This window comes from Glaciecola petra, assembly GCF_031846345.1.
Lineage (GTDB): Bacteria > Pseudomonadota > Gammaproteobacteria > Enterobacterales > Alteromonadaceae > Glaciecola > Glaciecola petra.
The window spans coordinates 1,557,132-1,614,802 of sequence record NZ_JAVRHX010000001.1 but is presented as its reverse complement, the minus strand read 5'-3'; the positions used below and the strand labels follow the sequence as shown (position 1 = coordinate 1,614,802).

At 41.3% G+C, this 57,671-nt stretch carries 45 protein-coding genes (1 of these 45 only partly in view); 24 read left to right on the top strand and 21 right to left on the bottom strand.

Going from position 1 to position 57,671, the window contains the following annotated elements; all coding sequences use genetic code 11:
- Nucleotides 1-270: 270 nt before the first annotated feature.
- The gene (locus tag RM552_RS07110) at nt 271-915 is read right to left on the bottom strand and encodes an arylesterase (protein ID WP_432277200.1); all 645 of its coding nucleotides are present in this window, start codon (nt 913-915) and stop codon (nt 271-273) included.
- Nucleotides 916-1,000: 85 nt separating this feature from the next.
- On the opposite strand from RM552_RS07110, the gene RM552_RS07105 reads away from it, so the two are divergent.
- Together RM552_RS07105 and RM552_RS07100 are read left to right on the top strand one after the other, a co-directional pair.
- Nucleotides 1,001-1,693: an ABC transporter ATP-binding protein gene (locus tag RM552_RS07105; protein ID WP_311368074.1), complete on the top strand. Its 693-nt coding sequence runs from the start codon at nt 1,001-1,003 to the stop codon at nt 1,691-1,693.
- A gap of 3 nt (nt 1,694-1,696) precedes the next feature.
- Entirely contained in the window at nt 1,697-4,210 is a 2,514-nt protein-coding gene (locus RM552_RS07100) for an ABC transporter permease (RefSeq protein WP_311368073.1), read from the top strand.
- A gap of 59 nt (nt 4,211-4,269) precedes the next feature.
- On the opposite strand, the gene RM552_RS07095 is transcribed toward RM552_RS07100, so the two are convergent.
- Together RM552_RS07095 and folX are read right to left on the bottom strand one after the other, a co-directional pair.
- Complete coding sequence (locus RM552_RS07095; protein WP_311368072.1) at nt 4,270-5,157, bottom strand: TIGR01777 family oxidoreductase; 888 nt, start codon at nt 5,155-5,157, stop codon at nt 4,270-4,272.
- Nucleotide 5,158: 1 nt separating this feature from the next.
- Nucleotides 5,159-5,527, bottom strand: a complete 369-nt coding sequence (folX, locus tag RM552_RS07090; RefSeq protein WP_311368071.1) for a dihydroneopterin triphosphate 2'-epimerase — start codon at nt 5,525-5,527, stop codon at nt 5,159-5,161.
- A 125-nt stretch (nt 5,528-5,652) separates the two neighbouring features.
- Between folX and RM552_RS07085 the strand changes: the two genes are divergently transcribed.
- Nucleotides 5,653-6,711, top strand: a complete 1,059-nt coding sequence (locus tag RM552_RS07085) for an AI-2E family transporter (RefSeq protein WP_311368070.1) — start codon at nt 5,653-5,655, stop codon at nt 6,709-6,711.
- 30 nt (nt 6,712-6,741) lie between these two features.
- Nucleotides 6,742-7,731: a GGDEF domain-containing protein gene (locus tag RM552_RS07080; protein ID WP_311368069.1), complete on the top strand. Its 990-nt coding sequence runs from the start codon at nt 6,742-6,744 to the stop codon at nt 7,729-7,731.
- 17 nt (nt 7,732-7,748) lie between these two features.
- Here RM552_RS07080 and RM552_RS07075 read toward each other — a convergent pair whose 3' ends face one another.
- The 7 genes from RM552_RS07075 to RM552_RS07045 form a co-directional block, all read right to left on the bottom strand.
- Complete coding sequence (locus RM552_RS07075; RefSeq protein WP_311368068.1) at nt 7,749-8,048, bottom strand: YciI family protein; 300 nt, start codon at nt 8,046-8,048, stop codon at nt 7,749-7,751.
- Nucleotides 8,049-8,063: 15 nt separating this feature from the next.
- A complete protein-coding gene (gene trpA / locus RM552_RS07070; protein WP_311368067.1) occupies nt 8,064-8,888 on the bottom strand; it encodes a tryptophan synthase subunit alpha in 825 nt (274 codons plus the stop codon).
- Entirely contained in the window at nt 8,888-10,069 is a 1,182-nt protein-coding gene (gene trpB, locus RM552_RS07065) for a tryptophan synthase subunit beta (protein ID WP_311368066.1), read from the bottom strand. The genes trpA and trpB overlap by 1 nt, the downstream gene beginning before the upstream one ends.
- Before the next feature lie 56 nt (nt 10,070-10,125).
- Entirely contained in the window at nt 10,126-11,559 is a 1,434-nt protein-coding gene (gene trpCF, locus RM552_RS07060; RefSeq protein WP_311368065.1) for a bifunctional indole-3-glycerol-phosphate synthase TrpC/phosphoribosylanthranilate isomerase TrpF, read from the bottom strand.
- Nucleotides 11,559-12,572: an anthranilate phosphoribosyltransferase gene (gene trpD, locus RM552_RS07055; protein WP_311368064.1), complete on the bottom strand. Its 1,014-nt coding sequence runs from the start codon at nt 12,570-12,572 to the stop codon at nt 11,559-11,561. Before trpD ends, trpCF begins: the two co-directional genes overlap by 1 nt.
- A 105-nt stretch (nt 12,573-12,677) precedes the next feature.
- Nucleotides 12,678-13,364, bottom strand: a complete 687-nt coding sequence (locus RM552_RS07050) for an aminodeoxychorismate/anthranilate synthase component II (RefSeq protein WP_311368063.1) — start codon at nt 13,362-13,364, stop codon at nt 12,678-12,680.
- Entirely contained in the window at nt 13,357-14,988 is a 1,632-nt protein-coding gene (locus RM552_RS07045) for an anthranilate synthase component 1 (RefSeq protein WP_311368062.1), read from the bottom strand. Before RM552_RS07045 ends, RM552_RS07050 begins: the two co-directional genes overlap by 8 nt.
- A 358-nt stretch (nt 14,989-15,346) precedes the next feature.
- On the opposite strand from RM552_RS07045, the gene RM552_RS07040 reads away from it, so the two are divergent.
- The 11 genes from RM552_RS07040 (at nt 15,347) to purF (ending at nt 25,607) form a co-directional block, all read left to right on the top strand.
- The gene (locus RM552_RS07040) at nt 15,347-16,213 is read left to right on the top strand and encodes a PHP domain-containing protein (RefSeq protein ID WP_311368061.1); all 867 of its coding nucleotides are present in this window, start codon (nt 15,347-15,349) and stop codon (nt 16,211-16,213) included.
- A 204-nt stretch (nt 16,214-16,417) separates the two neighbouring features.
- Nucleotides 16,418-17,038 (top strand): L-threonylcarbamoyladenylate synthase, encoded by a 621-nt coding sequence (locus tag RM552_RS07035; protein WP_311368060.1) that lies wholly within the window; start codon nt 16,418-16,420, stop codon nt 17,036-17,038.
- Between the two features lie 8 nt (nt 17,039-17,046).
- Complete coding sequence (locus tag RM552_RS07030) at nt 17,047-17,859, top strand: segregation and condensation protein A (protein WP_311368059.1); 813 nt, start codon at nt 17,047-17,049, stop codon at nt 17,857-17,859.
- Entirely contained in the window at nt 17,852-18,508 is a 657-nt protein-coding gene (scpB, locus tag RM552_RS07025) for an SMC-Scp complex subunit ScpB (RefSeq protein ID WP_311368058.1), read from the top strand. The genes RM552_RS07030 and scpB overlap by 8 nt, the downstream gene beginning before the upstream one ends.
- Nucleotides 18,508-19,404: a 23S rRNA pseudouridine(2605) synthase RluB gene (gene rluB / locus RM552_RS07020; RefSeq protein ID WP_311368057.1), complete on the top strand. Its 897-nt coding sequence runs from the start codon at nt 18,508-18,510 to the stop codon at nt 19,402-19,404. The genes scpB and rluB overlap by 1 nt, the downstream gene beginning before the upstream one ends.
- A 68-nt stretch (nt 19,405-19,472) precedes the next feature.
- Complete coding sequence (truA, locus tag RM552_RS07015) at nt 19,473-20,282, top strand: tRNA pseudouridine(38-40) synthase TruA (RefSeq protein WP_311368056.1); 810 nt, start codon at nt 19,473-19,475, stop codon at nt 20,280-20,282.
- A 237-nt stretch (nt 20,283-20,519) separates the two neighbouring features.
- Nucleotides 20,520-21,401: an acetyl-CoA carboxylase, carboxyltransferase subunit beta gene (gene accD, locus RM552_RS07010; protein ID WP_311368055.1), complete on the top strand. Its 882-nt coding sequence runs from the start codon at nt 20,520-20,522 to the stop codon at nt 21,399-21,401.
- 31 nt (nt 21,402-21,432) lie between these two features.
- Nucleotides 21,433-22,761 carry a bifunctional tetrahydrofolate synthase/dihydrofolate synthase gene (gene folC, locus RM552_RS07005; RefSeq protein ID WP_311368054.1) on the top strand — a complete coding sequence of 443 codons (1,329 nt, stop codon included), beginning with the start codon at nt 21,433-21,435 and terminating at the stop codon, nt 22,759-22,761.
- A gap of 2 nt (nt 22,762-22,763) precedes the next feature.
- A complete protein-coding gene (locus RM552_RS07000) occupies nt 22,764-23,504 on the top strand; it encodes an SPOR domain-containing protein (protein WP_311368053.1) in 741 nt (246 codons plus the stop codon).
- Between the two features lie 84 nt (nt 23,505-23,588).
- Nucleotides 23,589-24,080 carry a CvpA family protein gene (locus RM552_RS06995; protein WP_311368052.1) on the top strand — a complete coding sequence of 164 codons (492 nt, stop codon included), beginning with the start codon at nt 23,589-23,591 and terminating at the stop codon, nt 24,078-24,080.
- A gap of 9 nt (nt 24,081-24,089) precedes the next feature.
- Nucleotides 24,090-25,607 (top strand): amidophosphoribosyltransferase, encoded by a 1,518-nt coding sequence (gene purF / locus RM552_RS06990; protein ID WP_311368051.1) that lies wholly within the window; start codon nt 24,090-24,092, stop codon nt 25,605-25,607.
- 79 nt (nt 25,608-25,686) lie between these two features.
- Here purF and RM552_RS06985 read toward each other — a convergent pair whose 3' ends face one another.
- Complete coding sequence (locus RM552_RS06985; protein ID WP_311368050.1) at nt 25,687-26,292, bottom strand: Yip1 family protein; 606 nt, start codon at nt 26,290-26,292, stop codon at nt 25,687-25,689.
- Nucleotides 26,293-26,514: 222 nt separating this feature from the next.
- Between RM552_RS06985 and RM552_RS06980 the strand changes: the two genes are divergently transcribed.
- Nucleotides 26,515-27,540 (top strand): SMP-30/gluconolactonase/LRE family protein, encoded by a 1,026-nt coding sequence (locus RM552_RS06980; RefSeq protein WP_311368049.1) that lies wholly within the window; start codon nt 26,515-26,517, stop codon nt 27,538-27,540.
- A gap of 65 nt (nt 27,541-27,605) precedes the next feature.
- Here RM552_RS06980 and RM552_RS06975 read toward each other — a convergent pair whose 3' ends face one another.
- The 4 genes from RM552_RS06975 to RM552_RS06960 form a co-directional block, all read right to left on the bottom strand.
- On the bottom strand, nt 27,606-29,504 hold the full coding sequence (locus RM552_RS06975; RefSeq protein ID WP_311368048.1) for a glycoside hydrolase family 16 protein: 1,899 nt from the start codon (nt 29,502-29,504) through the stop codon (nt 27,606-27,608).
- Nucleotides 29,505-29,562: 58 nt separating this feature from the next.
- The gene (locus RM552_RS06970) at nt 29,563-33,342 is read right to left on the bottom strand and encodes an immunoglobulin-like domain-containing protein (RefSeq protein ID WP_311368047.1); all 3,780 of its coding nucleotides are present in this window, start codon (nt 33,340-33,342) and stop codon (nt 29,563-29,565) included.
- Between the two features lie 137 nt (nt 33,343-33,479).
- A complete protein-coding gene (locus RM552_RS06965; protein ID WP_311368046.1) occupies nt 33,480-34,172 on the bottom strand; it encodes a hypothetical protein in 693 nt (230 codons plus the stop codon).
- 43 nt (nt 34,173-34,215) lie between these two features.
- Entirely contained in the window at nt 34,216-35,655 is a 1,440-nt protein-coding gene (locus RM552_RS06960; RefSeq protein ID WP_311368045.1) for an NAD(P)-binding protein, read from the bottom strand.
- A 281-nt stretch (nt 35,656-35,936) separates the two neighbouring features.
- Between RM552_RS06960 and RM552_RS06955 the strand changes: the two genes are divergently transcribed.
- Nucleotides 35,937-36,764 carry a mechanosensitive ion channel family protein gene (locus RM552_RS06955; RefSeq protein WP_311368044.1) on the top strand — a complete coding sequence of 276 codons (828 nt, stop codon included), beginning with the start codon at nt 35,937-35,939 and terminating at the stop codon, nt 36,762-36,764.
- Nucleotides 36,765-36,895: 131 nt separating this feature from the next.
- On the opposite strand, the gene RM552_RS06950 is transcribed toward RM552_RS06955, so the two are convergent.
- The gene (locus tag RM552_RS06950) at nt 36,896-40,177 is read right to left on the bottom strand and encodes a S41 family peptidase (protein ID WP_311368043.1); all 3,282 of its coding nucleotides are present in this window, start codon (nt 40,175-40,177) and stop codon (nt 36,896-36,898) included.
- 339 nt (nt 40,178-40,516) lie between these two features.
- On the opposite strand from RM552_RS06950, the gene RM552_RS06945 reads away from it, so the two are divergent.
- The 4 genes from RM552_RS06945 (at nt 40,517) to miaE (ending at nt 48,962) form a co-directional block, all read left to right on the top strand.
- A complete protein-coding gene (locus RM552_RS06945) occupies nt 40,517-41,644 on the top strand; it encodes an efflux RND transporter periplasmic adaptor subunit (RefSeq protein WP_311368042.1) in 1,128 nt (375 codons plus the stop codon).
- A 30-nt stretch (nt 41,645-41,674) separates the two neighbouring features.
- Nucleotides 41,675-44,995 (top strand): efflux RND transporter permease subunit, encoded by a 3,321-nt coding sequence (locus tag RM552_RS06940; RefSeq protein ID WP_311368041.1) that lies wholly within the window; start codon nt 41,675-41,677, stop codon nt 44,993-44,995.
- Nucleotides 44,988-48,074 carry an efflux RND transporter permease subunit gene (locus RM552_RS06935; protein WP_311368040.1) on the top strand — a complete coding sequence of 1,029 codons (3,087 nt, stop codon included), beginning with the start codon at nt 44,988-44,990 and terminating at the stop codon, nt 48,072-48,074. Before RM552_RS06940 ends, RM552_RS06935 begins: the two co-directional genes overlap by 8 nt.
- Before the next feature lie 90 nt (nt 48,075-48,164).
- Entirely contained in the window at nt 48,165-48,962 is a 798-nt protein-coding gene (gene miaE / locus RM552_RS06930; protein WP_311368039.1) for a tRNA isopentenyl-2-thiomethyl-A-37 hydroxylase MiaE, read from the top strand.
- A gap of 65 nt (nt 48,963-49,027) precedes the next feature.
- Here the strand turns inward: miaE and RM552_RS06925 are convergent, their stop codons facing one another.
- From RM552_RS06925 to RM552_RS06910, 4 genes are all read right to left on the bottom strand, one after another.
- Entirely contained in the window at nt 49,028-49,981 is a 954-nt protein-coding gene (locus RM552_RS06925; protein WP_311368038.1) for an exopolyphosphatase, read from the bottom strand.
- 114 nt (nt 49,982-50,095) lie between these two features.
- Entirely contained in the window at nt 50,096-50,896 is an 801-nt protein-coding gene (locus tag RM552_RS06920; protein WP_311368037.1) for a hypothetical protein, read from the bottom strand.
- Between the two features lie 196 nt (nt 50,897-51,092).
- Nucleotides 51,093-51,830 (bottom strand): UDP-2,3-diacylglucosamine diphosphatase, encoded by a 738-nt coding sequence (locus tag RM552_RS06915; RefSeq protein WP_311368036.1) that lies wholly within the window; start codon nt 51,828-51,830, stop codon nt 51,093-51,095.
- A gap of 13 nt (nt 51,831-51,843) precedes the next feature.
- Complete coding sequence (locus RM552_RS06910; RefSeq protein WP_311368035.1) at nt 51,844-52,341, bottom strand: peptidylprolyl isomerase; 498 nt, start codon at nt 52,339-52,341, stop codon at nt 51,844-51,846.
- A gap of 186 nt (nt 52,342-52,527) precedes the next feature.
- Here RM552_RS06910 and cysS point away from each other — a divergent pair, with 186 nt between their 5' ends.
- Nucleotides 52,528-53,913, top strand: coding sequence for a cysteine--tRNA ligase (cysS, locus tag RM552_RS06905; protein ID WP_311368034.1), 1,386 nt, complete (start codon nt 52,528-52,530; stop codon nt 53,911-53,913).
- Between the two features lie 75 nt (nt 53,914-53,988).
- Here cysS and RM552_RS06900 read toward each other — a convergent pair whose 3' ends face one another.
- A complete protein-coding gene (locus RM552_RS06900) occupies nt 53,989-54,822 on the bottom strand; it encodes a LysR family transcriptional regulator (protein ID WP_311368033.1) in 834 nt (277 codons plus the stop codon).
- 228 nt (nt 54,823-55,050) lie between these two features.
- On the opposite strand from RM552_RS06900, the gene RM552_RS06895 reads away from it, so the two are divergent.
- Both RM552_RS06895 and RM552_RS06890 read left to right on the top strand, forming a co-directional pair.
- The gene (locus RM552_RS06895; protein ID WP_311368032.1) at nt 55,051-56,247 is read left to right on the top strand and encodes an acyl-CoA dehydrogenase; all 1,197 of its coding nucleotides are present in this window, start codon (nt 55,051-55,053) and stop codon (nt 56,245-56,247) included.
- 10 nt (nt 56,248-56,257) lie between these two features.
- On the top strand, nt 56,258-57,671 hold the 5' portion of the coding sequence (locus tag RM552_RS06890; RefSeq protein WP_311368031.1) for a thiamine pyrophosphate-dependent enzyme. It continues 827 nt past the right edge of the window; the window shows 1,414 of its 2,241 coding nt (coding positions 1-1,414); its start codon is at nt 56,258-56,260; its stop codon lies beyond the right edge, outside the window.

Here is a 57,671-nt window from a genome sequence, read left to right as displayed (position 1 = left end):
CTGAGATGACTGTTGAGGTAAAACTTTTAAAACGAACAGCATTACGCTAAGGCGAGTATTTTCTCAAGAAGCATAGTAAAGTGGAGCAATACTCTGATTTTCTGAGACTATTTTGGAGGTTACCGCTTTCGCGGTAATGACAAGAGGGGGCGTAATGACAAGAGGGGGCGCAGTAACAGGAAAGGGTCGTAATGACAAGAGGGGCGCGGTAATAAGTGCCTTGTATTGTCGTCTTCGCGGACGTGAAGATCTCGGCCTACGTCCTCTGTTTTAATCTGTTAGCAAGCGGGCATCTACTGCACTAGCCAGTTTGTCAGCTAGAAATTCAACAATCATAGGTTGTGCTTCTTTTGTGGGGTGTATGCCATCCCGTTGCATTAGGCCAGGTGTTAAGGCGATTTCTTGAAGAAAGAAGGGAATTAACGGAATGTCTTTTTCTTCGGCTATTTCATGAAAAATAGAGGTAAATGCTTTAGTGTATCGAGCGCCGTAATTTGTCGGTATCTGCATTTCTTGAATAATTACTTTGATGTTGCTGTTTTCAGCCGTTTCAACCATGTTCATTAAATTTTGTTTAATTTTGCGAGGGTTATGGCCTTGTAAAGCGTTATTTCCCCCCAATTCTATATACAGATGAGTAGGTTGGTGTAATTCAATCAGTCTTGGTAGTCTGGCAAGGCCTCCGTCAGTGGTATCTCCACTAATGGCGGCGTTTACGACTTTAATGGGTAATGATTGCGCTTGCCATTTTTCGGCAAGTAAGTATACCCATCCTTGCTCTGCGGTAAGTCCATACGCGGCGCTTAAGCTGTCACCAAGCACTAATAATTTGTATTCACTTGTTACATTTTCAGCCGATACACTCTGATCTGAATGCACTAAAGTTGCGAATAAAAGACTAATCGAAATTACCAACAATTTAGCCAAGCTATTAACGCCCACAAGCGTGGTTGATAGCCGTAAGGATGAAATATTTATCACTATGAGCAAAGCCTCTCTGATGATTGAAACAAAAAGTGTTATTAAAAAAGTCAGTACGAACGAAGGTGAGTTACAGATCCTTCACCCAATTAGCTTCGAAGTCAAGCCCGGTGAAAGTGTTGCCGTTGTTGGCGCTTCTGGTTCAGGCAAATCAACCCTGTTGGGCTTGCTTGCTGGTTTAGACGAAGTGAGTAGCGGGCACATCTTTTTAGACGGTGAGCCTTTGCACACCATGGACGAAGAAGCCCGGGCTCGTTTGCGCGGCGAAAAAGTTGGATTTATCTTTCAAAGTTTTATGCTAGTACAAAGTCTTACAGCCCTTGAAAACATTATGTTACCTGCTGAGATAGCAGGTTTAAAAGATGCAAAAAAACGAGCACAAAAAATCATTGAACAAGTCGGCCTAGATCACCGCGCTCATCATTTTCCAAATCAGTTGTCGGGTGGTGAACAACAGCGCGTAGCGATAGCAAGAGCGTTTATTACTCAACCTAAAATATTATTTGCTGATGAACCGACAGGCAACTTAGATTCTGCTAACTCAGAAAAGGTCGAAGACTTATTATTTGCACTTAACAAAGATTCTGATACCACCTTAGTGTTGGTAACCCACGACAGTAAATTGGCCGACAAATGCGACCGACAGTTAACCATGAATGCAGGTGAATTGACCGAGCATGGTGCGCAACTTAAAGTTGTATCAGGAGAGTAATACATGATTGCTTTCGATTTAGCTTGGCGCTTATTTAAACACGAAGCGCGTCGTGGTGAGCTCACCATTATTTTATTGGCGATTGTGTTGTCAGTAGCGTCGGTCTTGTCTTTGTCGTTGTTCTCAGAACGCTTACAGAGCGCTTTGACCGATCGCAGTGCTGAGTTTATAGCAGCAGACAGCCAACTTCGCTCTCGTAAGGCGGTTGATCCAGAATGGATAACTGAAGCCGCCAACAGAAATTTAGCAACTGCTTTCCAATTATCCACTCGCTCAATGGTGTTTGCTGGTGATGAGTTAGCACTTTCAGATGTTCGAGCAGTCGACAACGCATATCCCTTAAAAGGGAGCGTTAAAATATCGGATATCCCCTTTGGTGAAGGTATTGTTGCTGATAAAGGCGTTGAAAGAGGAGAAGTGTGGGTAGATTCTCGCTTATTGCAAATGTTGCAAGTGGGTGTAGGCGATAAAGTTGAGGTGGGTGACGCTGAATTCGTCGTCGCCAATATATTAAGCGAAATACCCGACGCCGGCTTTAGTGTATTCAATACCGATCCCATTTTGCTCATGCACGCTGACGATATACCTTCTACCAACATTACGGGGCCGGGAAGTCGATTAAGCTATAAATATTATTTCACAGGTGATACTGGTGAACTAGACGATTATTATGATTGGTTGCGTCCGCAGATGAATAGAGAATTACATCGCTGGACCAGCATAAAAGATGATGATTCACCTATAGGAAACTCCATCGCCAGAGCTGAAGAGTTCTTTTTGCTTGCTAGTTTGCTCGCCATTGTTCTAGCCGCTGTATCCATTGCCGTCGCGGCTCAGCGGTTTAGTCAACGTCATTTTGATCCAGTAGCAATAATGAAAACATTGGGTGCGGGTAAAGCAATGGTGCGCAAAATATATCTAGTGCAAATTTGTTTTATTACTATTTTGGGAATTGTTGTAGGTAGCGTAATTGGTTACATCATCCAACAGGCTGTTGCGGTGGCACTGCAAGATACTGTCGAAGTGGCGCTTAACACTTGGTATTGGCGCCCCTTAGGCATTGCCGTTTTCACCGGTGTGACTTGCGCTTTATTGTTTTCTATTTATCCCTTACTTCAGTTATTTTCTGTTCCACCTTTGAGAGTGCTTCGGAAAGACATCAGCACAACCATGTCGTCGCGGGCTTTACAGTTTTTATTTTCCGGGGGCGCTGTATTTTTGCTGATGTGGGTGTATAGCGGCAATCTAAAAATAAGTGGTATTTTGTTTGTTTCTGGCATCGTATTAGTGCTGAGTTTACTCGCCATGACCCATGTTTTAATTTGGGTCGGACGTAAACTTGGTAGCGGTAGCATGGGCGCTTGGACATTGGCGTGGGCACGCATCAGACGCAGAGCTATGGGCAATTCTGTACAGCTCATCAGTTTTGCTATTACTATTATGTTATTGCTGATTGTGTTGGTTATGCGCAACGACATGGTGAAACAATGGCGAGACCAATTACCTGAAGGCACACCCAATTATTTCTTATCAAATGTGACCGAGGCTCAAAAAGACGGTTTAAGATCGCATTTTGATGCAAACAATGTTGAATATGAAAAATTCTATCCCGTTGCCCGTGGGCGTTTTGTTGCTATTAATGATGAACAAATACGCACAGAAGTTACCAAGGAGGGCGAAGAACGCTCCCAAGAAGGTCGTCAAGGCTTAGGGCGCGAAGCGAATCTAAGTTGGGGCACACAACTCCAGTCGGGTAATACTGTGGTTGAGGGTGAATGGCATGACAATTGGCAAGAAGGGGAGCCAGTGCCTTTGTCGCTTGAAAAAGAGATTGCTGGTCGATTAGGGATTAAAATGGGCGATGAGCTTACCTTTAATGTGGGCAGTGAAGTGATTACTGCAAATGTTACCAGTATAAGGGAAGTGAATTGGCAAACCTTACAGCCTAATTTCTTTTTTGTGTTGCATCCCAAAGCGATGGAGAATTTCAGTGCAACATACATCACTAGCTTCCATTTAGACGAAAACAGAAAAAATGAAATTGCTGGGCTGATGGCACCTTATGCCAGCGTAACCTTGTTTGACGTAGATGCGCGAATAAATCAACTACGAGAAATAATTGAACAAGTGTCTATGGCGGTCGAATTCATTTTAGTACTCGTTTTGATAGCGGGGTCTTTAGTATTAATTGCTCAGGTACAAGCAAGTATGGATGAACGCTTGCAAGAGTTGGCGATACTAAGAACTTTAGGATTAAAAGGCCTTAGTATTCGCTTTAGTGTTATTAATGAGTTTATTATTATTGGTGCAGTGGCCGGCTTTATGGCCGCGGTTGCAAATGAATTTAGTCTATATTTATTGCAAACCAACATTTTCCAGATGGCGTTTAGTTTGCATTTGGAGTATTGGGCGATTGCACCAACTATTGGTGCAGTTGTTGTAGGTTTGTTAGGAGCAGTAGCTTGTTGGAGACTGTTGTCACTGAATACCGCTCACTTATTACGTAAAATGGTATAAGCTTGTAAAACAGTTTTTTACGAGTAACAGCAGGAAGCCCTAAATGGGCCTTTCTGCTCTTATATATCTAGTCCATCTAGTGCTTCAACTAAGCTTGGGTAGCTGAAGCTAAACCCTGCATTTATGAGCCGCTCTGGTATCACTTTTTGCCCAAACAACACTAATTCAGAAGATTCACCCATTAAATTCTTCAGAATAAACGACGGGACCTTAAAAAAACATGGTCGTCCAAGTCGTTTTGCCAATTTAATAGAGAAAAATGCGTTAGTGTTAGGGTTTGGCGCAGTTAAATTAAAAGGTCCGACACAAGATTCATGGTCAAGCAAAAAGCATATGCCTTTTATCATGTCTTCAATATGGATCCACGACATATATTGTTTGCCATCAGCAATAGGTCCGCCAAGGCCCAACCTAAATGGCATTAACATCTTAGCTAAGGCACCACCTTCATCACTAAGCACAATGCCTGTGCGCAGTATACAAACTCGCGTATTAGCCTTTGTCGCAATTTGTTCCCACTTATGACAAACTTCACGACTAAATTCTTCATGGAAATCTTCAAAGTCCTCGTTTACTACTGTATCTCCTTGTCGACCATATATGCCAATGGCACTGCCGCTAATAAAAACTTTGGGTTTTTCGGCCGAACAATTGATTAAGTCGACTAAGCGATTGGTTATATCCCATCGCGAGTCACATATTTTCGTTTTTTGCTGCGCGCTCCAACGTTTGTCGGCAATAGGCTCACCAGCTAAGTTAATAATTGCATCATAATCATCAACGCTCTCTAGTTCGCTCAGTAAAATGGCATTTATCTCTTTACCAAGTAGCCGCTGAGCCCTTTTAGGGTCGCGACTAATGGTAGTAATTTCATAACTTGTTTTTAATTTTTTGACCAAATGACTACCAATAAGCCCGGTTGCGCCAGTTAATAGTAGTTTTTTCATTTTAGTCACCCTTAGTGCAGGATAAGGCTAATGATACTGAATCTGAAAAACGCAGGGCATGTGGTTTGTCAACTTCTGCTTCGGCAAAGGTAACCCATGGGTGTTCGGCCGCTATTGCTAAAATGTCAGCAGTTAATTTTTCGAGGAGTGAAAAACGATTATCTTCTACTAGACGTATGATTGCCTTCGTTATTGTTTTATAGTTAAGCGCATCTTGCATTTGGTCGCTATCAGTGGCTTTTTTAGCGTCATATTGAATAAAAATATTGATCACAACATCTTGCTGATTTTTAATTTCATCTTCGTTAATGCCAATGTAAGTGCGTAAACGTAAGTTTTTAATGCGAATAGTAGCCAGATTGAGATTCATATAAATAGCTTGTCCTTGTTGAAGTAGTCATAATGTTGATGCAACATTGTGAAAGTATAATTAGAAACAGTATAAACGTGACACAATAAAAAATGACCAATAAAGTCATCATCAAAGGGTAAACCATGGAATTGAAATCACCAGTTTTAAAAGCTTTTCTCATTATGGCGAGTATTGTTATCGTTTTTGCAGGTATTAAAGCAGCAAGTATCATATTGGTGCCTTTTTTATTATCTGCTTTTATCGCGATAGCCGTTAGTCCTATTATTAACTGGTCTAGCCAATATAGAATTCCAAGATGGTTATCAGTCACCTTAGTAATACTGTTTATAGTGGTAATTGGATTTATGTTGGCAGGCTTGATTACGCAATCTTTGTCTGAATTTAGGCAAAATATGCCTGTTTATCAACAACAACTGTCGGGTGAATTTGCTTGGATAGTTGAAAAACTCGCGGTTTTTAATATTCATATCGATCAGAGTTTTTTATTTTCTTATTTTGACCCAGCAATGGCTATGACCATGGCAACTAATTTTATTACGGGCATGGGCTCAGTGTTGTCAAACGTCTTTCTTATTTTACTTACAGTTATTTTTATGTTGTTTGAAGCAGAATCTATGCCCAGAAGAGTGCACGTGGCAATGGCCGACCCTGATATGAATTTACCGCATATTGACAGATTCTTGCAGTCAGTTAATCAATATTTAGTAATCAAAATGATGGTCAGTTTAGGCACTGGATTGCTTATAGGTGTGTGGTTGTATGTTTTAGGCGTAGATCACTTTATGTTATGGGCCGTACTATCATTTATGTTGAATTTTATTCCTAACATCGGCTCAATTATTGCTGCATTGCCAGCGGTATTAATGGCCTTTGTGGAGTTTGGTTTAGTTAAAGCAGGTTTAGCAGGATTAGGATTTATTGTCGTAAACACCGTGATGGGAAATATGATTGAGCCACGTTTTATGGGAAAAGGTCTCGGTCTATCTACCCTTGTTGTATTTTTATCGTTGATTTTTTGGGGTTGGTTACTCGGTACAGTAGGCATGCTTTTATCGGTGCCATTGACGATGGTGGTTAAAATTGCCTTAGAATCTCGAGAAAGTACAAAATGGTTAGCAATTTTACTGTCGGGTGATGGTGATCAAAGTATTGATGACAAACAAATCGAGCAACAATATTAGTAAGTTTCAAGTATTTTTACTTAAGAGTTTATGTATAAACACCTTATATTCGACAAAGTTAAGCGACAACCACTGGTTTATCGCTTAACCATTTTCATTGCACTGTTTATAGCATTGCCATGTATTCCAACGACTTTTATTCGTATAGGACAACAAAATTGGCTTTTAGCAAGTGTCGACGGAGCTATCGCTGTCTTTTGTTTTGCTGTTGCATATTGCGTTATGAAGCAAATTTGGCAAGAGCTAATGCCGTCTGCATTGAGCGCACTTATTGCTTTAGGTGTATTAGCGGTTGTTGTTTTTGGTGGCCAGGAACATTTGTTTTATATTTTTCCAGCTTGTATCGCATGGTATTTGTTAAGTAAACCAGCTATTGGTCTTAGCATAGCAATTGGCATTAATATCGCTATTTTGCCAATCATCCTCAACTACGACAAGGAATTCCTAATCGCTTTTTATGTAGCCATGTTGCCTTTTATTTTACTATTATTTTGTAGCTCAAAAACACTCCATTCTCATCATACTCGAATTAACAACTTAGCGACGATTGATTATTTGACACAAGCAGGCAATCGTCGTTTATTTCAGCAAGATTTGGATAATAATATTCGCAATAATGAAAGACACAATATACCTTGTTGCCTAATTTTGCTCGACATGGACCATTTCAAAGCACTCAATGATGAATATGGCCACAATATCGGCGACAAAGTATTAGTCAGCGTAGCTAAGTTAACCCAACAGCGGCTAAGAAGAAGCGACAGCTTATATCGATTAGGTGGTGAAGAATTTGCCATTATATTGAGTCATAGCAACTTAAAAGAAGCCGTTTTAGCTGCAAAGGACTTAAAGCGCTATATCGACGCCGAGCAAGACTCTTTCTTACCTGCTTTTACTGTGTCTTATGGTGTGTCTCAATATAGAAAAGAAGAAAGTGCAGAAGATTGGTTAATGAGAACTGACAAAGCCTTGTATGAGTCTAAAGAAATGGGGCGTGACCGAATTACAGTCACGCATTAACTTTCGCCAAGAATGAATTAGGGTAGCGCAACTTTATAAGGTTTAACGCTTACTTCTTTGTAAACACCAGCCTTCACATAGGGGTCATCATTGGCCCAATCTTGCGCCGCAACTACATTGTCAAACTCAGCAATTACTACAGACCCAGTAAAGCCAGCAGAGCCCGGCTCTTCAGAATCTATTGCAGGTGTTGGACCTGCAACTAATAATCGTCCTTCCTTGTTGAGTTGTTTTAATCGCTCAATATGGGCAGGCCTAGCGGCAAGGCGTTTTTCTAAGCTATTTTCAATATCTTGTGCATATACGACGTAATACATTTCAAATACCTTTATCTATTGTTGACTGGCAGCCTTCATATTCGCCACAAATGCACCTAGCTCTTTATGCAAAGCATCAATATTATTTAAATTTTTAGCAATAATGTTAACCGTTGCCGAGCCTGAAATAGCGCCAGCAGCACCTGCTTTGATAGCCGCATTAACTTGCTCAGGGGTAGAAATACCAAAGCCAATAAGTGGCGGAGCAACTTTATATTGGGCTAATTTAGCGACTAACTCGCTGGCAGGTAATTCAACCGCTGTTTCTGCACCCGTTACTCCTGCGCGTCCTAGTAAATAGGTATAACCACTCGACTTTTCGCCTATAAGCGAGAGTGTTTCATCCGACGCATTGGGTGGGGCAATTAAAATTTGTTCTATACTGTGTTGTTTGGCAATTTCAATAAACCGGTCGGCTTCGCGCAATGGAACGTCAGCTACCAATATCGAATCAACACCCGCCTGTTGAGCTCTGCTATAAAAATCATCTAAACCACGCGCAAGCAAAAGATTGCTATATAACAATAATCCGATAGGAAGATCACTGAATTGTTTACGAATTTCAGCAATAATTTCAAAGCAATTATGTGGGCGAATACCAGAGCCTAAAGCACGAATAGCGGCTTTTTGAATGGTGGGACCATCAGCAATAGGATCTGAATAAGGAATACCCAATTCTAGCGCATCAGCACCATTTTTAACTAAAGTATGAATAATATCGATAGACGTTTGAAAGTCGGGATCACCTAGCATTACAAAAGGAACAAATGCGCCTTGATTTTGCTGTTTTAAGCGTTCGAACATTGCAGCATAGCGGCCAGTAGAAGCTTGAGTAGTCATTACAAATTATCTCCTAAAATACTGGTCACATGGGCTAAATCTTTGTCGCCTCGTCCACTTAAGTTTAATACAATAATGGTTTCTTCTTCAGCAGCTTCGGCCATGTTCAGTGCATGGGCTAAAGCATGAGATGACTCTAGTGCTGGGATGATACCTTCTTTTTTGGCTAATAATTGAAACGCGTTTAAAGCTTCGGTATCGGTAATTGCATGATATTCAGCGCGGCCTGTTTCTGCCAAAAATGCATGTTGGGGACCAACAGCTGGGTAGTCGAGCCCAGCGCTGACTGAGTATGACTCTTCAATTTGCCCGTCTTGGTCTTGCATGATAAAGGTATATGCGCCATGCAAAATACCTTTTGTTCCTGTGCAAATGGTGGCGCCGTGCTCTTTTGTATGCACGCCTTTACCTGCAGGCTCCACACCAACTAGCCTCACAGAAGGTTCATCTATGAAATCAGCAAACATACCAATTGCATTGGAGCCACCGCCTACACAGGCGACTACGGCGTCTGGAAGTCGGCCTTCTTTTTCGAGTATTTGCGCTCTGGTTTCTTCACCAATCATGCGATGATATTCGCGTACAATGGTAGGAAAAGGGTGAGGGCCAGCGGCTGTGCCTAATAAATAATGCGAATTTTTATAATTTGCTGACCAGTCACGCATGGCCTCGTTTACCGCGTCTTTTAAGGTGCCCGACCCAGAGTCCACAGGTATTACTTCGGCACCCATTAAGCGCATTCTAAAAACATTTGGCGATTGTCGTTCGACGTCTTTAGCACCCATATATATTCTAGCTTTAAGACCTAAAAGAGCACATGCCAAAGCTGTGGCCACACCGTGTTGTCCGGCGCCAGTTTCTGCAATGACTTCGGTTTTGCCCATGCGCTTGGTTAATAAAGCCTGTCCTAATACTTGATTGGTTTTGTGCGCGCCACCATGCAACAAATCTTCGCGTTTAAGATACAGCTTCACTTTTGGATTTGTTACAATATTACGAGCGAGTGTCATGGCGGTTGGACGACCTGCATAGTCTTTCAAAAGACCCATGAACTCTGCTTGAAAGGCAGGATCTTTTTTGGCGTCCAAAAACGCTTGCTCTAGTTGGTCGAGCGCGGGTATCAATAGTTCGGGAACATACATACCGCCAAAATCACCAAACTTTGTATCTAATTTATTCATGTTTTTCTCTATTTCTAAAACTACTATTGATTACTAAATCGCTTTGCAAGTGAAAATCATGTCCTCAGCGTTGCAAACAAGTTAGTTAATTTCTGGGACGTTTTTATACCAGGATGACTTTCAACTCCCGAATTCACGTCAATTAAGCCTGCACCTATATGACTAGCATCTTTAACATTACTGATATCTATTCCGCCAGCAATAACAAGCTTTTGGATGTCAATTTGCTTTTTAGACAACTGTTTAATCAAACGCCAATTAAAACTCTGTCCAGTTCCGCCGATTTGATTACCAAGTTTACAATCAAGCAGAAGACGGTTGATTGTACCTTTTTCTAACAATGGCAAAATGGGATGTATGCTTGCTAAGATAACGTCTGCATTTAATGTATCTGCGCTAATTCCTTGGGCTTTCCAAAGCTCACAACGCTCGGGTAACAAAGGACTAAGGTTAGCAATATAGTCGGCATCTTCATTACCATGCAATTGCACAGCGCTGAGCTGTAATTTATGCGCATATTCAGCAACAATTTCCGGCGCATGGTCCACAAACACCCCTACAAAATTTGCCTTTTCTTTTACAATTTCTAAGGCCGATTCTAGGCTGATATAGCGTTTAGAGATGGGGGCGAATATTAATCCCAAATATGAAACAGGATACTTTGCAATTAAATTTGCTTGTTCACGACTCGTTACGCCACAAACTTTTACCGCACCATAAACTAGTTGAGATACAGCTATGTCTAAATCCTTTTGCTGCATTAAGGCACTTCCGACTAAAAAGCCATCCACCAGAGGGCCCAAGCGCTGAATATCGGCGTTGGTATATATACCTGATTCAGAGATGATTAGACCTTTATAAGTGTTTTTATCACGTATTTCAGTTACTAGTTTTTCTGTGGTGCTGAGATCTGTCGACAAATCGCGCAGGTTTCTATTATTGATGCCAATAATATTCGCATTTAAAGCTAAGGCGCGTTGCGTTTCTTCACTATTACTGACCTCAGTCAATACATCCATACCCAATGATTTTGCACACTCACTGAGCTCGACATAACTTTCATCATCTAGTACCGATAACATTAACAGCACAGCATTTGCGTTTAAGTGTCGAGCAAGGTGCACTTGATAAGTGTCGATAAAAAAGTCTTTATTTAAGGTAGGTTGTTTTACTTTTGCACTGACATAACGTAAATATTCATGTTTTCCTTGAAAGTATTTTTCGTCGGTTAATACCGAAAAACAAGCTGCTTCTTTTTCATAAGCACTGGTAATTTCGTCTAAATCAAAATGTTCACGAATCAGACCTTTGGAGGGCGAAGCCTTTTTACACTCAAATACATAACTTGTGCCAGGGGCCGCTAAGGCATCGTAAAATGAATTAGTGCTTGGAAGTAAACTATCAATAAACGTCGACAAGGGTTTATCTTGTTTAAGTTGTTCAAGCTCAATGCGCTTATCTGCCACAATCTTTTCTAATACGTTGGCCATCAACTCACTCCCTGACTTAAGGTTGCTGCCTTTGATATTGTGTCTAAAGGCATTGCCTTAGCTATTGCGTCTAGGATAATTGAAGTATGAGCCGCAAAACTTTTATCAGGTTGATGCAGCCATAAAAGCGCCGCAGCATTCATCGCTATTGCATTGACATGGGCACTGTCGCCTTTTCCGGCAAATACTTTTTGTATTGCTGCAACATTGAAACTAGGCTCACCGCCTTCAATTGCCGATAGGGGAGATTCTGCCAAACCAAAATCGGCTGGTGAAAAGTCAATTGAGGTGATTTTACCGCCGTGCACATAGCGCGCTTGACTAGGGCCATGTAAGGCAATTTCGTCTAAGCCAGAACCATGCACAACCAAAGCATTTTGGTGGCCCATTTGCAGTAAGGTATCAGCATAAACATCAAGCAGCTCAGGTGTGTATACACCATAAATTCCATGCGTTGGATTGGCTGGATTGGCTAAAGGCCCAAGCACATTAAAAATAGTTCTTGTTTTTAGTGTTGTTCTTATGGGCATAACGTATTTCATGCCAAGATGATAAGTGGGCGCAGCCAAAAAACATAAATTGGCGTCGTCTAAACACTGTCTAGCGGTTTTAGGTGACATATCTAGCTTCATGCCAAAGCCTGCAAATAAGTCTGACGAACCTGATTTACTAGAAACGCTTCGATTACCATGTTTTGCTACTTTAATACCGCAACTGGCGGCGACAACCGCTGCTGCACTCGATATATTGATAGTGTTATGACCATCTCCACCTGTTCCAACCAAATCACTAAAGGCATAATCAGGACGGTCAAAAGCTAAGGCATTCTCTCTCATTGCAGAGGCTGCGCCCGCAATTTCTTGACTGCTTTCGCCTTTCATTTTCAGCGCAACAAGAAGCGCGCTAAGAGATGTATTGTCTAGCTCGCCTTGCATGACTAAATTAAATAATTGATGGCTTTGTGCAAAAGTAAGCCCTTCATGCGCATATAATTGCTCTAACATTGAATGCATGGTTATTTTTACGACCTCACTTGTTTGCAGATAGCTACTGGATAAACTGATACGGGAGAACTGTCATCAAGACACATCTTTTGCTGCGAATAGACTTTTTGCATATTAAGTTCTCTTCTGGTTTGTTGCTATTTGACTGGCAGAAAATCCGACTTCACTTGCTTGGGAAGATGGCATCGACACCAAAAAACTAATCGCCTGTTTTAACAACTGACTCCCTTGGCACGTAAGCACTGACTCGGGGTGAAATTGAAAGCCCAACATTCTATCATTTTGGTGTAATACTGCCATAGGCAACTGGTCTATTTGTGCGACAACCCGCAAACAATCCGGTACGTCTAGGGCAATTAAAGAATGATATCTCGCAATTGCCATGGGGGAAGCTAAATTAATAAATAATTCGGGGCAATTATGATGCATGAGTGATGATTTTCCATGCATTACATATGGAGCTCTACCAACTCGTCCTTGGTAATTCTCAACAATAGCTTGATGACCTAAACAAATACCTAATACTGGGTATTTGCCTTCGCATTGCTTTAGGATCTCAGGCATATTGCCTGATTGACTTGGCGCACCTGGTCCGGGTGAAAGCATTAATAAGGTTTTGCCTTGTTTAGCGTATTCGGCGAGGGCGTTTAGCACTTGTTGTGTGTCGACTGTATTTCGATAAACCGTTAAGTTAACGCCTAAAACACGTAATTCATCGACTAAGTTATAAGTAAAAGAATCCTGGTTATCAATTAATACAAGATTTAAATCGGTTAAGTTACTATTTGTTTGTTCACTCATGAGTGTTAACTCCCGTGCTGACAGGGTCAGAATGACTGCGTTTGATGGCAGAAATAACCGCCTGGGCTTTAGCGCGAGTTTCATCGGCTTCGCTTTGCGCTACAGAATCATTCACCACTCCGGCACCAGCTTGCACGTGGGCAATGCCGTCTTTGACAAAAGCAGATCTAATCACAATGCACGTATCAAAATCCCCTTGACCATTAAAATAGCCAACTGCGCCGCCATAACTGCCGCGTCTTTCAAGTTCGGTTTCTCGGATTAGGCTGGCTGCGCTGATTTTTGGTGCACCCACCAGTGTACCCATGTTCATGCATGCTTGATATGCGTGCAATGCGTCTAAATCTGATCGCAGCGAGCCCACCACTCTCGACACCAAATGCATCACATGTGAATAACGGTCTACCTTTAGTAGGTCTTTAACGAATCGGCTTCCTGCCTCGCACACTCTGGCGACATCATTACGAGCTAGATCAACTAACATAATATGTTCAGCCTTTTCTTTTTCGTCCTGTTGTAAATCGAGTTCGAGTCTTGAATCTAAATCAACATCAATGCTGCCATCTTCACGCTTACCGCGAGGGCGAGTGCCAGCAATGGGATAAACTTCGACCAAATTAGAACTCGCATCATATTTTAACGCTGATTCGGGAGACGCCCCAAATATCACAAATTGTTTGTCGTTCATGTAAAACATGTATGGAGAGGGGTTAGTCAATTTAAGTTGCAGGTAAGCCAACAAAGGTTTAGGGCAATCAATACTAAACGTTCGTGATGGCACAACTTGGAAAATATCGCCATCTAAAATATTTTCTTTTAATTTATTTACATCTTCACAATATGCCGCATCGTCTTTACTTTCAGTAACGGTAATATTGTCATTTGGAAGCAATAGATTTTCGGTACTTATGCTTTTGGTGTCGCATGCAGCACTTAGTTTTTGTTTAAGAAACTCTAGGCGTTGATGTACAGCAAAGTATGATTCAGCGACATTCTCGCCACTAAACACACTGCCTAGAATTTGTGTACTCTGGTGCTGATGGTCGACCAATATAAGCGTTTCTGATAAATAAAAAACATAGTCAGGACAAGTGTTTTTTGCATCTTTTACCGACGGTAATCGTTCAAAAGTAGCAAGTAAATCATAAGCAAACACGCCGCCAACAAATACGGCATGGGGGTGATTACGCAAGGCTTTTATTTTTGTTTTAAGTATTCTAAGAACGTCAAAAACACTATCTTGTTTGAGGCGTGCGTCTTCATCTAAATTTGGATCGGGTAAGGGAAAAGTAAAGGTGAGTGTGTGCACACTAGAACCAGATTCATCAGCATGCGGCGTGAGCATGTCAGATAAATGTGCTTGCAAAAAAGGCAACACCGCTTGGCCATTGGCAGATAAACCTTCTACGGTAACAACATTGCTATCGCATTGTATTCTCAGAGCAGCATCTACCAGTAACAAACTCTTGAGGTTATCCTTACTGTTTATTTCTGCTGACTCAAGCAATATGGAGTTGTGACCTGCAATTGCCGCGTACGCATTGAGTGGGTCGGCAATATAAGGGGCATCGACAGTAATGGTTTCGACTCTACCCGCCTGTTTACCCAAGTCAGACAAATTCATTTTCGTTTCCTCTTTTGTATCATTGTACTTATCATTTGCTGTAATGTGACCTGTTAAATCGTTATTTATTATTACAATGGGCCTTGGTAACCAATGGGTGTTTTAGGGGCAAAATTGTTTATAAAAAAGCAACAAAAAAGGCCCTCATTGGGCCCTTGATAAACGCGCATATGCATGCATCCTGAGCCCTAAGTCCAGTTGCACCACCACCATAATGTTGAGATTTTTACGGGTATTGCTTGCATGTTTATGTGTACTCTTTATATTGTCGTTAAACAGAACCAGCGAGAAGGATGACGAATGCTATCGTTGTCGAACCTCGCTCGTTAGGCATATAGAAGAAACCAAATCACAAATAATGTCAACTAAAAAGTTAAAAATAGATTTACATTGCCACACGCATTACTCAGACGGCGCACTCAGCGTACCCGAACTTTTAATGCGTTCGCAACAAATGCAAGTTGATGTATTAGCTATTACTGATCATGACTGTATCGACGCTTTGGCGCCCGCAAGGCAATATTTAAAAGAGGTAAAGCAAAAGCTAACCTTGATCAATGGTGTGGAAATTTCGACTAAATGGCATGGCTTTGAAATCCATATTATAGGTTTAGATTTTGATCACCAAAGTCTTAAATTGCAAGATCGTCTATTGTCACAACAGCAAAAAAGACGGGAGCGTGCTCAAAAAATATCAGACAAATTGGCCAATATAGGGATAGAGAATGTGTACGAACAGTGCACCCAAATGACGAAAGACAGCTGCATTTCGCGCGGGCATATCGCAAAGTTGCTAGTACAAAAAGGGCACGTTAGTCATTTTCAACAAGCCTTTACCCAATATTTAGGAAAGAATAAAAAAGCTTACGTGTCGCCAAATTGGATATCGATTTCAGAAGCAATTGAGTGGATTCATGACGCTGGCGGGGTTGCGGTAATAGCCCACCCTTATCATTACGATATGACCACAAAATGGTTACGACGTTTGTTAAACGATTTTTCACAAGCTGGTGGTGATGGACTAGAAGTTCAGCACCCGAGTTTGTCTTTGCAAAAGCATGAGTTAATGCTAGCGCTTGCCAATGAATATAGTCTTGCCGGTTCTGCAGGGTCTGATTTTCATCTACCTACCAGATGGACTGAACTTGGCCGTCGCTTAGATTTTACAGACTCAACTACGGCTATTTGGACTAAGTTTAAGCAAACATCTCTGCCTACGCATTGATAAATCTCAAACCTTTATCTAAAAGGTGCAAAATGACGCTAGGAAAATACTAATACTCCGCGTATTATAAGGCACTCCAGCTAAGCATTTGCGAGTGCAAGTTTTTTTAGCGTTTTTACGGCAATATTGAGTTAGATAAACAGTTAGATAAATAGTTAGTTAGATAAATAATCAAAGCATCAAAAGGCCAAAGGCTAACGCGACATGAGTCAGTTTTTCTACGTACATCCCGACAACCCGCAAGCACGTTTAGTCAAGCAAACGTGTGAACTTGTTAGGCAAGGACAAGTTATTGTGTATCCAACAGACTCTGGTTATGCAATAGGTTGTCAGTTAGAAGATAAAAAAGCTTTGGACCAAATTTGCCAAATCAGAGACATCCCTAAGGACCATAATTTCACTTTAATGTGTAGAGATATGTCAGAGTTATCTATTTATGCTCGGGTCAATAATACGGCGTTTAGACAGATTAAAAACAACACACCAGGACCTTACACCTTTATCCTAAAAGCCACAAAAGAAGTGCCTAAACGTTTGCAAAACCCTAAAAAACGTACCATCGGAATACGGGTGCCTGACAATAATATTGCATTAGCAATTTTAGAAGAATTGGGCGAACCCTTAATGTCTACTACATTAATTTTGCCTAATGCTGACATTGCTGAAAGTGACCCTGACGAAATTAGAGATAAACTCGAGCGTAGAGTGGGTTTGATTATTCATGGAGGCTATTTGGGCGAACAGCCAACGACTGTCATCGATATGTCAGAAGGCGACACTGTTGTGCGGCGACATGGTAGCGGCGATACCCAAGCTTTTGAGTAAATAGACACGTGGAAAATAAAGATCAACTCACCCAACAGCAACCTCTTGCCCTAGCATTTGTAAATGGCGAAGCGGTTATTACTAAACCTGAAGACTTATATATTCCCCCTGATGCCTTAGCGGTTATTCTAGAAACCTTTGAAGGCCCGCTCGACTTGCTTTTATATCTCATTCGGAAACAAAAGTTCGATATATTGTCGTTACCTGTTTTACAAGTGACCAAGCAATATATCGAATATGTTGAAGTCATGACCGAGGTCAAACTAGAGTTAGCGGGCGAATATTTAGTGATGGCAGCAATGTTAGCGGAGATAAAATCGCGTCTATTGTTACCAAAACATGATGAAAACGACGAAGACGAACAAGACCCAAGAACTGAGCTAATTAGACGATTACGAGAATACGAAAAAATTAAGACAGCCGCTGAAGAACTAGATGCTGCACCTCGTTTAGAGCGTGATTTGTTTGTCGCTAAAGCAGATACCAGTGACAATGTACAAGCCATTAAGCACATGCCGCAAGTGCATATGCAAGAGTTAGTAACTGCTTTTTATGACGCTATGCGACGAGCAAAAGCCTTCGATAACCATCAAATTCAAAGAGAAGTATTATCAACGCGTGAACGCATGAGCATGGTGTTACAACGCTTAAATTTTCAAACCTATATTTCATTAGATAAACTGTTAGATGCTAGTGAAGGTAAAGCAGGTGTGGTGGTTACCTTTATTGCGATACTCGAATTAGTGAAAGAATCGCTAATCATTTTTGAACAAGGCGAAGCATTTGGCAATCTTCATGTTAAACTAGTAGACCATGAATAAAATTTCTGACGAACAATTAAAACAACTGCTTGAGGCCGCTATTTTTGTATGCGAAGGAAGCTTGAGTGTTGACCGTATGCGTAACACGATTTTAAGTGACTTAGCAGTATCATCCAAACAGCTAAATAAGGCCCTTAAAGATCTTGAGTTAGATTACGCTGCAAGGGGAATTAGGTTGGTTAAGGTGGCTTCGGGTTATCGTTTTCAATCAGATTCGGGTTTGGGTCAGATACTCAGTCGATTATGGCAAGAAACCGTTCCCAAATACAGCAGAGCGATGTTAGAAACGCTCGCCTTAATTGCATACAGACAGCCTATTACGCGGGGCGAAATTGAAGATGTTCGGGGTGTGGCGGTAAGCAGTAATATCATACGCACACTTACTGAACGAAAATGGATAAAAGTAGTGGGCCATAAAGAAGTGCCAGGACGTCCATCTTTGTTTGCTACCACGCCTACCTTTTTAGATTATTTTTCACTTAAATCGTTAAGTGAATTGCCTTCGGCCGAAAGTTTTGTTGAAAACATTGAGGCAGCTGTTGAAGCGTCTGAAAAGGCTAATATTGACCATCCACAAGACGATTTGTTACAAAATGAAATCCACAGCGATACTGACAAGTCTGATCCTAACAAGGCGCAAATACACTAATGACGGCTAAAAACACGACTTCAGAAAAATTACAAAAAGTGATGGCCAATAACGGACTTGGTTCACGGCGCGAAATGGAAAAATGGATTGCTGATGGACGAGTGTTGGTTAATAGTAAACCGGCTTCTTTAGGTGATCGAGTAGAAGTTAAAGATCAAATTAAAGTTGACGGCGAACTGATGATACGAAGCAAAGAAAACTCTGCTTGTCGGGTGTTAATGTACAACAAGCCAGAAGGCGAACTATGTGCAAGAGTAGACCCTCAAGGTCGACCAACGGTTTTTGAAAGGTTGCCAGTTCTCACTGGTGAGCGTTGGATTACGGTAGGACGTCTTGATATTAATACCAGCGGCCTCTTGCTGTTTACAAATGACGGTGAATTAGCGAATAGACTAATGCATCCTAGTCATGAAGTAGAAAGAGAATATGCCGTTAGAGTATTCGGTGAAGTTACCCCTAAAATGTTAAGAACATTAAGCACCGGTGTCGAGTTAGAAGACGGTAAAGCGAAGTTTAATCATATACATGTGCGACCCAGTGAACCTGAAAGTCTTAATCATTGGTTTAACGTCACTCTCAGTGAAGGGCGCAATCGAGAAGTTCGACGCCTATGGGAATCCCAAGGCTTACAAGTGAGCCGTTTGATGCGAGTAAGGTACGGCAATTTAGAACTATTCAAACGCCTGCCACAGGGTGCTTGGGTAGAATTAGATATTCAAAATGTGAATGCACTGCGTAAAATGGTGCAGTTGCCTGAAGAAACTGAATCAAAAGTGCATGTGCAAGAAACTCTCGACCATACCAAATTGAGTCGAATGCGTCGAAGCGTTCGTAAGCATCGTCAGAGCAAAGTGACAGGCCAACGTCAACGCCGTAATTCACATCAAAACCGATAGGGCTTTTTGGACTAATCAAAGGTAGTAGTTGCGCTAAAGTTAAAAAATAGTGGTAAAGACAATACATAATGCAAGAATCAGATTATTTATTAGTAAAAGGGCGAGTAGCACTAGGGGTAGAGTATAACGGCGCAAACTACAGTGGTTGGCAACGACAATCTAGCGCTGATTCTGTCCAAGCCCAGGTGGAAAAAGCACTTGAAAAAGTCCTTCAACAAAAGGTCACGGTTAGCTGCGCTGGCCGCACCGATGCGGGTGTTCATGCAACAGGTCAAGTGATACACCTAGATTTGCCTGTTGAACGGCCCATTAAAGCATTGACTCGAGGCCTTAATACCTTAATGCCAAAAGACATAGCAATTTCTTGGGCTAAGCCGGTGAGTGACGATTTTCACGCCCGATTTAGTGCCTTTGCGAGGCGCTACCGTTATATTATTCACAATCATCCTTTACGGTCGGGGGTGTTTTTCAATGGTTTAACTCACGCATATCAACCTTTAGATGCAGGCTTGATGCACAGCGCTGCGCAGAGTTTAGTTGGCGAGTACGATTTCACATCTTTTCGGGCAGCGCATTGTCAAAGCAAAACTGCGGTTCGAAATATACGCGCTATTTCTGTTAATCGGACTAACGACTACATAATGATAGACGTACAAGCGAATGCGTTTTTACACCACATGGTGCGTAATATAGTGGGTTCTCTTATGCTCATTGGGGCACATGAGAAGCCTGTAAATTGGATGGCTGAATTACTAGCGCTCAAAGATAGAACCAAAGCAGCGCCAACCGCTAAACCAAATGGTTTGTATTTAGTGAAAGTTAGCTATCCTGAAGAATTTGCCTTGCCTGCTACAAATTTAGGACCTTTATTCCTTTAAATATAGGCTATCGCATAAGAAATGCTTGTTGAGCACTATAATCGCCAATTACTGCCTTGCAAAAAAAAGATTGGTTTCAAACCAGTGCAGATTTACACCACTTAAACACTTTAGACCAGTTATTGGTTTGGCTTATCCGTTAAGTGTGTTTTAATTCGCGCGTTTAATTTTCACGTAAATCAGTTATACTAACAGCTGAAGCTTTATTTACTAAAATCATGATATTAGGATGTTCTAATGAGTTGGATTGAAAGAATTCTGCCAAAAACGCAAACCGGAACTAAAGGAAATGTTCCTGAAGGCATTTGGACAAAATGTGGTGCTTGCCAGGCAGTTTTATATAAAACCGAATTAGAAAAATTACTTGAAGTATGTCCTAAGTGTGACCACCACATGCGTATAACCGCGAGAGCGCGTATCAATGCATTTTTAGACGCTAGCGACAAAGAGGAGCTTGCAGGTAGCTTGGAGCCCCAAGATATCTTAAAATTTAAAGATTCAAAACGTTATAAAGATAGAATCACCGCCGCGCAAAAGTCGACCAACGAAAAAGACGCTTTAATCGTTATGAAAGGGTCTCTCAATGGCATGCCTATTGTAGTAGCAAGCTTTGAATTTGCGTTTATGGGTGGTTCGATGGCATCAGTAGTTGGTGCAAAATTTGTAGCGGGTGTTAATGCCGCTATTGAGAACAACTGTCCGTTTGTTTGCTTTTCAACCAGTGGTGGTGCTCGCATGCAAGAAGCCTTGTTGTCGTTAATGCAGATGGCAAAAACAAGCGCTGCTTTAGCTAAATTGAGTGAAAAAGGCTTGCCTTATATTTCTGTGTTAACCGACCCAACAATGGGTGGTGTATCTGCCAGTTTAGCAATGCTAGGTGATGTCAATATTGGTGAGCCAAAAGCACTTATTGGTTTTGCTGGCCCGCGCGTTATTGAGCAAACTGTACGTGAAAAATTACCCGAAGGCTTCCAACGCAGTGAGTTTTTAGTAGAAAAAGGGGCAATAGACATGATTGTTGACCGCCGTGAGATGCGGACTAAAGTTCATAGTTTGCTGAGTAAGCTTTATCATAGTCACATGCAAGCTCCGCTGAAAGAGTTACCAGCAGCGGAATAAGCATCAACATCTCATTAGAGTAGGCAAGTGCATGCGTACGCTTGAACAATGGCTCACATACATCGAGCTAACTCATCCAAGTAATATTGATATGGGTTTGGAGCGTGTTGATCAGGTTGCTAAATCACTTAATATCGATTTTTCTACTGCTACCGTGATCACCGTGGCGGGTACAAATGGTAAAGGCACGACTTGTCGTTTTATAGAACAAGCATGTTTGCGATCAGGTTTGACGGTGGGGACGTATTCATCACCTCATATTCTTCAGTTTAATGAACGTATACGACTCAATGGCGATGATGCAAACGATCAATCTATTATTGAAGCCTTTGAAGCAATTGAAAAAGCCCGCGGCCAAACATCCTTAACCTACTTTGAATTTGCTACCTTGTGTAGTTTTGTATTATTTTCGCGAGCAAAAGTAGATGTTTGTATCATTGAGGTTGGTCTTGGTGGGCGACTTGATGCCACAAATATAATTGATGCTGACATTGGCGTGATTACCAGCATAGGGCTTGACCATCAAAGTTATTTGGGTGAAACCACCGAACTCATTGCTGCTGAAAAAGCAGGCATTATAAAACCTCAGCAAGCTGTTGTAGTTGGTTATGCTGAGGTTCATGATTCGCTTAATCGCGTCATTTCAAAATACGCGGGTACTTGTTTAATAGCAGAACGAGACTACGAGTATGACCAACTTAACAATCGAGTTGTATTTAAGGATATTAACACTCGAGAATATAGCTTCAATTTAACGGCAGCTCGCATTCCTAAACAAAATATTATGACTGCACTAGCGTGTTTGTTTTTGTTGGCACGCAAGCAAAAAACGACTAATTCTTTTTTACTAGCACCAGAACAATTGCATGAGTTGATCGCTAGCGTGAGCATGCCTGGCCGTTTACACACTATATTGCGCTCGCCAAAAATAGTATTAGACGTGGCTCACAATAAAGCTGCTGCTGAAGGGTTAGTGAAGGTGTTAAACCAAACTCATTCCGCAACAGGCAAGCAAGCAAGCAAGCCAAAATTCCATGTAATAGTTGGTATGCTTAAAGATAAAAACATTGATGACACAATATTAGCATTGAGCGAACTTGATGCAATTTGGTATTGCGTAAGCTTGCCTTCGGAGCGTGGTGAGAGTGCAAATAATATTTTAAAATCAGTACAAAATGCGCCTCAAAATAATCAACGGCAAGCAAAGAGCTTCGATAATGTTGAACTTGGGCTAAAACATGCTGTCAATGCTGCCGATACTAATGATATTATTGTGCTCGTTGGCTCGTTTGTAATAGCAACTGAAGTACTAAAGTCCTCTTATTTGCAACACTTAACTATACAAGAGAGTAATGCATAGCTATGTCTAGTACCTTACAAAATAGATTGATTGGCACCATCATTGTTGTCGCCCTCATTGTAATATTACTTCCTGAACTTCTCGATGGTGAAAAACGGACCAATTTACAAGAATTTGTAAATGTACCTCCCGCTGCTGATAAAATTGAAGTTGCTAGCGACAGCAATACAAATATTGATACCCAAGCTATTGAGGCAGAAGTCAGTTTGCCCGTAGAAATTGTTAATGAAACAGCGGTAGATGAAAACGATGAACAAGTAAATAATTTAGCTCAGAATAGTGATAGTGATATTGTAACCGTAGATATTGATTCAGATAATACGTCTATTTCCGCAAAGGGTGATTCGACTAATGCTGACCCGGAAAATGAAAATACAAATGAATCAATTGACAAGGAGGCTGACACTACTTCAAATGGAGCCACAACGGTGAATGTTAGCCAAGCCTCACAACCAGAGGTGGCTAAAATTGATACAAATACCGCTAAAAAATCAGAAGCAGCATGGGTGATACAATTAGGGAGTTTTAGGCACGAAAAAAATGTGCGAGAGCTGATTAAAACCCTCAAACAAGCCGGTTATAGAGCTTTCTCTCAGCCAATTACAACGTCTGCCGGAGAGTTAAATAAAGTATTTGTGGGCCCAGAGCTAGACCGAGAAAGCTTGGAGCAAGCCCTTCCACATTTAAACGAACTAACCAAATTAAAAGGCAAAATTACTGCATTTGAGGTTAGCGCTAAATGATATAATTTGCTACACTTGCAACCCATTCAAAAGGCATAACTGCAAAGCATAACTCCACCGCTTTTACAGGAACATTGTAAACCTATGAATTGGTTTGATTTAACTATTTTAGGCATTATTGTACTGTCGTCAGTCATAAGCTTAATTAGAGGCTTTTTTAAAGAAGCTATTTCTTTGTCTGTCTGGATTGCTGCTTTTTTAGTCGCTCGCAGTTTTCATCCCGAACTTGCTCAGTTACTTACCCAAATTGAAGATCTAACAATGCGTAACGCAGCTGCTGTTGGTATTTTGTTTGTTGGTACCTTAATAGCAGGCGCCTTGATTAACTACATTATCTCACAACTGGTTAAAGCAACTGGTCTCACAGGTACCGACAGAGTCCTAGGTGCAGTTTTTGGGGCCCTCAGAGGCGTATTAATTGTAAGTGCTGTGCTATTTTTTATTGATACCTTCACAGGGTTTTCTGATTCTCTGTGGTGGCAGCAGTCGGTATTAGTGCCTGAATTTGGCTCTATAATCGAGTGGTTTTTTGAATTTATGAAAGACAGATCGAGCTTTCTTACTGATCAATTATAGGATTTATTTATGTGCGGCATAGTGGGTATAGTCGGTAAAGAAGCGGTTAACCAGTCTATTTACGATGCTTTAACGGTTTTACAGCATCGTGGCCAAGATGCGGCTGGAATAATGACTATAGACAAAAGCATGTTTAATTTGCGCAAAGCTAATGGCTTAGTCAGAGATGTTTTTCATACTCGTCATATGCACCGACTCACTGGTAATGTTGGCATTGGTCATTGTCGTTACCCCACGGCTGGTAGTTCAAGCTCGGCTGAGGCTCAACCCTTTTATGTGAACTCTCCATTTGGTATCGCCTTTGCCCATAATGGCAACCTGACGAACGCTCATGACCTAGAAAAAGAAGTGTTTACGGTAGCGCGTAGGCATATTAACACTAATTCTGACTCTGAAATATTATTGAATATCTTTGCAGATGCACTTACCAAAATCAGTGATTTTGAAGTGACCCCTGACGATATCTTTGACGCTGTAGCGCTTTCACATGCAAAAATTAGTGGGGCTTATGCAGTTGTTGCGGCCATCATTGGTTTTGGAATGGTCGCCTTTAGAGACCCTAACGGCATACGTCCTCTAGTACTGGGTAAGCGCACAACCTTGTTGGGCGATGAATACATGGTCGCATCTGAGAGCGTTGCAATAGACGCTGTAGGATTTACCTTTGTCAGAGACGTAGCACCGGGTGAAGCTATCTATATTACCGAGGCAGGGCAGTTACATACTAAACAATGTGCGCCTATGGCTAAATTCAACCCATGTATATTCGAATTTGTTTATTTTGCTCGTCCCGATTCCTTCATTGACGGCATATCGGTTTATGCATCAAGAGTGAATATGGGTCGTAAACTCGGTGAAAAAATAAAAAGAGAATGGGCTGAACTCGATATTGACGTGGTTATCCCCATACCTGAAACATCTATGGATGTTGCACTGCAAATCGCCAATACCCTAGACTTACCTTATCGCCAAGGGTTTGTGAAAAATAGATATATCGGTCGGACTTTCATCATGCCAGGACAGACTCAACGTCGTAAATCTGTCAGGCGCAAACTTAATGCTATTAAGTCGGAATTTAAAGATAAGAACGTCTTGCTAGTTGACGACTCAATTGTGCGTGGCACAACCTCAGAACAAATTATTGAAATGGCCAGAGAGTCGGGTGCTAAAAAAGTCTATTTCGCCTCAGCTGCCCCAGAAATTAGATTTCCTAATGTATATGGCATAGATATGCCTTCTGCCAATGAACTCATCGCTTATGGGCGAGAAATAGATGAGATTAGTGAGTGTATTAAAGCGGATGGTCTTATTTTTCAAGACTTACACGATTTAGTTGATGCCGTAAATGAAGAAAACCCACAAATAACCCGTTTTGAAACTTCAGTATTTGATGGTAATTATGTGACCGGCGACGTGAATCAAGATTATTTAGAGCGCATCGACAAAGCAAGGGGTGAATCTGCAAAAGGAAGCCCAACCATTCAAACAGAGTTAAGTAACCTAGAAATGCATAATATGAGTAATTAGCCTTTGTATAAAAACAAGTGTTTCACAATAAAAAAGAGCCTTAATTAAAGGCTCTTTTTTTTGAATGTTATTGCAGTTGCTATTGGTAAGCAGGGCCAAGGCCAATACTCCAAAGGATGACAGATGATGCCATCAGAATCACCATTAATACTAATCCACATGTAACGACTGAACTAGAAAAAATAAAGCCTTTTTCTTCTGGAATATGCAACATAATTGGTACCCCTGTATAAAGTAAATATACAGAATATGAAAGACCCACCAAGACAACCGTCATCAAAAACCAAAGCTGCGGATAAAACGCGCCAAAGCCTGCCATAAACAGAGGAGTTGCGGTATATGCAGCAATTTCTAAAGACTGCGTGTAAGTAGGTGTTGCATCAAAAGATTTCGCTAACTCATGAATCAGCACAGCTAGCGCTATGACGCCAAAAATGAGACCAAAATACATGGCAATAGACATTGCTAGCGCGCTATCATGAGTGAGTCTTATGGTGTCTGCAGTGACACCAGCTCCAATGTCCCAGCCTAAGTAAGCTGAGCCGTAATACGCCATTCCTGTTGGAATGAGTGCAATTATCATTATGTGGCTTAGGGCATAAAAATAACTTTCATGCTTTTTATCTATGTTTTTCCACTCTTCTTTAGGGCTAGTATAAATACCCCATAAATGGTTCAAAATCACTGCTCTTGCTCCTAGTATTATTATTTTTACGGTTATTTTTCACTAAAAAATAACAATGTGAATATAGAATATTAATACCGATTTAACAAGTGCTTAACAAGGCATTGGTGTCATTATCTTGTTATTTATTACACAAACTTAATTTTGTGGTTAATCAGTTTGAACTGCACAAGCGCTTTGGCAGTCCAACGATATCTCAATGTTAAGAATTCTGGACCTTAGATGATAAAACCAAACATAGCACAAAGCATTTTATTGTATTGCGCTTTAAGTATATTTAGCGTTACCGCTTATACCCAGCAAAATAATGCGCCCCGTATTGAAGTGTATGACAAAAGCGCCTTTAAAATAATAAATGAGTTTGCTTCCGTAGAAACACTTGGGGAGGGATATTCTTGGTCTGAAGGGCCGGTTTGGGTAGGTGATGGAGGCTATTTATTATTTTCGGATGTACCTGAGAATAAAGTTTACAAATATAAAGAAGGCGAAGGCGTAACAGAGTACCTAGCGCCTTCTGGCTCAACAAATATTTATGCTGACGCCGGAACACAAGGCTCTAATGGTTTGTTAATAAATGGCGAAGGCAAATTAGTGTTGATGCAACATGGCGACCGACGCATATCTACTTATGATTTAAATACTATCGGCCTTGACAACGACAAGCCTAAATACGAAAGCCTAGTGTCACATTACCAAGGAAAGCGTTTAAATAGTCCTAATGATGCGGTGTTTGATAGTCAAGGTAATTTGTATTTTACTGACCCACCATACGGTTTATCAGGTGGCATGAATGACCCCGCTAAAGAACTCGATTTTCAGGGAATATTCAAACTAAGCCCAAAAGGCGAGCTAAGCCTCATTGACGATTCGGTGTCATATCCTAATGGCATCATCTTAAGCAATGATGAACAAAGCCTAATAGTTGCTGTTTCTGACCCTAAAAAGCTCGAATGGATAAAATTTACTAAAAATTCGGTTGGCAAGTTTACCCATAAAAAAAGCTTTTATGATGTTAGTGATTTAGTCGACAAAAAGGGCCATGAAGGCTACCCTGATGGCATGGTATTGCATTCTAGTGGTAACTTTTTTGCAACTGGCCCGGGCGGTGTGTGGCTATTTTCGCCAAAAGGCAAAGTGCTCGCGCGCATTTTCACCGGCAGAAAAACCGCAAACTGCACCTTATCAGGTGACGAAAAAACACTGTTTATGACAGCACATGACCAGTTATTGGCATTAGCGTTACGGTAGCTTTTAAAAGGGGGTCAGTGTTACTTAATCTCTAACAGTAATGAAGGCATCTTTTTTAATGTCTCTTATCCTTTGGTGTTAGCTTTATAACGTGCAAACCAGACAACTAATACGCCCATTAAATAAAAGATTCCTAAAGAACCACCTCCACCTGAGGTTTCAGCTGCAGGAGTTTCTATCACGGGAGGCACAACAGGTGCTGGAGCTGGCTGACTGAGTGGCAAGGTGATACTGGCATCGGCAGATAGTACTGGGTTTCCGTTGTCAGACGCTACCGCAGAAACAATTATTTCTGTTGCGGTCAATCCTTCGGGGTCAAAAGTCAACTGCATGTTATTGCTTGTAAAATTGCTGGTACCAGTAACGCTCCATTCTAGCGAGTGGGTATCTTGTTCATTATCGTCTGTTATTTCTGCAGTAATTGTTACCGTACCGCCATCGCTGACAATGTTGTTGTTTGTACTTGTACCCTGCACTACAGATAGAGATAAGCGGGGAGCGACGTTTGCTTCAGCTTCTGCGCTAAAAAATATATTATCTAAATATACCGTGCCGCTGCCTTCAATTTTGAGTTGAAAGGTGTTTGTTAAATCTACCCCATTAAATGCGGTAAGTGGAATGGCTACTGACTGCCAAGACTGTTCTTTTACGTCAAAGTTAAAAGGTACTTCAACCGGCCCTGGACTAATTAAGAAGAGTTTTAATTCATTCATAAAAGGTACCCAATAATCTACATGTAAGTACTTCATTTCTGTTACATCTTGCTTACTGTTTTCAAAATCAGTGCCTTGATAATTTAGATTTTCGTACTTTAAGGTAGTATTTCCTTCTATGTCGACCACTGTTACGCGTGTTGCTTGATTCCAGTTTGGGTTATAATTAATTGGATCAATGTTTCTGTATTCATCGCTAAACAAAGAAATTACCTGCCCATCAGGTATTACCGGCTTTGGGGCAGCAGTATCTGGCTCTGTTTTGATTTGACATCCTACAGCATTTACCGTTGCGCCGTTGGGTGTATTGGGGCATTCGTCAGTTGCATTACTCACACCATCACCGTCATCATCTGCAATTTTAGGGGTACTTTCGTTACATTGTTGCCAATCGTTGGCTTCGCTTGCTACACAATGCGCCACATAGTCAACCTCCATGGTTGCTTCATCAAGCGTTGGGTCCTGCGAGCCACCTAAGGTGCCACCAATTGCAACATTCAATAAAACAAACATGGATTCTTCGTATTGCGGACAATTAGATAAGTCATGTTCAGCGACCACCTGATCATTCATAAAGAACTTAATATTGTCTTTAGTCCACTCTATACCGTAGGTTTGAAAGTCTGTGACATCAGGAGAACCACCAGGATACGGTATTCGTTGTTCTGCACCACAATTGGCTGCATTAAAAAAGTTGGTGATATACCGGTCTGCTTGGTTTGCATACCACTCCCAAACGTCAATTTCACCCGCACCCGGATTGGGCCAATTTACGTTGTCGTTATCACCTTTAATTGGCTGTTCAGATATGCGGTTTTCAAGCATCCAAAACGCAGGCCATGTGCCTCCCTTAAGTTCTAAAAACCGCAATCGGGCTTCTATTCTGCCATATAAAAATTCGGCTTTGTCTTTACTGTTAAGTCGGCCTGAGGTCCAAGTGCGGAACGCGCCATTTTGGCCGGGGCAATTTATGTTTTGTTTGCGAGCAATGATTTTAAGTGTGCCGTCAGATACTTCGTAGTTGCGGTCAGCCGACGTATCATCATCGGTATAACACTGTATCTCATTATTATAATTAGCTTGTGTTTGAGCGGTCCAGTTATTCCAATTAACGCCATCGCCATCAAAGGTTTCTATCCATGCGACTTCCCAGCCAGCCTTTGAAAAAGCGGCGGCCATTATGCAAAATAATAACGTGAAAATTTTTGACTCAAATCGCAATGAAATATTTTTTCGAGCTTTTTTTATCATTTTTTCAACCTCACCTTTTTTAAACATCAAGGACTCTGACCCCTTGATCCTCTGAAACTTAGTTGGAGACTACAGTGAAGTCATTTGGTGCAGCTTGCACTTCTGTGCCATCACTGTAGGTAACAGTTAACTCTGTGTCATTAAAGTTATAAACGACATAGTGTTTAGTACCACTATTTTCAAACATCAATGCACTTGGATAATCGGCGGTAATGTCGCCAGAACCAGTCTTCATTTGTCCCAATGTTTGCCATTGTTTAATCCAATAGTAGGTGTGGGCTTTTGTTTCACCAGCTTCTGGTTCGTAAGAGTTAAGCGTTTCATAATCTGCAAAAGCCGCATTAGCATCTGTCATCGACCAGATTTTCCACCATATGTCACGCCATTGATCCGGAATCAAACCTGAAGGTTTATTATTGCTCGATTCACTTAGGCCAAGCTCAACATAATCAGCTAAGTAGTCAGCATATTGCCCAATATGCAAGCTAAGCGTATTAGTTGGTAAACCTTGAATACCCAAGATATGCGCAAAGGCACCACTAAACCAAGTAGAAAATACTGCACCGTCTCCCCATATTATTGAAGTGGTAATGCGGTTGTATCCGTCTGGGAAGTTATTCAAGCTTGGATCGTTAGTGTTGTACCCATCGATATTATTCCAATACTCCCAATAACTTGCGGCAGTAGAAGCATGTAAGTAAATGCCACGATCGATTAGTTCTTGATTGTTGGTGAGCATGCCATAAAGAATAATGGCGCCATATGCGTTTGCTGCTTCTGATGTTGATTCATTGTTATTTCCCCGAGCAAAGTTGACTCGACCCGATGCCCACGAAAATCCATTGGCAGGGTCAAAATGGCGCAGGTAAGGGAACATATCATCGTTACGGCCTGCGGCAAAATCACGAATCAATAATTCAATCATTGGGCCATATTGGTCGCTGCCACACCAAGCTGAATCAAAGCGACAAACTTCGGCCGCAGCTCTTACTAAATAACCATAGTGGAAATGATGGTCGTTAAGCTGTTGATGAGACGCAAACGACTCTTCCATGGCCAACAAAGTGTCCCAATCGTCATCGTAAGCGAAGTATTTTTCGACATCGAGATTGCCGTCTGTAGAAGCTGTGAACCAATCTTCAAGTTCGGTTTTTAACCAAGTAACTAAAGCGTCACGTTGTGTCGTCAAGTTCATTTGGTCGGTTAAACCAATGAGTTCCGACACTTTTCCATAATTTTTACCCGCCCAATAGGCATCTACTCTATTGTTATAGGTTGATGCGCCTTGATCAACAAACTCATTCACTAGGGCAGTGACTAAGTCTGTATCTAAGTCTTGAGACACAGATGGTAGAGCAGGCAAAATACCAACAAATTGGATGGTGTAGCTAAATGAACTTACATTAGCAAACTTTGTGATCCCGCGTGCGCTTCTAATTGAGTATGCACTCGTTTGTGTAGCAGAATTTTTCCAATGCAAGGGCTGCATTCCCGCCATTGTAGAGACTGCATCACCGTTACTATTTTTATATGCATGAGTAATGGTAACGCTGTTTGTGGAATGGTCGACAGCATAATCAATATCAACCTTTGCGATAACATTACTAGCTGTAGCAACAAAGGCGTCTATCATTGCGCTAGTCGGCGTTCCTGAAGTCAGCGGCAACAAAGTGACCGTATAAGCTTTGCTATCGCTACTTAGGGTGATTTCTTGCGAGGCAATGTCAGCAAATGTTGTGCTCGAATCACCGCTAATTAGGAAATTATTTGCGTTACCAGCAACACTCGTCCAAACACCCAATGTATTACCTTGGTTGTAGAAAATGCCTTTTTCGCCACCGTCAGCGCGCAAGGTTCTAATTTGCATTTCACCTTGATACACCTCAAAGAAAGCATGAGGAGAACCGTGAACAAATGTGGCTTGCATAACTTCATCACTACCATCATGCCATGCAACGGTTACTGAGCCGTCACTGTTGTCTTTTAACCTAGCGTCTAAGTCGTCGTGCTCTGTGTTACCAACGGCAATACCATCAAAAACTTCACTGAATGGGTCGGGGATGGCATACAAAAAATCGTTACCTTGGACTTTTAAACCAGAAGGTATGCCTAAAATTCTTACCCCTTTTTGAGTAATGCGGGCTGTCATTGGGTCGGGTGTAATGTAGGCGGCATCGTTAGGATTGCCTATTTCCATTTCACCAGAGAATGAAACTGACCCCCACCATCTTGCATTGGCTAGTGGTCGAGTGGCGGCAGGGCCAGAAACGTGAGGGAATAACTTGGTTGGCGTGCCTTGAGGTGTGCCAGTAGTTGTATCACAACCGGCAATTCCAGGTTCAACGACGCCTGCATTATAAATCCAGTTACCAAAATCAAATACGCACTTATAACTGTTAGGGTTGATTGTGTCTGAAATATTACCAGCACCAAAGGTCATAGCGGTAAAGTCAGTAAAATCTGGTAGTTCGGGCTCTACATCTGTGCCGGCTTCGGTTGAGAAAAATACATTGTCGAGCAAAAAGACAGTGTCAGTGGTTTCAGAAGCCCATATAACAATGCCGGTATCGACTTTTGTGATGTCTAAACCACTATTGATAAGTGTTTGTATGTTATAGCTGACTGTTACCCACTCATCACTTGGTTGAGCGCCCAACAACACGTCGCCTGAAGTACATGGGAATACGCAATCTAATTTAAACGTTATTGAGGTAGCACCAGACACTACTTTTATGTCAAAGTTAATGCTGCCTTGAGCAAACTCAGTTAGGTTTTGTGGTGTTGAGCTACTAATAAAAAAGCCTGCCAATTGATTGCCGTTTTTATGGGTTATTTGGAGTACATCACCTCGTTCGGCATCAGTCACTGTTGTCCATTCCATGCTTGGGCATGCTACTGAATCATTATTACAGTTGCCAAAACCCAAAGCTTGATCAAAAGCTTGCAAGCCATTGTTCCAAACAGGATCTACCTGATTGGCAACTAGCACATCTTGCCTCATGTCGCTAACGGGGGTGCTACTTACTATGTTTACAGTGCGTGAAGCGTTAGCGCTATTTCCGGCGGCATCAGTGGCGGTATAGGTAATGGTATAAGAGCCTAAAGACTGACCAACGGTGCCACTAATTACAACGTTAATTGACCCATCAACGTCGTCGTTTGCACTTGCGCCTTCTTCTACATAAGCCTGACCGAGCTCTAAACGAATAATCGAGCTACCATTTAATGTAATTACTGGTGCAGTAGAATCTGGAGCAGCCTCGACAATCACTGTGCGGGTAACCATTGCCTGATTGCCTGCCGCATCGCTTGCTTCGTAAGTAAGCGTATATGTGCCTACACTTTGTCCCACCGAACCGCTAATAGTCACGTCAATTGTGCCGTCTACATCATCGGTGGCACTAGCACCTGCCTCTGTATAAGTATCGTCCTCGGTAATTGTGATGCTTGCGTCGCCGTTCAACGTGATAACAGGAGGAGTAGTGTCGGGCGCAGCCTCAACAATTACGGTTCTTGTAGCCGTTGCTTGATTATTTGCAGCATCAGTAGCGGTGTAAGTAACCGTGTAAGTGCCTACGGCATCTAGGTTTGGCGTATCAACAGTCACGGCAACGGTGCCATCTATATTGTCAGTAGCAGTTGCGCCAGGGTCTGTAAACGCTTCACCAACCGTAATGGTAATCGATGCGTCACCACTTAAGGTAATCACAGGTGGTGTAGTGTCTGGAGTAGGAGCAGGTGGCTCTGGCTGACTAGAGCTTGAGTCGCTTGAACCTCCGCAAGCAGCCAATGTTATCGTAAATAATCCAATTGTTACCAACTGCGCGAGTTTGTTCATGAAGCATTCTCTTTTGATTTAGGCGCAGCAAGAATGTATCAAGAATGTTAAAATTGTAAGCAACTTTCGGTAAAAGGTCGCTAAAATAGGATTAAAGGGTCAGAGTCCTTGATTAACTGCTTGTAAAAAGGCTAGTTTTACGAAGTTTCATTTGTTAACCATTGCTTGGTCAATTCCTCTGGTTTGTTATCTGGTCCAATAATAGTGATGGTAGCAGTCACATATTGTGGAGATCCACTTCCGTCATAGCTGCTTTGCCAGTAACCATTTTCTCCAATAGACTTAACATTTAAAGTGGCATTTTTTTTCAGTAGAATGTCTGTTTCGTAAGAAACGGCTATCACCTTTTCTTTTATGTCGTCTGCAACGAGATCTGGGTAATCCAAATAGATATACGTTCTATATCGAGTGTTTTTGCCGGTCATACCCTCTCGCTTTATAGTAAAAACTCGTATCGATATGAGGTCTAAAATACCGCTGGTAGAAATATTATTACTATCTTCAATCCATTCTCCTAAGCCTTGCATTTTATTGATAATCGATTGTCGTTCATTTTCTATCTGAGTAAGATTTTCATTAAGATTAGCTTCTATCGACCGTAGATTCGAAATCGTATTTTTTTGACCCGCTATTTGATTTTCATAAATGAGTTTTTGACTAGCTTTATCTTGAATATTAACCGCGCCAAAGATAACACCCGCTAAACCAATCAAGAACGACCAAAAGGCAAGCTTTCGAAAAAAGGGTACGTTCTTTTCTTTATTTGCATGTGATAAAAATTCAGTTAGTTGCGTCTGCAACGGTTCGTCAAACTTAAGCGGTGTAGACATGAATATTTCCTTTTAAATAAACGCAAATGATACTCTGGAACTTTTAGACTTTTTTACCCTTGGCAATTTCTTCCCGATAAGCCTTCAACCTCCCAATAGCGGGCTTAGCCGCAAGGCGCATTCGATTCAAAATCTTCAACTTACTAATTTCATAAAACTTAACTTGGCTGACCAAGCGCGAAAAGCCATCAAGGCGGTTGTTGATCATCCACTTTTTAAGGCCCGGCTCTTTGCCCCAGAAAAACTGATTCATCATGTTTTTATAGGTGAGTTCAACCCAATCCTCTAAAGTGTTGGGCAAGGGCACTACGTTGGTGAGCTGGTTCTTTTTGTCTTGGTCGTCGTAAGTTACCTCAATGTGGGCAATAAATGCCGCACTGAAGGCGGGTTGGTAAGCGCGAACTGTTTGTAATTTAATGACGTCGTTTTGGAATACGGGCTCTATCTCTAAATTGGTGATGGCGCTAGCGGTGCAGTCAACAAATACTGCGTTTGACGGTGCATCTATGTTGCCCTTAACGCATTCGATGCTAGATTCTGTGATGTTAAGCACACGGCCTAGGCGAATGACGTTTTTGATTGCTTGTAAGCAGCTAAGTTCGTCTTCAGACACAGTAGCGCCATGGAACATTTCGGGCCACACATTTGTGTCGAGGCGCATAAACACGCCTTTTTTTTCTAAGCGTACAAACATATCGTCGATTGAAGTTGACTCAGCGATAGCTTCGAATTGGCAAGCTTGGTTGCCTATTGAATCGCTAAAAAAAGCGTTAGTAGGTTGCGCGTTTTTACGGTTTATCAGCCAGCCGTCACGAGGCATAAACCAAGTGATTTGCTCGGCGCTAACATGGTTTTGCAATAACCAAAGGCAAGTGTCGATAGCGGTTTTACCGCCGCCCAAAATCACATAGTTGTCGATAGTGTCAGCAGCCTTTGGCACCAGCGTTGGCAATGCATTGGGTGGCACTAAGCGAGTATTGTCAGCGTATTTAAATTGCGGTGTATGGGTTGCGGGTATCGCGGTTTTATAATATGTGCCGTCCACACGTTTTTTGGAATAGTTAACCGAAATATGCTTGCCACTGGGAATGTGCTTAATACCTTTGTCACCATCAAATTCGCACATTGGCAGATACTGAACACGGCCACTAGGCAATAAAGTATCATTCATCACATTTTCGAAATACGCTTGTACTTCAGCGCCTGTGGCTAATTCGTTCAAGCCTTTATTTAAGCCTACTTTGTCTAATTCGCCACTGCTTAATTCTTTAGAATTTACCCCATAAAAAGCCGAGGGTTGATGCAATGTCACAAAAGGGTAGGCGTCGTTCCAATGGCCGCCAGGTTTGTAGCGATTATCAACAATAATCATGGTGGCGTCACTTTCGTGCAGCAATGTGTCGGCAAAAGCAAGGCCACTGGCTCCTGCTCCAACAATTAAATAGTCGGCGCTTATTTCATCGGCTAAGGGCTTAATTGGCATGACAGCTTCCTTTATTATTGTTTTTACTGTTTTCAATTGGGTCCAATTCTATTGTGACTCATTTGGTCTGTACATACAAAAGTGTACTTGACCTTATCCAAATTATGTAAGTTTATGAGGAAATTAATTTTTAGATGTTTATACTGAACGACGCGCTGAATTGATTAGCAATCTTAAATATAGGCGCGATTGGCGTTTAAAGGCCTCATAATACCAACGCCACACTTTCACTACCATGTGATATTTATAAAAACAATAAACTACAAAATGGAGTTTACGTTATGCAAGAATTTTTGCAAAATTTTGATATCAACGAATATCTACCTGCTGCACTTGCTTGGGCCACCAATATTTTATTAGCGATGTTAATACTGATTATTGGTTTTTGGATTGCGGGCAAAGCATACAAAATGGTGCATGCCATAGGTAAAAAATACGACAAACTTGACGATACTTTATTCCGATTTTTCGGCAGTATAGTTAGATATGTCATCCTGGCTTTTGTTTTCATTGCTGTTTTAAACCGATTTGGCGTTGAAACAACCTCGATTGTGGCATTAATTGGTGCAGCTGGTTTAGCCGTAGGTTTGGCTTTACAAGGCGCAATGTCTAACTTAGCCGCTGGTGTTATGTTGCTTATATTCCGCCCATACAAAGTGGATGATTTTATCGATTCAGCAGGGCAGTTTGGTAAAGTAACAGAAGTGGATCTATTTACTACAATTCTACAAACTTTTGATAATCAACAAATCATTATCCCAAACAGCCAAATTTGGGGGCAACAAATTATTAACCATAGCCATCATGAAATTCGTGGTGTAAATATGGTATTTGGTGTGGCTTACGGTGAAGATACTGTAGCTGTAAGAAAAGTGATTGATACCGTGCTGGCTGCACACCCACATATTTTGAAAGATCCTGCGCCATTTGTTGAAGTTGAAACACTCAACAACAGTTCAGTTGACTTTATTGTGCGCCCCTTCTGTCATGGTGAACATTATTTTGATATTCGTTATTCGGTGCCTGAGCAAATTAAACGAGCGCTAGATGATGCAGGTATTGAAATCCCATTCCCACACAGAAAAGTGATCATGGTGAAAGAAGACTAAATTCGCAAACGCAGAATTGGTTTAAAAAAAGGAGTCAAACTCAGTGTTCGACTCCTTTTTTGTTAGATTGCTTTTTTAGACTGCTCTGTAAGAATTAGACGCTTGCTAAATGTGAGCGTTTTTCTCACTCACTATCTTACTTCTTTAAGTAACTCTTTTACTGCTCGCTCTAGCTGCTGGTCGGTACCAAAGTCAATCACGCCGGGCTCGTTTCTAATCAGAATGTCAGGCTCGGTTTGGTTGTTCTCTAGCCATTCTCCAGCTTTGTTTTTGGCACTTACTGGCACAACACCCCATGAACCACCCATGGGTAAGCGTTCCCAGCCAGCAAAACTGCAAGTACCGGGGACTGGCATACCGACAGATTTGCCCAATTTAAGATCAGTAAATCCGCTAGCGTAACAATGGCCGTCACTATACATCGATTCATTAAACAAGGTGATAACGGGCTTGGTATAGCGAGAGGTAGGTTCTCCGCCCACTACTTTGCCTTCAATAGCGTATGTTAAGAATGCTTCGCCAGTGAAGAAAGTAGCAAGGTCTGCAACTAAATCACCACCGCCATTAAAACGTGTATCAACCACCATGGCTTTTTTATCGTAAAAACGACCCATCATATCGTTGTAAATACTGCGATAAGGGCCGTCACCCATGCCAGGAATATGCACATATCCGAGCTGTCCTTTACTCAATTTGAGTACTTCGTCTTCGTTTATTTTCACATAACGCTCATACAACAAGGCGCTCTGTTCCCTCAGAGAAATGGGTTGCATGGTGATTTGTTTTATTTCGCCCGACACTGGGTTTTTAATGCCTAACAAAGTAAATTTACCGGCTTTTCTGTTAAGTAATTTTGCCCAGTCCAGATTGGCATTTATGGCCACGCCGTCAATACTCGTAATGATCATGCCAGCCTCAACCGAGAACTTGGCTTTATCTAATGGACCGCCGTTGATGACTTCAGTAATTTTTATACCATCGCTGAAGTTATAATCGTAGAACACCCCTAAGGAGGCAGTACTATCTGCAATATCGGCTTGTACCCTAAAACGCGCACCAGCATGAGAAACGTTTAGTTCACCTAGCATTTCGCTTAATAACTCTGTAAATTCATAGCCATTACTGACGTGCGCTACTTTTGGTCTGTATTCCTCGCGCATTCGCACCCAATCGATACCATGGAAAGTAGGTTCGTAAAATATTTTGCTGGTACGTAACCAAACGTGGTCAAAGGAATGTAATTGCAATGCGGTCATGTCGATTTCGACTTTTTCATTAATGCTGACTGATTTTTGTTTACCGCCGTCGATATCCAGTTTATTGATACGACCACCGCTTAACAAATACAAATTTTCCATGTCTGTATCCCACATTAAGCTGCCACCTCTGCTCCCTAAACTAATCGCTTTTTTAGTTTCTTTAGTGCGTAAATCGGTAGTCCAAAGGTCAAAATCATCTTCAAAACGCGACAAATAGTAAAGTGTATCGGCTTCTTTATTTAGCACAGCGTCGCGCAAATTAGATGAATGAATAGTAAGGCGTGCTATGCGTTCGTCTAAGCCGTCCCACTCAATACTAAGTGCTTCAACAGCCTCGTCTTCGTCTTTGCCATCGTCTTTGCCATCCTCACTGGTACTGTCGCCATCACTACCTTCATCATCGTCTTCTTTCTTGGCGTCAGATTCGTCTTCATTAGCTTCTTCAATTGCTTGCATTAGGGCAAACTCGTCCTCGTCCAAACGATATTCGTCCCAATCTTCTTGGTTAAAAAATAAGGTATATACATCGTATTGCGAGCGGCCGCTGGTAGCATAACTTTTAAGGCCTTGACGATTACTAAACCAAATAATTTGCTTGCCATCGTTGGCCCATTTAGGTTCACTGTCGTAATAGCCGCTGGGCACAATAATTTTCATTTTTTCGCTGCCATCGGCTTTTACTAATGCAACGTCGCTATTATTGAGCAGTTTGTCATAATTGAATAATAACCACTGACTGTCTGGGCTCCAGCTAAAGGTTTGGTCGCCGTCGCGCATGTGGATCGTGTCTTTGGCTGGAATAAGCTCCACACTATTAGTGCCGTCTATATCCATCACTTTTAAAGTGCGACGGTCTTCTATAAAGGCGAGCTTTTTGCCATCGGGTGATATTTTGGGCAAATAATTGTCTTTGTCGTTGCTCACATAAGCACTTTCTTGTATCAGCGTCGCGGCATAAAAGAAGGGTTCTTGCTCTCTCACTTTTGATGCTTTAAAAATACTCCACTTGTTGTCACGCTCAGCGGCATATAACAAATAGTCGCCTTCTGGTGAAAAGCTAACATAGGCTTCTTGCGAAGGGGTATTTGTTATCTGTTTAGTAAAGGAGCCATCTTGTGCGCTAACAAATACTTCTCCATGGGCGATAAACGCAATTTCTTTACCATCAGGAGATACAGCCATTTCGCTAATGTCGCCATTCACGCTTTCCATGGCGATATTATTGTCAATGTCTTGAGTGCGAATGCTAATGGCGACTTTTTGTGGAGCTTGGCCATTTATCATTGTGTACAAGTGGCCATGATAACTAAAGGCTAAAGTGTCACCACCTCGCGATAAAAAACGAACAGGGTGAGTATTAAACTCAGTTAACTGCTTGTCTGAAGAAGGACGAGAAAGTTTTAGGCTATGCACATTAAAAGAGCCACTTCTTTCGCTCAAATAGTAAATATTTTTACCGTCTTGTGAATAAACAGGATTGCGGTCTTCACCTGCAAATTTGGTCAGCTTTTTATGTTTTCCAGAATCAAAATCGTAGGTCCATAAATCGCGGGCAATAGCTGAGCGATGATGCTTGCGCCAAGGGTTTTCAAAACCCTTGTTGTCGTGATAGACAAGTTGACTGCCATCGGCACTTATTTGCACATCTTCAGCTGGCACAGTAAACACTTGATCAACCATACCACCTGTTACCGGCACACTATACAGTTCGGCTTGGCTGCCTGTTGGATGTTGGCGATGAGTGACTAAATCCATGCGTTGGGCTTTGAACAATATTGCACTATCGTCTTTTGTAAAAGTGTAAGGTTCTTCGTTTCCGGAATGAAAAGTTAGACGAGTAGCACTGCCACCAAGAGCATCCATTTTATATACATCAAAATTACCATGACGGTCGGATGCAAAGGCAATGTATTTACCATCATGACTCCAAACTGCTTTGTAATCATGCGCCTTATGAAATGTCAGGCGAGTCGCTTGTCCGCCCTGCGATGACACTTTGTAGAGGTCGCCTTTATAAGTAAACGCAATTGTAGAGCCGTCGGGTGAAATAGCAGGGTAGCGGACCCATTCAGGATTTACTTGGGCTGCTGCTGGCGTGCTTTGAATAAAAAATACGCTAAGCAGTAAAAAAGCAATTGGAGATGTGAGCTTCATAACATTCCTTGGATGGTGTTTGTTATTTTAATAGTTCGAGAGGCGATTGATTCACCTCGTGTGGACTCAACATAAACCATTGGCTTATTTAGTCAAGAAAAGGCGTGTTTTATGCGGTGTACATACAGATAAAAACTGTAACAAAAATTGTTTTTTTCTAAGTTTTATAAAGAGACCAACAAATAGCGAAATTGACGAAAATTGTTGGTGAAAACTGCACGGCCACTTAAAGTTGAAATTTAAGTTGTTGATATTAATGGAAATTAAATTTGGCACAATCAATGCAAAAGTCAAAAGTATCGATAGCTAATAATAAAACAATCGCACTTGGAAACTCTTATGAATGCTTTAGAATCAAATTCAACAAAACGTCTAGCCTTATTTACCGATTTTTCTTCACATGCCCGCGTATTTTGTGTGGCCGGCTTGCTGGCCAGCGCAGCGCTTCTTAGTGGCTGTGGTCAAGCAGGGGCTGAAGCCACTAGCGAAGAAGTCGTGCAAGAAGAAGTTAAAGTGATCCCGATTCCGGTAGAGGTAGAAACTGTCGAAACCGGAGATATTTCATCTAACTATATGACTACCGCTGTATTGGAAGCTAAAGAAGAAGCCTTTGTAGTTGCACGTGCATCGGGCATTATTCAAGAAATTATGGTGGAAGAAGGTGATTATGTTGAAAAAGGCCAAGTGTTAGCTACTTTGGAGCCAGAGCGTTACGAGTTAAGTCTACGCCGTGCTAAAGCAGATTTACAAGGCATTGAGAAAGAGCTAGCAAAAATTAATAAAGTGTATAGCAAAAAATTAGTCAGTGACGACACTTACGACAAAATTACTGCCCAGTACGAATCTGCAAAAGCGGTTTTAGCAATCGCTGAATTAGACCTTAAAGAAGCGACAATAGTTGCGCCTATTAGCGGTTATATTGCTGAACGCAATGCAAAAGTGGGTAACCTGACTGAGTCTTTTCAACGCGAACGTATGTTCCACATAGTCCAACAAAAACAGCTTTACGGCATTGTGCATTTGCCTGAACGTGAGTTATCGCGTGTTCACAAAGAACAAAAAGCAAGCTTATCTATAGGCGCCCTAAATGGACAAATGGTTAACGCTTTTGTTGAGCGTATAAGCCCCGTTATTAATGCCACAACAGGCACATTTAAAGTGACTTTACGAGTGCCAAATGAAAACAACCAGTTAAAAGCCGGCATGTTTTCGCAAGTTAGCTTAAATTACGATACCAAGCAAAATGCAACTCTATTACCCCGCAAAGCAATGCTTACTGTCGATGACAAAATTAACGTATTTGTTATAGATGATGAAGGCAATGCTAAAAAAGTAGCAATTACCGTGGGTTACCAAGAGGGTAAGTTTGTAGAAGTCCTTGAAGGTTTGACCGGCAGTGAACAAGTGGTTGTGACAGGGCAGCAAAACCTGAAAGACAACGCCATTGTATCTATTGTAAACAGCTAATCATCGCAAACAGCTAACAAGAGGCTTCTCATGAATTTAATAAATGTGGCGGTAAACCGCCCGGTTACTGTGTGGATGTTTACTTTAGCGATAATCTTATTTGGTGTGGTATCGCTAACCCGTTTGTCTATCAACTTACTACCCGAACTGTCATATCCCACCTTAACTATTCGTACCGATTATGTGGGTGCAGCCCCTGGAGAAATTGAACAACTAGTCACCACACCTATTGAAGAAGCCGTTGGTGTGGTAAAAGGCGTGCGCAAACTGGTGTCGGCCTCAAAAGCTGAGCAGTCAGATGTAGTGCTTGAGTTTGAGTGGGGCACCGACATGGACCTAGCAAGCATTGAAGTGCGCGAAAAGCTAGATGTATTGTTTTTGCCTTTAGATGTTAAACGCCCCTTGCTACTTAAATTTAACCCAAGTTTAGATCCTGTCATGCGTTATGGTTTAGGTCTCAATACAAGCGAAACTGAGGGTGCCGACATCATGGACATTCAAACCATGAAACAAGTGCGTACCTATGCTGAAGAACAGATTAAACGCAAGCTTGAGTCGGTTGAAGGTGTAGCATCGGTAAGAATTGGCGGTGGCTTGGAAAACGAAGTGCATGTGTTGGTTAATCAATCTACCGCGAGTCAGTTAAATATTTCGTTAGCAGAAATTATTCAACGTTTAAAAGATGAAAATGTTAATACGGCAGGTGGCCGGGTTGAAGATGGTTCCCAAGAATACTTGGTAAGAACCATCAATCAATTTGAATCATTAAACGATATGCGCAACTTATATGTGGCGACCAGAGAAGGGCGCAATATTCGCTTAAGTGATATTGCCCAAGTGAATAGTGCATATAAAGAAAGGAATTCTATTACCCGGTTTGATAGCCTTGAAGGTATAGAAATTGCCATTTATAAAGAAGGTGATGCCAATACTGTAAAAGTTGCCGAAGCGGTGGTTAACCGTTTGCAAAAAATTAAAAACGAAATGCCAAAGACATATTCATTGCAGCAGGTTTACGACCAGTCGCAATTTATTAGTAGTGCAATTGACCAAGTTAAGTCTGCAGCCATTGTTGGCGGAATTTTAGCCATGTTTGTTTTGTATTTTTTCTTAAAAAACATATGGCCCACGCTAATCATTTCTATCTCAATTCCAGTATCAATTATTGCAACCTTCAACTTAATGAATACTTACGATATCAGCTTGAACATAATGAGCTTGGGCGGTATCGCGTTGGCCATAGGTTTATTAGTCGACAACAGCATTGTTGTATTAGAAAACATAGACCGTCATAAAAAGCAAAATGCAGATAAGCGAAAAGCCGCTGTTATTGGCACGTCAGAAGTTTCTATGGCTATTGTTGCGTCTACTTTAACGACCATGGCCGTGTTTTTCCCATTAGTGTTTGTAGATGGTATCGCAGGGCAGTTGTTTGGTGACCAAGCGTTAACAGTGACGTTTGCACTTGCTGCTTCCTTATTAGTGGCTTTAACCTTAATCCCAATGCTTGCGGCGAGAGAAAAAACAGATCAAGATGATACAACAAGTGATGCGCTTGATTTAGGCCCTCGCTCCACTGTTAGTAAGCCAAAAAAAGGTGCTTTCAAACTCGCGTTTTATTACTTTAAGCTCCCATTCAGATATCTGTTTAAAACCATCTTCTATTTTATTCCACTTGTCATTACAGGTATGTTAGTCAGCACTTTCAGAGGCTTAGCGCTCATTTTAGGCTATATTTTCAAACCTGTATTGTGGGTTTTCGATAAGTTCTATGGGGTAACATCAGCCGCTTATTTCAAAGCACTTAATTGGGCCATGAAAGCAAGAGTGATGGTTGTAGGAGTGATACTGTCAGTGTCGGTGTTGAGTGTAATGCTTATACCTCGCTTGGGTATTGAATTAATACCTTCGTTGTCACAAGGTGAATTTAGTGTAGAGCTTAATCTTGCTACTGGGTCTCGTTTAGAAAATACCGACGCCGTTATCAGTCAATTGTCTACGTTTACCCGTGATTTACCAAATGTTGAAAGAACCTACTCTTTGTCGGGAACTGGCAGCTTAATGAATGCTTCTCCTGCACAAGGCGGTGATCATTGGGGAAAACTTAATGTAGTGCTTAAAGACGGAAGTACCGAGCAACAAGAACAAGAAGTGATGCAGGCAATGCGAGAATATTTGTCGCAACAAGCCGGCGTTGAAAGTAAGTTCGCGCGTCCGGAATTATTTAGTTTTTCTACCCCGTTAGAGATACAAGTATCGGGCTACAACTTAGACACTCTTAAGTTATATGGTGATGCACTGGTAGCCGAATTAGAAAATAACAATCGTTTTGCTGATGTTAAAAGCTCATTACAAACGGGTAGCCCTGAGTTAAAAGTGCTATTTAACCATTCTAAACTGGCACAATTGGGCTTAAATGCACCTGAAATTTCTCAGCTAATATCCGCTAAAGTGGGTGGCGAAGTGGCTACTCAATTCAGTATTAACGATCAAAAAATAGACATATTGGTACGTAGTCAGTCTGAGCAACGTGATTCTGTTGCTGATATTTCGCAGTTAATAGTTAATCCCGGGCAGTCACCTTCTATTCCATTGTCGGCAGTTGCTGATGTTGAAATGTCGGTAGGGCCAAGTGAAATAAGTCGTGTTGGACAACAGCGGGTTGTGCTAATCACCGCAAACCTTGCATATGGTGATTTAGGCACGGCGACTACGCTTGCACAACAAGCAATTGACGACATTAAATTGCCGATTAACTTATCTGCGAAAGTAGCAGGCCAAAGTGAAGAAATGGAAGCAAGCTTTAACTCTTTGTATTTAGCTTTGGGTTTAGCGGTATTTATGGTGTATTTGGTCATGGCATCTCAGTTTGAGTCGCTGTTGCATCCTTTATTAATTCTATTTACCGTGCCTATGGCCTGCGCGGGTTCAATATATGGTTTATACGCTACAGGTACCAATATAAGCGTTGTTGTATTTATTGGTTTGATAATGCTCGCCGGTATTGTAGTTAATAACGCAATTGTATTGATAGATCGCATAAACCAAATACGCGCAAGCGGTACCGACAAAGCACAAGCGATTATAGAAGCTGCTCAAAGCCGTTTACGCCCAATTTTAATGACCACGGCGACCACTGTGCTTGGCTTGTTACCCATGGCTATTGGCTTAGGCGATGGTGCTGAAATACGCACACCTATGGCAGTAACCGTGATCTTTGGTTTGTTGTTTGCGTCGTTGTTAACCTTGTTCTTAATCCCGGTGTTATACAGCTTATTTGATGTAAAACGTTTCGATAAAGTAGTGTCAAAAGCTGATGAGCAAGCTACTGAGGAGCAGGTTTATGGATAAGTTCGCTGCTGCTGGTGCATCCTTGGCGTCTTTTGCATTAAGACGCCCAGTTACAATTTCAATGATATTTTTTACTATGTTGATGATGGGCATTGGCGCCAGTCGTTTGTTGCCCTTAGAAAAGTTTCCAGGGATAGATTTTCCTCAATTGTTTATTCAAATTCCGTATCAAGATGCGACACCGGCTGAAGTTGAAAAAATGATCACTAAACCGGTTGAGGAAGCCTTGGCAACAATGGCTGGAATTAAGCGCTTACGCTCCGTATCAAACGAAAACAATGCTGAAATTCAGTTGCAGTTTGCATGGGAAGAAAATATAAAAGCAAAAAGCATTGAAGCCCGCGAAAAAATCGATGCTATTAGACATTTGTTGCCTGACGATGTTGAACGGATCATGGTCTTTAAGTTTAATCTAGCCGACTTGCCCGTTTTCCAGTTGAGACTGTCGAGTGACCGTGACATTTCAAATGCCTACGAATTATTAGATCGCAACTTAAAAATGCCCATTGAACGTTTGCAAGGGGTATCAAGAGTAGAGCTTTATGGGGTGCAAAAAAAGCAAATATCTATTCGTCTTGACCCCGATAAAGTTGCCGCGTTGCATGTTGATACTAACCAACTCGTTAACACTTTAAGACAAGCAAATTTTTCGATGACAGCAGGCCAGTTTTTTGACTTAGGCCAGAAAATCACTGTAAATCCTGCCGGAGAATTTCGTAGTAAAGATGATATTGCCAATTTACAAATTACCCGAAATGTCCGTTTGAGTGATATCGCTGAGATAAACTTTGAAACACCAGAGGCACAAGAAGGGCGGCATCTCGATAAAACCCACGCGATTGGACTGAATATCTTCAGGGAGTCGGGTGCAAATTTAGTTGACGTCTCTGAAGCCGTTTTGGATGAAATAGAAAGAGCGAAAACTAATAGTGCATTTAATGGCATTAATGTTTTTATTATGCAGGATGAAGCCACAAGTGTGAGTACCTCGTTACAAGACTTAATTAACTCGGGCCTAATAGGCGCAGCTTTGTCGATTATTGTGTTGTATTTATTTTTACGCAATATTGCCACCACATTGCTTGTTGTATTGTCGGTACCTTTTGCCATATGTATTACCTTAGCCTGTATGTATTTTATGGGTTATACCTTAAATATATTGTCGTTAATGGGCTTAATGTTAGCAGTAGGTATGTTGGTTGATAATGCGGTAGTAGTGACAGAAAGCATTTTTCAGGAACGCGAAAAAACCGACGATGTGATAAAAGCTACCAAAAAAGGGGTTGGCTTGGTAAGTCTTGCGGTTATTGCTGGTACTTTGACAACCGCTATTGTTTTTTTACCCAATATCGTAGGTGTGAAAGAAGAACTAACTGTCTTTTTAGAGCACGTTGCGATTTCCATTTGTATCTCATTGTTTGCTTCGTTGTTGCTGGCGCAAACCTTAATTCCTTTATTGAGTACAAAGTTAAAAATAAAACCCAAAAGTCAGTCTGCGGCTAAGACTGGGAAAGCGGGTAAGTTGAGTCAAAAATATACAGGTGTGTTGCGCTGGACAATCGCCAACCAGGGTAAAACGGCATTGATTGCTGTGGTTATTCTTATCAGCACTGTTATTCCAATGAATAATCTAAAAAGTGACCAAGATAACAATGGAAATCAGGGTCGAGTGTGGTTAAATTACGATATTCAAGGTAACTATAACCTAGATGAAGTAGAAAAAACGGTTAACAAAATGGAAGATTATTTATATGCAAACCAAGAGCGTTTTCATATAAAACAAGTCTACACATACTTTACTGCAGGTTTTGCGGTCTCGGGCATTACGCTTAACGACGAACTGCCAATGCCCATTGCCGATCTTAAGCAACAAATTACCGAAGGTTTCCCCCTATTCGCCAGAGCCAAGCCTTCGTTTCAGTGGGACCAAGGAGAAGATGGCGGTGTGCGTATTTCTTTATTTGGCCCTGCATCGGAAAATTTAATAGAGATTGCCGACCAACTTGTGCCTGTGCTAGCCAGTATAGAGGGCTTTGCTGACGTAAAAACAGACATTGAAGGTCAAAAATACGAATTACAATTACGGATTGATCGTGAAAAGGCATTTAGGTTTGGGCTAAATACCAACGAGATTGCGAATGTTGTTGCTACAGCATTGCGCGGTACAAACTTGCGTACATTCCGCAACGACATAGATGGCGAAATTGATATTCGTTTGCTCTATGACCAGTCTTTGCAAGACTCGATTGACAGTTTACGTAATTTGACTGTGTTTAGGAACGAAGAACAAAACGTTACTTTAGATATGGTAGCAGACCTTAGTATTTTACCTAGAATGTCACAAATTAGACGTAATGCGAGGCAAACATCGTTAGGCATTGGCGCAAATTTAGAAGATGATTTAACCATTGATGAAGCCAAAGAACGCATAGAAAATGTTATGCAAAATATTGAGTTACCCAATGGCTACTCGTGGTCACTGCAAGGTGGTTTCCAGCGTCAAGACGAAGACGAGTCGATTATGATGACCAATATGATTTTAGCCTTAATTATGATTTATATTGTAATGGCCGCATTGTTTGAATCATTGCTATTGCCAACCGCGGTATTAACGTCCTTGATATTTTCATTTACAGGTATATTTTGGGCATTTTTAGTGACTGGTAACCCAATGACCGTGATGGGGATGATAGGAATGCTTATATTAATGGGCATAGTCGTTAACAATGGCATTGTTTTGGTGGACCGAATCAATCAATTGGCCAATACTGGTATGAGTGTTCCAGATGCGATAGTTGAAGGCTGCTTAACAAGGGTCAGACCCATTTTAATGACAGTTTCCACAACGGTATTGGGTCTGCTGCCTTTGGCATTGGGCGATGTAAGTATTGGTGGTGACGGCCCTCCTTATGCACCCATGGCAATTGCGATTATTGGTGGTTTGATATTTAGTACCATGACAAGTTTGTTCTTGGTCCCGTTGAGCTATTTATTGTTGCTGAAACTCCGCCGAAACACGCGCGAAATGATTGCAGATGGTAAAGGCATGGTATCGCGTGTGATAAGTGCGCAGACATAGGGTTTACAAGATAAAGCCTATTAGTCACTGGTGTTAAATCTATCGTGAACAAGGTATTATATGAATACCTCAAAATAAGTTAGCAAAACCGTGAAAGATTTACTACAACCTATTAATGAATTTTTGTTGTGTCCAACGCCGCAAGTGTGGATAGATGAAGCAATTAAAGCAGAAAATCTGTCGACGCTATTGGTTGATCATGCAAATTGTGAATTAAAAGCTGCACAAACCGCTATGTTATTGTTACGCCGTTATGCGGTTGACCAACAAAGTAGCGAAGTGTTATTGGCGTGGCTAAAACCTTTTGAAGATTTTGTGTATCGGCAAATAGGTGACGGCGACTTTTCGGAGCATGTTAATTTATCCAAAAGACTAATAAGCAAATCAAATTTTGAGCATGGCGACGCATTAATCGACAAAATGGTTTTGTTAATTAAAGAAGAGTTGCATCATTTTCAACAAGTCCTCGAAATATTGCAAGCACGTGATATTGCTTATGACAACCATAAGGCGTCTCGATATGCCAAGGGTTTAATGAAACATGTTAGAACTCATGAGCCCGCTAAGTTAATCGATACCTTAATCTGTGGCGCTTATATTGAAGCAAGGTCGTGCGAACGTTTTGCTAAATTAGCACCACACTTAGATAAGGAGCTGTCGCTGTTTTATGTTTCTTTGTTGCGCTCAGAGGCTCGTCATTTTAAAGACTACTTAAGTTTGGCTAAACTAATAAGCGGTGAAGACATTATTGAACGTGTTGAATTTTTTGGAAAGCATGAGGCCGAGTTAATTCAAAAGTTAGATACAGACTTTAAATTTCACTCTGGGCCTATGTCAGAGATCAATATCGAAAAGTCAGCACTTAAACACGGCGTTTTTGTCGCTTAAAAAGTCGCTTAAAACGCCGCTCAATTATTAGATTGAAGTATTATGTCAATTAACGCTAAGACGTCTTAACCGTCAGCGGTAATTCTTGAAACAAGCTTTTCTTTGACCTCGTCACAGGTATTGTTTTTGACTTGACAGGTGCCAGCAGCCATGTGACCACCTCCGCCAAACTCTAGGCATAACTCTCCAACATTTGTTTTTGAACTTCTATCAAGGATTGATTTACCAATAGCAAACACAGTGTTTTGCTTTTTAAATCCCCACATTTGATGAATTGAAATATTGCATTGTGGAAACAATGCGTAAATCATAAAACGATTGCCGGCATATATGACGTCTTGGTCGCGTAAATCTAATACAACTAAGTTGTTGTGCACTGTTGCACAATCTTTGACTTGTTGAGTGAATTTTTCGGCTTGGTCGAAATACAAATTTACTCGCTCTTGCACATCAGGTAATGCAATAATTTGATCAATGGTATGGTTACGACAGTAGTCAATAAGCTCCATCATCAACTGATAATTTGAAATTCTAAATTCTCTAAAACGACCTAGTCCTGTGCGGCTGTCCATTAAATAATTTAGTAAGACCCAATCTTCGGGATGGAGTATTTCTTCTTTACTAAACTGTGCTGCGTCTGCCTTATCAACAGCCGTCATCATATCGTCCCAGGCAGCAGGGAAAAACTCTTTGCCGCCATAATAATCGTATACCACGCGTGCCGCCGATGGGGCTTTAGGGTCAATGATATGGTTAAGCTGAGGTTTGTGTCCGCTTCTGGAAATTTCGCTTAAATGGTGGTCAAACGCCAAATAACATCCGTCAACGTAAGGCAGGTTGGTGGTTATATCGTTATCAGTAATATCGATAATACCGTCTTGCATGTCTTTTGGATGTACAAATTTAATTTCGTCAATTAAATCAAGCTCTTTCAATAAAACTGCGCATACAAGCCCGTCGAAATCACTGCGGGTAACTAATCTGTATTTATGTTCTGCCGAGGCCGCTAAACTTCCCAAGATGAATCTCCAATTTACTCAAACAACATAGTACAACTATGATGCAATTTTTACTGAGTAAAGTGGGTATAAACACATATACGCGAGTGCGACATGGCATAATGTATTATTGTTTTATTCTTGGTTCAACATCACGCCATCGCTGCGCAGTAGCTGGTTATCTACTTCATAAATTACAACGTAGTTGCCACTTGCAAGTTCTTTACCTCGACCCATCGATAATCTGAAAAGTTGACTTTGATTTGATGTGAATTCGCCGCTTGCTACCGTACTACCTTCGCTGTTTAATATTTTGAGCACTACCTTAGTGATAGGCGTTTTTGTAAAGGTTGGTCTTACTAAGAATTCTTGCACGCAAATGAGACCATCAAATTTAGGTTTATTGCAGTACCTTGCGGTAAGATAGTGTTTGTCGATTGCAATCGGCTCGTTGACCGCTCGATTGAGCTTGTTAACTAGAGCTTTCAGCTCAACAAGCTCCTTATTTTCGCTGTTTTGTGCTTGCGTTAGTAATTGCGTGGTTGCAATTAATTCTTCTTGAATATCTGAAAGGTCTCGTCTCTCTTTCGCTAATGTTTTTTCTAGAGAGGTGATGCGATCGTTTGCTACTGCTAAGTCTAGAGTCTGCGAGCTGCATTCTGTGCTACTTTCGGTTTGTACTTTTTGTAAACTGCGTTTAGCGTTGTCTAGAATGCCTACTTTTTCTGCTTCACAGGTTCTAAATTTTTGTTCGCTTCTAGTGATGAGGGCTTGGGTTTGCTCAAGCTCAATTTGACTAAGATTTAGAAGCTTACCAGAGTCTTCAAGCTTGGCTTCAAAGTCTTTAATCGAATTGACTAGTTTTCTTTCCTTTTCAAGCAGACCAACAACGTATTCAGTGTCGAAAGGGTCTTTGTTTTCGACTTTGTAGGTCATATAAAAAGCGATCAATACAATTATATTGACAATTAATAGAAAAATATATTTCTTACTTCTATTGAACAAATCTGGACCCTTTTTAATCTTATTATTGTGTTTATGTTGTTGATTATTCATTATTTAGAGTAATTTTTAAACATATTTATTTATTTAGCGGAATTTATCTGAAATTAACTGAAATTTAAATAACTATTTAGTCTAGTTTGCTATCAAATTCTCTCTTTTCAAGACTCATTTTGCGAGAGCAAGCTCTCAATACACTTCCTTGAGAATACCAATCGCCTAACACAATTCGTTTAACTTCTTTGTTATTTATGCGCAATTCATGAGTGTTTGGCCGGTGTGTATGACCATGAATAAACAATTCGGCATTATGATGTTCCATCGCTTTCACGACTTCGCTTGGTGTGACATCCATTATTTCTTCAGTCAGGTGTAATTGATTATTTTGACTAACCTTGCGTCCTTTTTGGGCGAGATATTTACGCACTTTCAGAGGGAGAGCTAACATAAGCCTCGGCCACCACCATCCACGAGATTTTTTCCTAAACTTCATGTAGGCCAAGTCTCTGGTGCAAAGCTCGTCACCATGGGACAAGAGGGTTCGACGACCATACAGGTCTATCACAAATTGTTCCGGTAACAATGTCATATTGCATCTTTTAGCAAAGCTATCGCGTATAGCAAAATCACGGTTGCCATGGATAAAAAATACAGGTGTCGTTTCGGCGACTCTTGAAATACTCTGCGCAATAGATTCACTGAACGGTGTTTTGTCGTCGTCACCTATCCAATATTCAAATAAATCACCCAAAATGTACAAACTTTCAGCCAAAGGCGCTTCATTCTGCATAAAGGTAAAAAAGCACTGAGCAATGTCGGGTCGCTCAGCGCTTAAATGTAAGTCAGAAATAAACAGCGTATGTGGCATTAAAGTTGTTGACTTATTCTTCGACGACTACTGCCGATTCAATTACCACATCTTCTACTGGTACATCTTGATGCATTCCAGAGTTGCCTGTACTTACGCCTTTTATCGCTTCAACGACATCTAATCCTTCAACCACTTCTGCAAATACACAATAGCCAAAACCATGAGCATTGGCGGCTGTGAAATCAAGGAAATTATTATCTTTAACGTTGATGAAAAATTGGCATGTAGCTGAATGTGGGTCGTTAGTTCTTGCCATTGCCAAAGTGCCTGTTTTATTACTCAAACCGTTATCAGCTTCGTTTTCGATAGGTTCATGAGTAGATTTTTGTGACATGCCCGGTTCAAAACCGCCCCCCTGGATCATGAAGTTACTAATAACACGGTGAAAAATAGTGTTATCGTAAAAACCTTCGCTTACATATCTTAAAAAATTCTCGACGGTTTTTGGTGCTTCTTCCGTATACAATTTAATTTTAATTTCACCAAAATTCGTTTTAAAAATGACCATGCGTTTTAACCTTTTCCTATTTAAAATAATGCGCTTTGTTTTTGTTTTGACAGCCCAACATTAACAGGCCGTCCATAATTGTTTGTTAATGGTAGCCTACATAGCTACCTTGATGCTAGAATTTGCCACACTTTTTTACCGCGCTTTTATGTGCGTAACCATACAAACCATGAGTGACCAACAGCAATGCTTCAGATTTTTGACACGTTAACCCGAAAAAAACAAGCTTTTGTTCCCCTTAAAGAGGGAAAAGTAGGCATGTATGTCTGTGGAATAACGGTTTATGACGTGTGTCACATGGGGCATGCTCGTACTTATTTGAGTTTTGATACTGTTGTTAGGTATTTACGTCACTTAGGTTATGAAGTGAAGTACGTGCGCAATATTACTGATGTAGACGACAAAATAATTCAGCGAGCACAAGAAAACAACGAAAGCCCGGCACAACTTACCGAGCGCACAATTAAAATGATGCACGAAGATTTTGCGGCTTTGAATATGCTCGAACCAGATATTGAGCCACGAGTGACCACTCATATTGTTGAAATTATTGACGTCATAGCAAAGTTGATTGAAAAAAATTATGCCTATCAAGCACCTTCAGGTGATGTCTTATTCAAAGTTGACGCGTTTAACGAATATGGCAAGCTAAGTAAGCAAGATTTAAGTCAATTAGTGTCTGGTATCCGAGTTAAAACCTCAGACGATAAACAAGACCCGCTGGATTTTGTACTTTGGAAAATGGCAAAAGAGGGCGAGCTTAGTTGGGCGTCTCCTTGGGGTGAGGGTCGTCCAGGTTGGCACATTGAGTGTTCGGCAATGAATCATAAACATCTTGGTAAACATTTTGATATTCATGGTGGCGGTTCTGATTTAATTTTCCCACATCATGAAAACGAGGTGGCTCAGTCGTGCTGTGCGTTTGATACACCTTATGTAAATACTTGGATGCACACAGGCATGGTGCAGGTCGACAACGAAAAAATGTCTAAATCTTTAGGTAACTTTTTTACCTTAAGAGACGTGCTTGCTAAACATGATCGTGAAACTCTCCGTTTCTTTTTAATGTCGGCACATTACCGTAGTCAACTGAGTTATTCACAAGATAATATTGATCAAGCAAGAGGGGGCTTAGAGCGATTATATACGGCCCTGCGTTCAGTTGAGGCTAATCTTGATGTCGATTTATCGAAAGATGCTTACTTAGCGAAATTTGAAAAGGCCATGAATGACGACTTCAATATGCCGATTGCGTTCTCGGTATTGTTTGATGTAGCAAAAGATTTGAATAAGCAGGACAAAAACAGTCAAAAAGCAAAAGACTTAGCAGGTATTTTAACTAAGCTTGGTGGTATTTTGGGTGTGTTGCAAAATGATCCAGAGGTATTTTTGCAGGGCCAAAGCGCTGCTGACGAAGGATTAAGCCAAAAAGTCGAAAACTTAATTGCAAAGCGTATTGCAGCGCGAGAAGCAAAAGACTGGGCAAGCGCTGATGCCGTTAGAGATGAATTGACCGCCTTAGGAATTGTGCTTGAAGAAAGCAAAGATGGCACTAAATGGCGCAAGGCTTAGGCCACCGATGCTGTGTGCCAGCACAGATAAAATAGCCTAGGTGAATTTGCATAGAAAAAGTACCACTATAAAAGTTTATCTTGATTGGCATACATTTATAAGTTGCTGCAAGGTTGTGTTATTAGTGTTGTTGTCAAAGTAAGCGAGACCAATTTCACGTTTCAGTGCAAACGATGCGATCGGTTTGAAGACCACGTCTTCATACTGATTAATTTGCTCAATATTTGGCAATATTGCACAACCTACTTCTGCTCTTACTAATCCTATTGCGTACTCTATGGTTTGAATGTGCGCCACTGTGCGCGGTTTAATCTTTTGTTGATTGAGGTATTTGACCAATAGACTCCATGCGCTGCAAGGAGAACGTTCTATGAGTGCCAGTGCTTCTAAATCATCGAGGGTAATATAAGGTTTAAGTGCTAAAGCATGAGAAATTGGTACCGCAAGTGCATAATCATCTTGCCATATGGGCACAAAGGTCTCATTGTCTTTAAGTAGACGCTTATTGATTATTCGCGCATCGGCGTTGTCTTCAGGTGAAACAAGACTAAGCTCTAACTGAGGTACTGCAATAGCAAAGTCCTTCAATAAGCGACTCATTCTGTCTACCCCTAAAGAGCGTATTAGCCCGAGGCTAAAAGCTTGATTCTGGCTTTTTTCATTGAATAGACCACTAATTGCCTTTGCTTGGCCTAGTAGCGTTACTGCATGCTGATATAGTGTGTCGCCTTGTGCAGTTGACTTTACACCTCTAGCATGGCGCACGAACAACTTACAATTTAATTGCGATTCTAGTTGAGAAATGGCCGCCGACACAGACGGTTGGGCTACAAAGCACTGGGCTGCAGCCGCGCTAAAACTGCCGTTTTCATATACCGCTGCAAAATATTTTAAGGCTTTCAGATCCATGCCTAGCATAATAATAAAAGATATAGGTAAAATCTATAGCTAATAAAGGAAAACTATATTTTACCTAGGGCTAGTCTACTCATATTCTATGCAATAAATCGTAGTAAACACAGGCTCTATTCAATGTTTTCTTGCAAGCTTGTATACTTAGTGACCTGCTATACACGACATTATTAAGCACTTCATCGTAATTGATACGTGCATATTTAGAAGATTTAGGAAACAAAAATGACCGATGCAAAGCCAAAGAAGACAGCGTTTAATTGGCAAGACCCGCTTAATTTAGACAGCATGTTAAACGAAGATGAACGCATGATACGCGATTCCGCGCATCAATATTGCCAAGAAAAATTAATGACTCGTGTTTTAGAAGCGAATAGACACGAACATTTTGACGCGAATATTATGCGAGAGTTTGGTGAGCTTGGTTTGCTAGGTGCTACTTTGCCCGAAAAATACGGTTGTGCGAATGTGAGTCATGTGTGTTATGGGCTAATTGCACGTGAGGTAGAACGTGTTGATAGTGGTTACCGAAGTGCAATGAGTGTTCAGTCTTCGCTTGTTATGCATCCTATCCATGCATACGGTTCAGAAGATCAACGTATGCGTTATTTACCCAAGCTAGCGACCGGTGAGCTTGTTGGGTGTTTTGGTTTAACTGAACCAGATGCAGGTTCTGACCCTGCTGGTATGCGCACGACAGCACGCAAAACTGAAGGCGGCTACGTCATTAAAGGCGCAAAAATGTGGATCACGAATTCACCCATTGCAGATGTATTCATTGTGTGGGCCAAATTAGATGGTGTTATACGAGGTTTCATTTTAGAAAAAGGCATGGAAGGGCTATCAGCACCCAAGATTGAAGGTAAGTTTTCGTTACGTGCGTCAATTACCGGTGAAATTGTGATGGATGATGTGTTTGTGTCAGATGAGCAATTATTGCCAAACGTTTCTGGACTAAAAGGGCCGTTTGGTTGCTTAAATAAGGCTCGCTATGGTATTTCTTGGGGGGCATTGGGAGCAGCAGAGTTTTGTTGGCATGCGGCAAGGCAATATACTTTAGATCGAGAACAATTTGGCAAACCACTAGCGGCTACACAATTAGTGCAAAAGAAACTTGCTGACATGCAAACCGAAATTAGCATAGGTTTGTTGGGTTGTTTGCAAGCAGGGCGATTGTTAGACCAAAACGCCTTACCCGTAGAAGCTATTTCATTGTTAAAAAGAAACTCATGCGGAAAAGCGCTTGATATTGCGCGAGTAGCTAGAGACATGCATGGTGGTAACGGCATTGCTGACGAGTATCACGTAATTAGACATGTAATGAATTTAGAAGCGGTTAACACTTACGAAGGCACACATGATATTCATGCTTTAATTTTGGGTCGCGCGCAAACGGGTATTCAAGCGTTTCAAACTTTCTAAAAGGTTGCCAATGTCAGACCGCAATTCACACGTAAAACAACACATTATTGCGCGCGTCAAAAATGGCGATTTACCGCCATCCTCTCAGTGGCATCACGAAGATGCTGCTTTGAGTAAACAAGAATGCATCGACTTATTTGAATCACAAGTGATCAGTCGGCATCTTGACTTGCACTCACGAGTCATGCAAAAGCAAGGGCAAAGCTTTTATACTATAGGCAGTGCTGGACACGAAGGTAACGCAGCTTATGGCAAGGCTTTTCGTTACACTGATATGGCGTTTTTGCACTATCGTAGTGGCGCATTTTTTGTTCAACGAGCTAAGCAAGTGCCCGGTGAAACTACCATCTACGATATGCTACTGTCGTTTGCGGCTTCTAGTGACGACCCTATTTCTGGAGGACGTCATAAAGTCTTGGGGAGTAAAACACTGTTTGTACCTCCGCAAACTAGTACTATCGCCTCCCACCTGCCTAAAGCGGTGGGGACAGCCTTCAGTATTCAATTGGCAAAAAATCTTAATGTTGAATCGACTCTACCGAATGATGGTGTAGTTGTGTGTAACTTTGGTGATGCATCATCAAATCACTCTACCGCGCAAGGTGCCATAAATGCGGCGGCGTGGGCGGCATATCAAAATATTAGATTACCGCTAGTATTTATTTGCGAAGACAATGGTATTGGTATTTCAACACCTACTCCTTCTGGTTGGATTCACGCTAATTTTGCCCATAGGGCAGGGTTAATTTATATAAGTTGTAATGGCCTCGACATACTTGATACTTACATTGCCTCTCAGCGTGCAGAGAAGATTGCCCGTGAAAAACAAAAACCGGTGTTCTTACATGTCCGTTTGGTTCGTCTATTAGGGCATGCTGGCTCAGATACTGAAAGCTCATATCGCAAAAAAGAAGCGATAGAAGAGACTGAAAATAACGACCCTTTGTTGCACACCGCTAGTATGCTGATAGATCAAGGTTTAATGGCGCCAGGTGCTATTTGTGATTTGTATGTAAGTATTGACCTGCGTGTTCAGCAAGTTGCTGCAGAGGTAATTAGCAAGCCCAAGTTAGATAGCGCAAAAGCAATTATGCAAAGTATTATGCCCAAGCCAACGGAAGTGCTAAAAAATAAACAGAAAGTAGCAAGAATAGCTCAAATTGGCAAAGCGCAACGAGACATATTGTTTCAACACGAAAAACATAACCTTGGCAAAAAACAGCATCTTGCAAAGCTGTTAAATTGGACACTTTTAGACCTAATGGCCCAGCACAATAATATTATTTTATGTGGCGAAGATGTGGGTAAAAAAGGTGGCGTTTACAGTGTAACGACAAAACTGATCGACAAGTTTGGTTCCAAGCGAGTGATTAATACCCTATTAGACGAACAATCGATATTGGGTTTGTCAATTGGCTTAGCTC

Excerpts from the sequence above, each read along its gene's own strand:
- RM552_RS07105 (WP_311368074.1), top strand. The coding sequence starts at position 1,001 with ATGATTGAAACAAAAAGTGTTATTAAAAAAGTCAGTACGAACGAAGGT.
- RM552_RS07100 (WP_311368073.1), top strand. The coding sequence starts at position 1,697 with ATGATTGCTTTCGATTTAGCTTGGCGCTTATTTAAACACGAAGCGCGT.
- RM552_RS07095 (WP_311368072.1), bottom strand. The coding sequence starts at position 5,157 with ATGAAAAAACTACTATTAACTGGCGCAACCGGGCTTATTGGTAGTCAT.
- folX (WP_311368071.1), bottom strand. The coding sequence starts at position 5,527 with ATGAATCTCAATCTGGCTACTATTCGCATTAAAAACTTACGTTTACGC.
- RM552_RS07085 (WP_311368070.1), top strand. The coding sequence starts at position 5,653 with ATGGAATTGAAATCACCAGTTTTAAAAGCTTTTCTCATTATGGCGAGT.
- RM552_RS07080 (WP_311368069.1), top strand. The coding sequence starts at position 6,742 with ATGTATAAACACCTTATATTCGACAAAGTTAAGCGACAACCACTGGTT.
- RM552_RS07075 (WP_311368068.1), bottom strand. The coding sequence starts at position 8,048 with ATGTATTACGTCGTATATGCACAAGATATTGAAAATAGCTTAGAAAAA.
- trpA (WP_311368067.1), bottom strand. The coding sequence starts at position 8,888 with ATGACTACTCAAGCTTCTACTGGCCGCTATGCTGCAATGTTCGAACGC.
- trpB (WP_311368066.1), bottom strand. The coding sequence starts at position 10,069 with ATGAATAAATTAGATACAAAGTTTGGTGATTTTGGCGGTATGTATGTT.
- trpCF (WP_311368065.1), bottom strand. The coding sequence starts at position 11,559 with ATGGCCAACGTATTAGAAAAGATTGTGGCAGATAAGCGCATTGAGCTT.
- trpD (WP_311368064.1), bottom strand. The coding sequence starts at position 12,572 with ATGCATTCAATGTTAGAGCAATTATATGCGCATGAAGGGCTTACTTTT.
- RM552_RS07050 (WP_311368063.1), bottom strand. The coding sequence starts at position 13,364 with ATGAGTGAACAAACAAATAGTAACTTAACCGATTTAAATCTTGTATTA.
- RM552_RS07045 (WP_311368062.1), bottom strand. The coding sequence starts at position 14,988 with ATGAATTTGTCTGACTTGGGTAAACAGGCGGGTAGAGTCGAAACCATT.
- RM552_RS07040 (WP_311368061.1), top strand. The coding sequence starts at position 15,347 with ATGTCAACTAAAAAGTTAAAAATAGATTTACATTGCCACACGCATTAC.
- RM552_RS07035 (WP_311368060.1), top strand. The coding sequence starts at position 16,418 with ATGAGTCAGTTTTTCTACGTACATCCCGACAACCCGCAAGCACGTTTA.
- scpB (WP_311368058.1), top strand. The coding sequence starts at position 17,852 with ATGAATAAAATTTCTGACGAACAATTAAAACAACTGCTTGAGGCCGCT.
- rluB (WP_311368057.1), top strand. The coding sequence starts at position 18,508 with ATGACGGCTAAAAACACGACTTCAGAAAAATTACAAAAAGTGATGGCC.
- truA (WP_311368056.1), top strand. The coding sequence starts at position 19,473 with ATGCAAGAATCAGATTATTTATTAGTAAAAGGGCGAGTAGCACTAGGG.
- accD (WP_311368055.1), top strand. The coding sequence starts at position 20,520 with ATGAGTTGGATTGAAAGAATTCTGCCAAAAACGCAAACCGGAACTAAA.
- folC (WP_311368054.1), top strand. The coding sequence starts at position 21,433 with ATGCGTACGCTTGAACAATGGCTCACATACATCGAGCTAACTCATCCA.
- RM552_RS07000 (WP_311368053.1), top strand. The coding sequence starts at position 22,764 with ATGTCTAGTACCTTACAAAATAGATTGATTGGCACCATCATTGTTGTC.
- RM552_RS06995 (WP_311368052.1), top strand. The coding sequence starts at position 23,589 with ATGAATTGGTTTGATTTAACTATTTTAGGCATTATTGTACTGTCGTCA.
- purF (WP_311368051.1), top strand. The coding sequence starts at position 24,090 with ATGTGCGGCATAGTGGGTATAGTCGGTAAAGAAGCGGTTAACCAGTCT.
- RM552_RS06980 (WP_311368049.1), top strand. The coding sequence starts at position 26,515 with ATGATAAAACCAAACATAGCACAAAGCATTTTATTGTATTGCGCTTTA.
- RM552_RS06975 (WP_311368048.1), bottom strand. The coding sequence starts at position 29,504 with ATGATAAAAAAAGCTCGAAAAAATATTTCATTGCGATTTGAGTCAAAA.
- RM552_RS06970 (WP_311368047.1), bottom strand. The coding sequence starts at position 33,342 with ATGAACAAACTCGCGCAGTTGGTAACAATTGGATTATTTACGATAACA.
- RM552_RS06965 (WP_311368046.1), bottom strand. The coding sequence starts at position 34,172 with ATGTCTACACCGCTTAAGTTTGACGAACCGTTGCAGACGCAACTAACT.
- RM552_RS06960 (WP_311368045.1), bottom strand. The coding sequence starts at position 35,655 with ATGCCAATTAAGCCCTTAGCCGATGAAATAAGCGCCGACTATTTAATT.
- RM552_RS06955 (WP_311368044.1), top strand. The coding sequence starts at position 35,937 with ATGCAAGAATTTTTGCAAAATTTTGATATCAACGAATATCTACCTGCT.
- RM552_RS06950 (WP_311368043.1), bottom strand. The coding sequence starts at position 40,177 with ATGAAGCTCACATCTCCAATTGCTTTTTTACTGCTTAGCGTATTTTTT.
- RM552_RS06945 (WP_311368042.1), top strand. The coding sequence starts at position 40,517 with ATGAATGCTTTAGAATCAAATTCAACAAAACGTCTAGCCTTATTTACC.
- RM552_RS06940 (WP_311368041.1), top strand. The coding sequence starts at position 41,675 with ATGAATTTAATAAATGTGGCGGTAAACCGCCCGGTTACTGTGTGGATG.
- RM552_RS06935 (WP_311368040.1), top strand. The coding sequence starts at position 44,988 with ATGGATAAGTTCGCTGCTGCTGGTGCATCCTTGGCGTCTTTTGCATTA.
- RM552_RS06920 (WP_311368037.1), bottom strand. The coding sequence starts at position 50,896 with ATGACCTACAAAGTCGAAAACAAAGACCCTTTCGACACTGAATACGTT.
- RM552_RS06915 (WP_311368036.1), bottom strand. The coding sequence starts at position 51,830 with ATGCCACATACGCTGTTTATTTCTGACTTACATTTAAGCGCTGAGCGA.
- RM552_RS06910 (WP_311368035.1), bottom strand. The coding sequence starts at position 52,341 with ATGGTCATTTTTAAAACGAATTTTGGTGAAATTAAAATTAAATTGTAT.
- cysS (WP_311368034.1), top strand. The coding sequence starts at position 52,528 with ATGCTTCAGATTTTTGACACGTTAACCCGAAAAAAACAAGCTTTTGTT.
- RM552_RS06900 (WP_311368033.1), bottom strand. The coding sequence starts at position 54,822 with ATGGATCTGAAAGCCTTAAAATATTTTGCAGCGGTATATGAAAACGGC.
- RM552_RS06895 (WP_311368032.1), top strand. The coding sequence starts at position 55,051 with ATGACCGATGCAAAGCCAAAGAAGACAGCGTTTAATTGGCAAGACCCG.